The following is a 55,688-nucleotide window of genomic DNA, read 5'->3' on the forward strand; positions in this document are numbered from 1 at the left end:
TTCCGTCAAACTCGATTCGAAGCGCAAATCCAAGCCCGAATCAGCACCCGAAAGAACCGATCACTCCGCCCTTCCGAGGCCGGCGCATTCTACGCCGTTTCGCTGACCTGTCAACCGGTTATTTCGCCTCGAGAGACCCGTAACCCATTGATCCTAAAGCACTTTAAACAAAGCGCCGCGATCAGCGAGAGGCGCATTATAGGCACTTTCAAAACACCGTCAAGACTTTTTCCAAAACTTTTACTGCACAAATGCAAAGCCCCGCCAGAGGCGGGGCTTTGTACGACCACCAAACCGCGTTACTTGACGTCTTCTACCGACATCAGCGGGTAGTGAGCAGGGTAAGGCTGAGTCGCCACACCCGAATCAATAGCAGCCTGAGCCACGGCAGCCGGTACGCGCTCGATCAGACGAACATCCATCGGCTTGGGAATGATGTACTCACGACCAAATTCGAGCTTGATGCCGCCGTAGGCCTCGGATACATACTCCGGCACCGGCTCTTTGGCCAGTTCGCGGATGGCATGAACCGCAGCGATCTTCATCTCTTCATTGATCCGGGTTGCACGCACGTCGAGCGCACCACGGAAGATAAAGGGGAAGCCCAGCACGTTGTTGACCTGATTCGGATAGTCGGAGCGGCCAGTAGCCATGATCACGTCCGGACGCGCCGCATGAGCCAGCTCCGGCTTGATTTCCGGATCTGGGTTGGAGCAGGCGAATACGATCGGGTTTTCGGCCATCAGCTTGAGGTCGGCTGGCGGCAGCAGGTCCGGACCAGACAGACCAACGAATACATCAGCACCCTTGAGCGCGTCGGTCAGAGTGCGCTTGTCGGTCTCAGTGGCGAAGATCGCCTTGTACTCGTTCAGATCATCACGACCAGCATGGATCACGCCCTTGCGGTCGAGCATATAGATGTTTTCAACCTTGGCACCCATGGATACCAGCAGCTTCATGCAGGCGATGGCCGCAGCACCGGCACCGAGGCAGACGATCTTGGCATCTTCGATGGTCTTGTCGGCCAATTCCAGAGCATTGATCATGGCCGCAGCGGTAACGATAGCAGTACCGTGCTGATCATCGTGGAATACTGGGATGTCGCACTGCTCAATCAGTGCGCGCTCGATCTCAAAGCACTCAGGCGCCTTGATATCTTCCAGGTTGATGCCACCAAAGGTGCAGGAGATACGCTTGACGGTATCAATGAAAGCCTGAGGGCTTTCAGCTTCGACCTCAATGTCGAACACGTCGACGCCAGCAAAGCGCTTGAACAGCACACCCTTGCCTTCCATGACCGGCTTGCTCGCCAGCGGCCCCAGATTACCCAAACCGAGAATCGCGGTACCATCGGAAATCACCGCAACCAGGTTGCCCTTGCCGGTGTATTTGAAGGCGTTTTCGGGATCCTTGGCGATCTCGCGTACCGGCTCAGCAACACCCGGGCTGTAGGCCAACGCCAGGTCACGGGCAGTAGCGGTAGGCTTGGTCAGTTCAACGCTCAACTTGCCCGGGCGCGGATTGGCGTGATAGGCAAGTGCATCGGTTCTCAAATCGGACATGGTCAAAAATTCCAGTCAAGTTGCTCATGCGGACGGCCGAGAATACCGAAAAGCATGTACCCGAACAAGATTATTCACGGAATATATGACGAGGACATTATTTTACAACTTTGAGCCATTGACCCGCCGCCGGCTCACCTGTCGGCCAGTGCCCATTCAGCAGCCGCAACCGCGCTTCAGCCTCCTCGCCAAGTGGGCTGCCTTGCGCTAGGCTGGCGTAGTTGTCGCCAACCCTGGCACGCCGCAAACGGATGCGCAGCGGCTCGGCCTGCGCACGCTCACTAGCCTCAAGCGCACGAAAACTGCCGATTACCTCGACAAAGCCCGCATCGTATAACTCCAGCGGGCCACGCCCCCTGAATCCGGCGACAAACAGAAAGGCCTGCTCACCCCGAACTATGGCGGCCACTCGGCGCGCCTGATTGCCGGGAATGATCGCCATATAGCCCTGATAACCCGGGCCACTGAACGCCTGCTCCTGCACCAGACGTTGGTTACCAGCACGCTGGCGCAGCAACTCCTCTGCTGTCAATGGCCGACTCAGACGCTCAAGCACCAATGCGATAAACCCCTGCTGATCCGGCGTATGCGCCAGCAACACATCCGGCCGATTGACCAGCACCCAGCCCTGCGGATAACTCAGGGCCAGATCCAGGTCAACATGAAAGAACTGCGAGCCGCGCACAATCCCTTCACGCGCACTGCTGCCGTACACCAATCCGTCGATCGCCTTGAGATACTCCCCAATACCGTCATGCTGCGCCTGATCGCCGGCCAGCGCCTCAGCCCTGGCCACCACCTGGCGCAGACGCTGATCATGGGTAGGGTGTGTAGCGAACAGCCCATGATAGCCCGCCACTTCACGCCCCTCGGCCGCCGCACGCTGGCGATGGTAGTCATCCTGATCCTTGAGTACACCAATGACACTCAACATGGCCTGCGGTCGATACCCCGTGCGCGCCAGATACTCGGCACCCAGCCCATCGGCCTCCAGCTCCATCTCTCGCCCATAACCACGGACCATCGCTGTACCCAATATATTGCTCAGGTCGCCGGCCGCCCTGACACCGGTCCCGATGGTCAGCAGATCACTGAGCAGCCCAGTACCCATGGCCATACTCTGCTGACGCACCCCATGGCGGGCGGTGACGTGACCGAGCTCATGACCAAGCACAGCAGCCAGCTCAGCTTCGGAGTTCAGATAGGCCAGCAGCCCACGGTGGATATAGATATGCCCGCCTGGCAAGGCAAAGGCGTTGACATCAGCACTGTCGACCACCCGAAACCGGTAATCGAGGCCCGGGCGATGACTGGCCTGCGCCAAGCGTTGCCCTACGCCCTGCACGTAAGCCTGCAGAGCCTCATCCCCAACCATCGACAACTGCTGCTCAAGCTGCTGACTAGCCTGGCGACCCAGCGTCAGCTCCTGAGCCTCGGACATCATCACGAAATCCTGCCGCCCCGTCACCGGATTAGGCGCACAGCCGGTCAACACGACCAGCAACAACAACCCTGACAAAAGAACAACTGGCCCAGACATTTATTGCAGCCCCAGCATGAACGGATGACGCACTGGCAACATGAATGGCTTAAACCCTGGTTTTACCCCCGTCTGTTGTCGCCGGTCAATGACCCAGCCACGCACCTCAACCTCACGGCCATGCCAGTGCTGCGGCGACGCTGCCCACAGGGAGGCATCATCCAAAGCCAGTCGCAGCACAATAGGCCCATCCAACTCCAGCCACAGATAACGTCCGGCCGACTGCACGCGAGCGATCCTGCCACGCAATACCTGAAAACCAGCCTTCGCCCGGGCCGCCGGCAGCGGCGGCTGGCGCCACACTCCCAGCAGTTCCCGGCGGGCCTCACCCTCGGCCGCGGCATGACACTCCAGCAGCGCCAGATTAGGCGGCACCGCCAGCGCGAACCCAAGCCCATCGGCCAGCAGCAACGCCTCGATATTGGCACCTCGACCGGTAAACAGATGGCCCAGAGTCCGCCCATAGCGATCCTCCGCCTGCTGACCAACCACCAACTGCAAGCCCGGCTCGCGCACCAACGCTTGCAAACGCTCCCGGGCCTGTTCAGCGAACGGCTCAGACGCACGACCTTCACGACCAATCTCGGGCGTATCAATGCCGATCAGCCGCACACGCCGCCCGTCCTCCAGGCGCAAAGTATCGCCATCGATGACCCGGGCCGCAGTTACCAGCTCAGCAACGGCAGGTGGCGTGCAAATCTCGGCCGCAACCGGCTGGAGCAAACTGCAGGCAACAAAAAAGGCGCCCCACAGGAGCGCCTTCTTGGCTGCTTGCCTTGCCATCCTTGCAGGGCCGTGCAGTTTGTTACTTGGTGCCAACCACACCGAAACGCTGCTTGAAGCGCTCGATACGACCGCCGGTGTCCAGGACCTTCTGCTTTCCGGTGTAGAACGGGTGGCACTCGGAGCACACGTCGATGTGGAACGCCTGGCACAAAGTCGAACGGGTCTTGATCACGTTGCCGCAGCTGCAGGTAGCTTCGACTTCTGCGTAGGCGGGATGCAAATCAGCTTTCATGATGAATTCCTCTTTGGGTGTGCCGCCACCGGACCGACTTGATCAGGCACCGCACGGTGTTTGTACGCCAGCTCCCGGGCTCACGCACAAGGGATCTGAAAATAGGCCGGCGATGATACCAGAATCCACCCCAGACGCAAGCATCGGCGCTATTTACCAGCACTTCAGGAACATATCCGGCATATATAAGGCGTTGTTCCCCGCCCCCTGATGCTAACATCAGCGCAGTTTCATCCAGGTCATCACCAGAGAACGCCCGTGCCCGGACCCATACTGCAAGTTGCCCTGCCCTCGCCACTGCGCCGCCTGTTCGACTACCGGGCGCCGGCTGGCGTGCACCCTGAGCAGCTTAAGATCGGCCAGCGGGTACGCGTGTCTTTTGGCCAACGGCAACTGGTTGGTCTGATCGCCGGCCTGGCCGAGCATAGCGATGTGCCTGCCGCCAAACTCAAACCAGCCTTGGAGCTGATAGACCTCAAGCCCCTGCTGCCGGACAGCCTGTGGCGACTATGCTATTGGACCGCGCAATACTACCAGCACAGCCTGGGTGACACCCTGAGCTGCGCCCTGCCGGTGCTGCTGCGCCAGGGCGAACCAGCCCTGGCTCGCCAGGATGTGCTTTGGCAACTCTGTCCAGGCGCCTACCCGGAACATCCGGCCCTGAGCCGGGCACAGAAACAGAAGCACGCGGTCCAGATCCTCGCCCGCCACCCCCACGGCCTGTCGCATGCACTGATCAGCCAATGGGGGCTTAGCCGCGACAGCCTTGAGGCGCTGGAGCGCAAAGGCCTGGCTAGGCGCATCAGCCAGTCCCCACACCACAGCCATGAGCCGCTGCCTTTATTAAGAGAGGCCCCACTGACGGCCAACCCCGAGCAACAGGCCGCATTAGCGGCGATTCTGGAGACCCCAGGTTTTAATACCTGGCTACTCGAGGGCGTGACCGGCAGCGGCAAGACCGAGGTCTACCTGCAGGCGATCGAACACTGCCTGCGCCAGGGCCGCCAGGCCCTGGTGCTGATCCCGGAAATCGGTCTGACCCCACAGACCTTGGAACGCTTTCGCCAACGCTTCAGCACACCAGTGGTGATTCTGCATTCCGGGCTCAACGACCGTGAGCGCCTGGATGCCTGGATTGCCGCCCGCGACGGCGAAGTCGGGATTGTCATCGGTACCCGGTCGGCGGTATTTACCCCGCTGGCGCAGCCGGGCCTGCTGATCGTCGATGAAGAGCATGACCTGTCTTACAAACAGCAGGACGGTCTGCGCTACAACGCCCGCGATCTGGCGGTGTATCGCGGTCACCTGGAAAACATGCCGGTCATTCTCGGCTCGGCCACCCCATCGCTGGAAACCCTGCACAACGCCCAGCGCGGACGTTATCGGCACCTACGCCTGACCCAGCGGGCCGGCAATGCCCAGGCTCCTCGTTTCCAGTGCCTGGACATTCGCAGTCGCCCCCTGGAGGGCGGCCTGTCGCAACCGTTGTTGCAGGCTATCGACCAGCATCTCAGGCAGGGCAATCAGGTGCTGGTGTTTATCAATCGGCGCGGCTTTGCTCCTACACTGATGTGCCATGACTGCGGCTGGATCGCCGAATGCCGACGCTGTGACGCCCGCATGACCGTACATCAGGCGCCCAGCCACCTGCACTGCCACCATTGCGACAGCCAGCGCCCGCTTGATCGCCACTGCCCCAAATGCAACAGTGCCGACCTGCGTCCGATCGGCGCCGGTACCGAGCGTACCGAAGAGCATCTGAGCCAGCGCTTCCCCGATACTCCGGTGCTGCGGATCGATCGCGACAGCACTGCGCGCAAGGATGCCATGCAGAAGCTGCTGACCCGCATTCACAGCGGCGCCCCCTGCCTGCTGGTCGGCACCCAGATGCTCGCCAAGGGCCACCACTTCCCTGATGTCACCCTGGTCGCCATCCTCGATGCCGACGGCGGCCTGTTCTCCGCCGACTTTCGCGGCGCCGAACGCATGGCTCAGATGATTACCCAGGTAGCTGGCCGCGCCGGGCGGGCAAACAAGCCCGGGCAGGTGCTAATCCAGACCCATATGGCCGAACATCCCCTGCTGATTGATCTGACCGAGCATGGTTACCCGGCCATTGCCCAGCGCGAACTGAGCGCCCGCGAGGCAGCCCATCTGCCACCGTTCAGCTTCATTGCCCTGCTGCGCGCCGAAGCCAATCGGGTCGACCAGACCGAAAGTTTCCTCGATCAGGCCTGCGATCTGGCCGAGCATCTCAAGACCCAACAAGGGCTGCAGGGTATCGAACTGCTCGGCCCGGTACCCTCGCCGATGGAGAGGCGCGCCGGGCGTTACCGAGCTCAGTTGCTGGTTCTGGCCGACCAGCGCTCTACCCTGCACAGCTTGCTGCACCCCTGGCTCGGCCTGCTGGAGCAGGAGCCGCTGGGCCGCAAGGTCCGCTGGTCGCTGGATGTCGATCCGCTCGACATGTTCTGAGCATTTGGCAAGTCCGCCCTGAAACGGGATAATAGCCGGTTTCCCCGATGGCCCCCTGCCGGAAGACCACACAGCCATGAAAAACCTGATCAGCCAACTGCTCGCCAGCGCCGTCAGCACCCTGCAACAGCAAGGCGTACTGCCTACCGACCTGAGTCCCAAAATCCAGGTGGAAACCGCCCGCGACAAGGCCCATGGTGATTTCGCCAGCAACCTGGCCATGACCCTGGCCAAACCGGCCGGCATGAAACCGCGTGATCTGGCCGAAAAGCTGATTGCCGCGCTGCCTGCCCACGAAGCCGTGCGCGAGGTCAGCATCGCCGGCCCCGGCTTCATCAACTTTTTCCAGGACAGTGCCTGGCTGGCCCGCCAACTGGAGCAGGCGCTGACCGATGCCAAGCTGGGAGTTCCCCCAGCAGATCCCCTGCAGCGTGTGGTGGTTGACTACTCCTCACCGAACCTGGCCAAGGAAATGCACGTCGGCCACCTGCGCTCAACCATCATTGGCGATGCCGTAGCCCGGGTACTTGAGTTTCTCGGCCACAGCGTCATCCGCCAGAACCACGTGGGCGACTGGGGCACCCAGTTCGGCATGCTGCTGGCCTACCTGGAAGAACACAGCGTCGATGCAGAGGCCGAGCTGGGCGATCTTGAGCACTTTTACCGCCAGGCCAAGAAGCGCTTCGACGACAGCCCCGAATTTGCTGATCGTGCGCGCCAGCGGGTGGTCGAGCTGCAGGCCGGCGACGCCGAATGCCTGGCTCTGTGGCAGCGTTTCAACAACATCTCGCTGGGCCATTGCCAGGCCGTCTACGACCGCCTGGGTGTCAGCCTGAGCGCCGCCGATGTGCGTGGCGAAAGCGCCTATAACGACATGCTCACAGGCGTGGTCGAGTCCCTGCGCGCCAGCGGCCTGCTGAGCGAGAGCGAAGGCGCCCAATGCGTATTCCTCGACGAATTCAAAAACAGCGAAGGCAAACCGCTGCCAGTGATCGTGCAAAAGGCCGGCGGCGGTTTCCTCTATGCCACCACCGACCTGGCCGCCATGCGCTATCGCCATGAGCAACTGCAAGCCGACCGGGTACTGTACTTTGTCGACCAGCGACAGGCCCTGCACTTCCAACAAGTATTCGCCGTAGCGCGCCAGGCTGGTTTCGTCCCGGCCGAGATGCAGCTCGAACACATGGGCTTTGGCACCATGAACGGCGCTGACGGCAAACCGTTCAAGACCCGTGACGGCGGCACCGTCAAGCTGATCGACCTGCTCGACGAAGCCGAACAGCGCGCCTACGCCCTGGTTCAGCAGAAGAACCACGACCTGCCCGAGGCCGAACTCAAGCAGATCGCCCGCGCAGTCGGGATCGGTGCAGTCAAGTACGCCGACCTGTCCAAGCACCGCAGCAGCGACTACAGCTTCAACTTTGAGCAGATGCTCAGCTTCGAGGGCAACACCGCGCCCTATCTGATGTACGCCTACACCCGGGTGGCCAGTGTGTTCCGCAAGCTTGAGCGCGACATGCAGCAGCTCGACGACCTGGCGCCGCTGAGCCTGGAGCATGAGGCTGAGCTGGATCTGGCCGCGCACCTGGCCCAGTTCGGCCCGACGCTCAACTATGTGGCCCGCGAAGGCACGCCCCATGTGCTCTGCCATTATCTGTATGAACTGGCCGGACGCTTCTCCAGCTTCTACGAGCAGTGCCCGATCCTCAGCGCCGAACAAGCCAGCCAACGCGACAGCCGCCTGCGCCTGGCAGCCCTGACTGGACGAACCCTCAAGCAAGGCCTTAACCTGCTCGGCATTGAGACTCTGGAGCGCATGTAAGCAGCATGGCAAAAGGACGCAAAGCTCCCCGCCGCGGCGCCAGCCGGGCGCAACCCAAACAGCGGCGCGCCATTCCCGGCTGGCTGTGGCTGGTTGGCGGCCTGGCAATCGGCCTGTTCGTCGCCTTCCTGTTCCAGCTGGAACCGGGACGCGATGGAGTGCGCCGGGATGCCACCCCCAAGCCGACCCCGCAACCCACTCGCCCGGCGCCAGTGCAGGAACAGCGCCCGCGCTATGACTTCTATACCCTGCTGCCAGAGTCCGAGGTGCTAGTGCCAGAGAGTGCTGTGCCGGCAACCCCGCCTGCTACGCCAGCCACTCCCCCGGAAACCAGCAAACCGCAGGTCGCTACCCGCTTCTACCTGCAGGCCGGCTCATTCCGCCAGCGCAGCGAAGCCGACCGGGTGCGCGCCCAGATCCTGCTGATGGGTCTGGACGTGCAACTGGAAAGCGCCAAGCTCAACAGCGGTGAGACCTGGTACCGAGTGCAGGTTGGCCCGTTCCAGGATCGCAACAGCCTGACCCAGGCCCAGCAAACCCTGACTGGCAACGGGTTCGATAACCTGCTGTTACAACAGCGCACCGTCAATCTCAACTGAGCCAACCGCGCCCGGGCTTGAAATCGCTGCGGGCGCCCCCACTTAACCTGCATGGCAGTGCGCTGCCACCTCTTTCCCAGCCATGCAGGAGCTGCGTGTGACTACAATCGTATCCGTTCGTCGCCACGGCAAGGTCGTGATCGGCGGCGATGGCCAGGTTTCCCTGGGCAATACCGTCATGAAGGGCAACGCCCGCAAAGTTCGCCGTCTGTACAAGGACCAGGTGATTGCCGGCTTCGCTGGCGGCACCGCCGACGCCTTTACCCTGTTCGAGCGATTCGAGGCGCAACTGGAGAAACACCAAGGCCATCTGGTCCGCGCCGCCGTCGAGCTGGCCAAGGACTGGCGTACCGACCGTGCCCTGCGCCGTCTTGAGGCCCTGCTGGCCGTCGCCAACAAAGATGCCTCGTTGATCATTACCGGCAACGGTGACGTGATTGAGCCGGAAAACGGCCTGATCGCCATTGGCTCCGGCGGCCCCTACGCCCAGGCCGCCGCCACTGCCCTGCTGCAGCATACCGACCTGCCAGCCCGCGAGATCGTCGAAACCAGTCTGAATATTGCCGGCGACATCTGCATCTACACCAACCGTAACCTGACCATCGAGGAGCTGGACGCCGATACCTGAGGCGACCGGAAATCATCCATGTCCATGACGCCCCGTGAAATCGTCCACGAACTCGACCGCCACATCATCGGCCAGCAGAACGCCAAGCGCGCCGTGGCCATTGCCCTGCGCAACCGCTGGCGGCGCCAGCAACTCCCCGAAGCGCTGCGCGCCGAGGTCACTCCGAAGAACATTCTGATGATCGGCCCCACCGGGGTCGGCAAAACCGAAATCGCCCGGCGCCTGGCGCGCTTGGCACAAGCGCCCTTCATCAAGGTCGAAGCGACCAAATTTACCGAAGTCGGCTATGTTGGCCGTGACGTCGAGTCGATTGTTCGCGATCTGGTCGATGCCGCGATCAAGATGCTGCGCGAGCAGGAGATGACCAAGGTTCAGCACCGCGCCGAAGACCTGGCCGAAGAGCGTATTCTCGACGCCCTGCTACCGCCCGCCCGACAAGGCGTCAGCGACCAGCCGGTGCGCGAGGATAACAGCACTCGCCAACTGTTTCGCAAGCGCCTGCGTGAAGGTCAGCTCGATGACAAGGACATCGACATCGAGGTGGCCGACATCCCGGTCGGGGTCGAGATCATGGCGCCGCCGGGCATGGAGGAAATGACCAACCAGTTGCAGAACATGTTCTCCAACTTCGGCAAGGGCAAACGCAAGACTCGTACCCTCAAGGTCAAGGAAGCGCTGAAGCTGGTGCGCGACGAGGAAGCCGCCAAGCTGGTCAATGAGGAAGAGCTCAAGGGCCGCGCCATCGAGGCAGTGGAGCAGAACGGGATCGTATTCATCGACGAGATCGACAAGGTCAGCAAACGTGCCAACAGCGGTGGCGGTGCCGATGTTTCCCGCGAAGGTGTGCAGCGCGACCTGCTGCCGCTGATCGAAGGCTGTACGGTCAATACCAAGTTCGGCATGATCAAGACCGACCACATTCTGTTCATTGCTTCCGGTGCCTTCCACCTGACCAAGCCGTCGGACCTGATCCCCGAGCTGCAAGGCCGACTGCCTATCCGGGTCGAGCTGCAATCGCTGACACCCGGCGACTTCGAACGCATCCTGACCGAGCCGCATGCCTCGCTGACCGAGCAGTACAAGGCGCTGATGGAAACCGAAGGGTTGCGCATCGAGTTCACCAGCGATGCCATCACCCGGCTGGCCGAGATTGCCTGGCAGGTCAACGAGAAAACCGAGAACATCGGCGCCCGGCGCCTGCATACGGTACTTGAGCGCCTGCTTGAAGAGGTCTCGTTCAGCGCCGGCGACCTGGCTTCCAAGCACGATGAGCAGCCGCTGCGGATCGACGCCGGCTATGTCGATCAACACTTGGGCGAACTAGCGGTCAACGAAGATCTGTCACGCTATATTCTTTAAGGAAACGCTGATTAATTGCACGCAAGTCCAGTGGCCCGGTTGTCGCTGACCTGTTCTGGACTGTCGATGCCCCGGATGGGCATCGTCAAGCCCCCAGGGGTGAGGCAAGCGTTTACCAAGCATACTTGGTGCGCAGCCGAACGCCGACCGATCTGTGATCGGTTGGCCGGACCCGGAGGGGGTTCACGGCGTGTCCAGAACAGGTCAGCGACAATTGGGTCAACACCGAAACTGATTTAATCAGTGTTTCCTTAACTGACAACCAGGACCAAGCATGCCCGCTCCGCTGCCGACCACCATCAAGCTGCACAAGACCTCGCGTACCCTGGAGCTGGGTTATGCCGATGGTCGCAGCTTTGCGCTGCCGGCCGAGTACCTACGGGTCAACTCCCCCTCAGCCGAAGTCCGCGGGCATGGCAAACCGGTGCTGCAAACCGGCAAGCAAAACGTGGCTTTGCTGAATGTCGAACCCGCCGGCCGTTACGCGCTCAAGCTGGTGTTCGACGACGGCCATGACAGTGGTCTGTACAGTTGGGATTACCTCTACCAACTGGCCAGCGAATATCCCCAGCGCTGGCAAATCTACCTCGACCAACTGGACGCCGCTGGTGCCAGTCGTGACCCAGACGTTTCGGTTGTACGCTTCAAGCCCTGAACCGACTAACCAGTCTGTAATCTTTCTCTCCGATAATTCCAGTTCCGGTACCGAAAGACTGGTTAACAGCGCCCAGCGTGCGTGCTAACTTGTCTCAAGGACGCAATATTTTTCCAGGTCATAGCGATCAGCCTGTTCCTGTTTTTGGCATGGCGCTTGCTGCACTGCTGTACCTGCATCACAACGGAGCGTAAACATGGCCAACAAGAACAACGAAGACATCAGTCAAAAAGCCAGCGAAAACATTTTGGGCCCCAACCCGGTGGTCGGGATTCCGGCCCGTGATCTGCTTAGCACTGCCCGCCTGGTACTGCGCCAAACCGTCAAGCAGCCGATTCACAGCCTCAAACATGTTGGTCGCCTGGGACTGGCGGTCAAGGACGTAATGCTCGGGCGCTCAGACATAGCCCCGGCCCCGGACGACAAACGCTTCAGCGATCCGACCTGGAGCCTCAACCCACTCTATCGCCGCTACATGCAGACTTACCTGGCCTGGCGTCAGGAGCTCAACACCTGGATTACCCAAGCCGACCTGACACCCCAGGACATCAGCCGCGCCCAGTTCGTCATTGCCCTGATGACCGAAGCCATGGCTCCGACCAATACCGCCCTGAATCCGGCAGCGCTCAAACGCTTCTTTGAAACCGGCGGTAAGAGCCTGTTCGACGGACTCACTCATCTGGCCCAGGACCTGGTGCACAACGGCGGCATGCCCAGTCAGGTCAACATGAACGCCTTTGAGGTTGGCCAAAACCTGGCCACGACCAAGGGCTCAGTGGTATTTCGCAACGAAGTGCTGGAACTGATCCAATACAAGCCGCTTACCGAGGAAGTCTACGAACGCCCGGTGCTGGTAGTGCCACCGCAGATCAACAAATTCTATGTTTTCGACCTGTCACCGGAAAAAAGCCTGGCTCGCTATCTGGTTAGCAGTCACCTGCAGACCTTTGTGGTCAGTTGGCGCAACCCGACCAAGGCTCAGCGCGAATGGGGCCTGTCAACCTACATCGAGGCGCTCAAGGAAGCCATCGACGCGGTGCTGGCCATCACCGGCAGCAAGGACCTGAGCATGCTCGGAGCCTGCTCGGGCGGCGTCACCACGGTGTCTCTGCTTGGCCACCTCGCGGCGCTGAAAGAGAAGAAAGTCCATTCCTTCACCCTGCTGGTCAGCGTGCTGGATACCGACGTCAAAACCCAGGTTGCACTATTCGCCGACGAAAAGTCGATCGAAGCGGCACGACGCATGTCCTATCAGAGCGGCGTACTGGAAGGCCGCGACATGGCCAAGGTATTCGCTTGGATGCGCCCCAACGACCTGATCTGGAACTACTGGGTCAACAACTACCTGCTCGGCAACGAGCCGCCGGTGTTCGATATCCTGTTCTGGAACAATGACACCACTCGGCTACCGGCCGCGCTGCACGGCGAATTCCTTGAACTGTTCAAGACCAACCCGTTGACCCGTCCTGGTGCACTGGAAGTCTGCGGCACCCCGATTGACCTGAAACAGGTCAAATGCGACTTCTTCTGCATTGCCGGCCTCAACGATCACATCACTCCCTGGGAGGCCTGCTTCCGCTCAGCACGACTGCTCGGCGGCAAGTGTGAGTTTGTACTCTCGTCCAGCGGGCACATCCAGAGCATTCTGAACCCACCCGGCAACCCCAAGGGCCGGTTCTTCACCAACTCACAAATGAGTGAAGATCCGAAGCATTGGCTGGAGACGGCTACCAAGCAGTCCGACTCCTGGTGGCAATACTGGCGCGACTGGTTGCATGCCCGCGCCGGCAAGCTGAAGCCGGCTCCGGCGGTGCTTGGCAACGACGACTACCCGGCGCTGGAAGCCGCCCCGGGTACCTATGTACACGAGCGCTAGGGCCTATATGCCGCAACAACATTTCATCTTTCGCACCATTGAGGTGGACGGCCAGTTCCTGCGTACCGCGGTTCGCCCTGGCCAGGGCAACCATACGCCGCTGCTGATCTTCAACGGCATCGGCGCCAATCTGGAGCTGGTGTTCCCGTTTGTCCAGGCACTCGACCCAGAGCTGGAAGTGATCGCCTTCGACGTGCCCGGGGTGGGTGGCTCATCCACCCCACTGACCCCGTTCCGGTTCCCGGGGTTGGCTCGGCTGGCCGCGCGCATGCTCGACTACCTGGGTTACGGCCAGATCAATGTCATTGGCGTGTCCTGGGGCGGTGCACTGGCCCAGCAGTTTGCCTACGACTACCCCGAACGCTGCAAGAAGCTGATTCTGGCCGCGACTTCGGCCGGAACAGTGATGGTGCCTGGACGTCCCGGGGTCTTGCTGAAGATGGCCAGCCCTCGACGCTATATTCAACCCTCGCACGGGGTTAAGATCGCCCCGGATATTTATGGCGGCAGCTTCCGTCGCGACCCGAAGCTGGCCAAGGCGCATGCCGCCAAGGTTCGCTCCTCGGGCAAGCTGGGCTATTACTGGCAACTGTTCGCCGGACTGGGCTGGACCAGCATTCACTGGTTGCACCGGATCAAGCAGCCAACGCTGGTGCTGGCTGGCGACGATGACCCGATCATCCCGCTGGTCAACATGCGCCTGCTGGCCTGGCGCATTCCCAATGCAGAACTGCACGTCATCGACGACGGCCATCTGTTTTTGGTGACCCGGGCCGATGCGGTGGCACCGATCATCATGCGGTTTCTGGCCGAGGAAAAGCAGCGTGCAGTCATACGCCCGCAACTCGTCAGGCCGGCAACCAAACCTTGAGCGATTGCGCCACAGCAGCTCAGCCAGGATCGATTGCCGCATCCAGGGACGGACACCTATAACAAGGAATGCTGGATGCCCGAACGCAGTATCCATGACCCCAATCAAGCGTCCGCCGACATGGCGGACAGCCTGCTGTCGCTATTGCGTACCCTGCCCCAGCAACCTTGCCATCACGCCCGTCACACGCTGGCTCTGTTCCAGCAACTTGGCCAGCTTCTGCGCACACCCGACAGCGCCGCAGCAGCGCTGCCACCGGGTTTGCATCCCGGCTGGCAGCAGCCACTGCGTCACAAAGCCCTGCAAGCCTGGCAACTCTGGCAGCAACAAAGCCGGACCTGGCTCGAAGGCCTGCAATTAGCCGAGGCCGAGCGCGAGCGCCTGGCGTTACTCGGCAGGCTGCTGGCCGACAGCCTGTCGCCGCACAACAGCCCACTCAATCCAGAACTGGCACAGGCCTGGAGTAATGGCCCCTGCGCGCCTCTGCGCCAAGGGCTGCAACGGCTGCGCCAGGATCTGCTGCTGGATCGACCGCTACCGCCACTCAATGATGAAGACGCTTTCCAGGTCGGCCGCGATCTGGCGACCTGTCCAGGCCAGGTGGTCGCACGCACCGCGCGCTACGAGCTGATTCAATATCAGGCCAGCACGCCCAGAGTGCGGGAGTACCCGCTACTGATCATACCGCCGCCGCTCAACCGCTATTACCTGCTCGATCTGACTCCTGACACCAGCCTGATCCGCTACGCTCTGGAGCAGGGCATCCAGATCTTTGTCATCAGTTGGCGCAACCCCAATCCCAGCCACTGCGACTGGGGCCTGCCCGATTATGCCGCCAGCTGCGCCGAGGCCCTTGAGGCTTGCCGGCAGCTCAGTGCCAGCAGTAAGGTCTCGTTGTTGGGTATCTGTGCCGGCGGGCTGGTAACCCGGCAACTGCTGCAGTTGCTCAGTAGCCGGGACGAACTCGAACAATTGGCCAGCCTCAGTTTCTGGGTAACGCCGCAGAATCCACAGCATCCCAGCGACCTGACCCGTCTGGCCGGGCCAGCCAGCCGCCAGCAATTACGCCGAACGGTCTGGCGCCAGGGCTGCCTGACGCCACGACAGCTGTGCAGCGCCTTCGCCTGGCTGCGCCCTGGACAACTGGTCTGGCCGCAGGCCATGCAGCGCTACCTGCAGGGCCAGCCAACCCGCCCCGACCCGGTGCTGTTCTGGAACCAGGACAGCACCCGGCTACCAGCCCAACTGGTCGATGACTTACTAGGCTGGCTGGAGTCCGGCGTCGAAAACCGGCCGGCGATACCCGGTCAGATACCCAGCTGGCACCTGGGCGCCGAACAGGACCATATCGTGCCCTGGCGTCAGAGCTTTCCGGAAACGCCAAACCCCAACGCCACCTTTATCCTGTGTCGCGGCGGACACATTCAAGGGCTGATCAGCCCTCCCGGGCGCCCACGCGCCGGTTATCGCCAAAGCCCAGTCAGCACCACAGTGGAACATTGGGAACAGGCCAGCAGCACACACGAAGGCAGTTGGTGGCCAGCCTGGTGCCAATGGCTGCACGACCACAGCGGCCCCCATCAACCGGCACCGGCAACACCAGGCAACGCGCAACATCCAGCACTGGCACCAGCCCCTGGCCGTTATGTGCACCTTCTTTAAGGGAGTATCATGAAAACCCGCGACCGGATCCTGGCCTGTGCACTCGAACTGTTCAACGAGCAGGGCGAGCCCAATGTCACCACCCTGGAGATAGCCAACGAACTGAATATCAGCCCGGGCAACCTCTACTACCACTTCAAGGGCAAGGAGGCATTGCTGGAAGCCTTGCTCGAGGCGTTTCTCGAGCATACCCGCGGACTGCTGCGGGTCGAGGCCATGCCCGATGAACTGGAACCGGAAGACTACTGGCTGTTCCTGCACCTGTTGCTCGAGGCGATCATCACCTACCGCTTCCTGTTCCAGGATCTGTCCAACCTGATGGGCCGTCACACCTTTATCCAGCGCGCCATGCGCCAATGGCTACAGGCCTTGCGCCAAAGCCTGGAGCACCTGCTGCACAGCTTGCAGCGCAGCGGTGCCCTGACACTTGATGACGACAGCCTGCTGTGGCTGCTGGACAATCAATCCCAGACCCTGCTGTTCTGGTTCGACTATCAGCGCATCGCCTACGGTGATGAGCAGGCCGACCCGGTCCAGGCCGTCATTCAGGTCATGAGTCCGCTGCAACCATACCTGGCCTCACCGGCCCAGGAATGGTGGGCCATGCTGATCCTGCGCTATCGACGTCAAGTCTGAACAGCCATAAAAAAACCGGGCCCTGAGGCCCGGTTCGGATCAAGCGCGATGCTCAGCTAGTGCTGGCCGGCGTGCTCGGTGCAGCCGGAGCTGCGGCCGGAGTCGCTGCTGGCGCAGCACTCGGAGCCGGCTCAGCCGCCTTGGTTGCAGCCGGGGTCGCCTTGGGTTTGGCTGGCGCCCGAGGCTTGGCCGGCGCTTTCGGCTTGGCCGCTGCCTTGGGCTTGGCTGGCGCTGCCGGTTTTGCCGCGGGCTTGGCTACAGGCTTGGCCGCCGGGGCTTTGGCTGCGGCCGCTTTCGCTGCAGGCTTGGGCTTGGCTGCCGGTTTCGCTGCCGCCGGTTTGGCGGCCGGTTTGGCTGCAGCCTTCGGCGTAGCCTTGGGCGCGACCTTGGCAGCCGGCGCCTTGGTGCCAGACAACTGACCAATCAGCTTGGTCAGCTCATCGACCTTAGCATTAAGCGCCTTGATCTCATCACGGGAGGGAACCCCCAGGCGGGACACAGCATTATTCAGACGCTTGTCAAAGGCTTCTTCCAGCTCACTCCACTTGCCAGTGACCTTGTCCTTAGCCTTCTCGACCTTGGTCTTGGCCGCATCCAGCGAGTCTTTCTTGCCTTTGTCAGCCTTGCCCTTGATCGCTTCAACCTGTTTGTCGATCTCAGCCTTGGCAGCCTTTTCAGCCGCCTCGCCGTCCTTGATCAGGCCTTCGAAGAGCTTGACGCCCTCCTTGCCCATCTTGGCGTATGCGCCCAAACCAGCCAACCAGATCTGCCGCGAGTACTTCTCGATCTCGCTGACCCAGCCAGCGTCCTTTTCCTGTTTCTTCTTACCCGCCATGGAGAAACTCCTCTGTGACCTTACTTGCTTTGCAGTGACTTGAGTGCAGCACTCAGATCATCAAGCTTAGCAGACAGCAGGTCAATGTCCTTCTTGCTCGGAATACCCATCCGGCCCAGGGCCGAGGCAACCCGATCGTCGAACACTTCTTCAACCTTGCTCAGCTGCACGCCGGTTTTCGACTGCACGGTTTCCCGGGCCTTTTCCTTGAAGCTTTCAATCTTGCTGTTGGCCGCTTCCAGGCGCGCAGCAATCAGCTCCTTGCCCTGCTTCTCGGCAGCTTCGCCTTCGCTGACCAGCAGCTTGAAGTATTCAGCGCCTTCTTTGCCGGCCTTGGCATAGGCACCCAGGCCTGCCAGCCAGATCTGATGGGCGTAGCTCTTCACGTCGCTGACCAGCGAAGCGGTGGTTTCTTCAACTTTCTTGGCGGTGGTTTTGGCCATGTTCAGTACTCCTGTTCAGTTTGAAAGTGGTACAGCACCGGACCGGTTACCGATCCCTGATGCTCAAACTACGCAGGAAAATTAGAATACGCATACTAAAACGCGAAAATGGCAAAACCATAGAGCGCCGAAGCTGGACGCACCCCGACTTCGGCAGCAGTGATCAGGCCAGATACTTGTCCAGGGCCTTTTCGATTTCGCTTTTGACCATCCCGGCCATCGGGGTCAGCATCAGCCCCAGCTTGACCTTGACCCGCACGCTGTCATCGCTGACCAGGATCGAACCATCGGCGCCGCTGCGCTTGAAGGTCAACTCGTCGCCGCACCACTCACACTTGGCATCCAGCTTTTGCGCCAGCTTGTCGGCCAATAGCTGAGCGCGTTCGCGGGCAACGTCCTTGCCCAAGCTGTGTTCACGGGTAATGTCTACGGTGGCCATGGCCTGCTCCTTATGGTTTTAATCGGCCCATAGCATGCCGCAAACTGCGTCGCCATGCGACAGCAAGTCTCGGCGAAATCCCCCGCTGACGGGGAAAAAATGGTTAGAATGTGTGGCTGAACCGCCATCTCAGAGCAAGCCGATGAACAAGCACAACGATTCCGAGCGCACTACCCATTTTGGCTACCAGACGGTGGCCGAATCGGAAAAGGCCAACAAGGTCGCCGAAGTGTTCCACTCGGTCGCAGCCAAGTATGACCTGATGAACGATCTGATGTCCGCCGGTATCCATCGGTTATGGAAACGCTTCACCATCGAACTGTCCGGCGTGCGCCAGGGCAACCGGGTACTGGACATCGCCGGCGGCACCGGCGATCTGACTCGCAAGTTTTCGCGTCTGGTCGGCCCGGAAGGCGAGGTGGTGCTGGCTGATATCAACGCCTCGATGCTCAAGGTCGGGCGCGACCGGCTGCTCGACAAGGGCGTGGCCGGCAATGTGCGCTTCGTCCAGGCCGACGCCGAGGCCCTGCCGTTCCCGGACAACCACTTCGACTGCATCACCATTGCCTTTGGCCTGCGCAACGTCACCCACAAGGACCGTGCGCTGGAGTCAATGCTGCGGGTACTCAAGCCAGGCGGTCGCCTGCTGGTGCTGGAGTTTTCCAAACCGGGCAACCCTCTGCTGTCCAAGGCCTACGATCAGTATTCGTTCACCCTGATGCCGCTGATGGGCAAGCTGGTGACCAACGATGCCGAAAGCTACCGTTACCTGGCCGAATCGATCCGCATGCATCCGGATCAGGAAACCCTCAAGGCGATGATGGAAGAGGCCGGCTTTGCCCGGGTCAGTTACCACAACATGACCGGCGGGATCGTTGCCCTGCACCGGGGAATCAAGCCCTGATGCTGACCCAGGCTCTGCTCGCCGGGATCGAACGCAGTCTGGCGCTGGCCGTTGCCCGCGACCCGGTGACCGCCCAACGGCTTGGCCGACTGGCCGGCAAGGTACTGTTGATCCAGGCCCGCGACCCTGACTGGCAGCTGTGCCTGCTCCCCGACGCCGACGGTATTCAGTTGCTGGCCAGCGCCGAACTTGAGCCAGACTGCACGCTGAGCGCGCCCAGCGCGCTGTTGGCCCGGCTGGCCCTGAGCAGTCAGCGCCAACGCCTGTTGCAGGATCCGGCCCTGACCCTCACAGGTGACAGCCAGGTACTGATCAGCCTGCAAAACATCATCGCTGACCTGCGTCTGGACGGCGAAGCCGAGCTGGCCCGCTGGGTCGGTCCGGTGGTCGCCCCACTGATCGTCAAGCTGCTGCGCCATGGTCGTGACTGGGCCGGCCAGACCCACGACAGCCTGACCCGAACCCTGGGCGAGTACCTGACCGAAGAGTCGCGCCAACTGATCGGTCGCGACGAAGCCGATGTCGCCAGCCGCAAACTTTACGACCTGCGGCTGCGCCTGGAGCGCCTGGAAGCCCGCGTCAATCAACTTGGCCCCACGGACCCGGAAACGCCCGACGCATGAACCTGACCGCCTTGCTGCGCCTGCTGCGCATCCTGCAGATCTTTATTCGCTATCGCCTCGACCAGTTGCTGAGCCCGCTGCCGCTACCTTGGCTGGCGCGCCTGCTACTGGCCATCGGTCCCTGGCGACTGCGTCCGGCGCCACGCCAGCTCAGCCGCGGCGAGCGGCTGCGGCGGGCCTGCGAGGACCTGGGTCCGGTGTTCATCAAGTTCGGTCAGATTCTTTCGACCCGCCGCGATCTGCTACCTGACGACATCGCCCTGGAACTGGCCCACTTGCAGGACAAGGTACCGCCATTCCCGGCTGATCAGGCCCGGCAACGGATCGAGCAGCAGCTTGGCCAACCGATCGAGCAGGTTTTCGCCAGTTTCAGTGATCAGCCACTGGCCTCAGCCTCGGTGGCTCAGGTGCATGCCGCCCGACTCAAGGATGGCAGCGAAGTGGTGGTCAAGGTCATTCGCCCAGGCATCGGCGAGATCATCGACCAGGATATCCAGTGGCTGTTCCTGGCCGCTCGAGCCCTGGAAAAGCTCTCCAGTGAAGGCCGGCGGCTGCGCCCGGTCGAAGTGGTCAGCGACTATGAAAAAACCATCTTCGACGAACTTGATCTGCTGCGCGAGGCAGCCAACGCTTCGCAACTGCGACGCAACTTCGAAGACTCGCCACTACTCTATGTACCGCGCATCTACTGGGACTGGTGCCGCCACAAGGTACTGGTCATGGAACGCATCACCGGCATCCCAGTGACCGACCTGGAGGCTCTGGCCGATCAACGCACCGACATGCGCAAGCTGGCCGAGCGCGGCGTGGAAATCTTCTTCACCCAGGTGTTCCGCGACAGCTTCTTCCATGCCGACATGCACCCGGGCAACATTTTCGTTGCCCACAAGCACCCGTGGGAGCCGCAGTACATCGCCATCGACTTCGGCATCGTTGGCAGCCTCACACCCGAAGATCAGACCTACCTGGCGCGCAACCTGATGGCCTTCTTCAAGCGCGACTACCGCCGGGTCGCGCAATTGCACATCGACTCCGGCTGGGTACCCGCCGACACCCGGGTCAACGAATTCGAGGCAGCAATCCGCAGCGTCTGCGAGCCGATCTTCGAACGTCCGCTCAAGGACATTTCTTTCGGTCAGTTGCTGCTGCGACTGTTCCAGACCGCCCGGCGCTTCAATATGGAGGTCCAGCCGCAACTGGTGTTGCTGCAAAAGACCCTGCTCAACATCGAGGGCTTGGGACGCCAGCTCTACCCCGATCTCGATCTGTGGACAACCGCCCAGCCCTATCTGGAGCGCTGGATGCGTGAACGGGCACTGCCCCAACAGCAATGGCGCCATGCCCAGCAACACCTGGAACGTCTGCCGCTGCTACTGGACAACGCTCAGCAGGCGCTGCAGCACCTGGCTCACCCGCAGCCGGCCCGTTCAGCACACAGCCGGTCGGTCTGGCCTTTGCGCCTGGCCGGGCTGCTACTGCTCGGATTCGGCGCCGCCGGGCTGGGCCTGAATCCCGGCGACTGGAGCCAGACGCCGGCCATACACTGGCTCAGCGGCGCCATTGGCGCCTGGCTGATACTGCGCCGCTAGCGCGATGCATGACATAACTGGCACACTTAGCCCATGAACCCGATATCCAACGACACCGCCTGGCTGGACTGCATCAAATGGGATGCTGACGGTCTGGTTCCTGCCATCGCCCAGGACGTACACACCCAACGCGTACTGATGGTGGCCTGGATGAACCGTGAAGCGCTGCGCCTGACCGCCGAGGAAGGGCGCGGCATCTATTGGTCTCGCTCACGGCAAAAGCTGTGGCGCAAGGGCGAGGAGTCCGGCCACGTGCAGGTACTGCATGAACTGCGCCTGGACTGCGACGCCGATGTGATCATCCTGATGGTCGAACAGTTGGGCGGCATCGCCTGTCATACCGGCCGTCAGAGCTGCTTCTACCGGGTCTGGAAAGATGGCCAGTGGCAGGTGGTAGACCCGGTGCTCAAGCACCCCGAACAGATCTACGAGCACAAACATGAGTGATACTCTGACCCGCCTGGCCGCGGTTCTGGAACAGCGCAAGCAGGCCAGTGCCGACGGCTCCTATGTCGCCAGCCTGCACGCCAAGGGCCTGAACAAGATTCTGGAGAAGGTCGGCGAGGAATGCACCGAAACCCTGCTGGCGGCCAAGGATTGCGAGCACCGCGACGACAAGTCGGAGCTGGTTTACGAAACCGCCGACCTGTGGTTTCACAGCCTGGTCATGCTCAGCCATCTGGGCCTGGGCCCGGACGACATATTGAAAGAACTGGAACGCCGCTTCGACCTGTCCGGTCTTGAAGAGAAAGCGTCCCGTCAACACAAATAGGGCAATGCCCTGGAGGTAGGCAATGGGTTTTGGCGGCATCAGCCTGTGGCAACTGTTGATCATTCTGCTGATCGTGATCCTGCTGTTTGGCACCAAGCGGCTCAAAGGCATCGGCAGCGATCTGGGCGAAGCGATCAAGGGCTTTCGCAAATCGGTCAATCAGGACGAAGACAAGCCAGCTAACGACAGCATCGAGAAGAAAGACGCCGATACCATCGACGTCACCGCCGAAAAGAAACAGGACAGCCAGTCCAAGGACTGATCGTCCATGTTCGATATCGGTTTCATCGAAATGCTGGTGGTGGCCATCATCGCCCTGCTGGTGCTCGGTCCCGAGCGCCTGCCTGGTGCTGTGCGCACCGTGGGCCTGACCATTGGCCGGATCAAGCGTGGCTTCAGTGAAGTGCGCGAGCAGGTCGAGCGTGAAATCGGTGCCGACGAACTGCGCCAGCAACTGCACAACGAACGGATCATGGCCGAGCTGGAGAAGCAGGCCCTGGGCAAAAGCTCCAACGTGAAACGCAACGGTAACCAGAACGTCACGACCGATGCGCAGACTGACACACCGGACCAGCCCAGCACAGCTCCTGACCATGACAGCCCAGCACCCCGTGATGAACAGCGATAACAAGCCCACACCTGCAGCCGACGACATGCCGCTGGTCGCTCACCTGACCGAGCTGCGCTCCCGGCTGCTGCGCATCATCCTGGTCTGGCTGCTGATCTTTGCCGGGCTGTTCTACTTCGCCAACGATCTTTATACCTTTATCTCCGAGCCACTGCGGGTCTATCTGCCTGAAGGCACCAGCATGATCGCCACCGATGTGGCCTCGCCGTTCCTGACCCCGTTCAAGCTGGCCCTGGTCTGTGCGTTGTTCATCGCCATGCCGTTCGTGCTGCACCAGCTCTGGGGCTTCATAGCCCCTGGCCTGTACAAGCACGAAAAGCGTCTGGCGGTGCCGCTGCTGGTGTCCAGCATCCTGCTGTTCTATGCCGGCATGGCGTTCGCCTATTACGTGGTGTTCCCGCTGGTGTTTGGCTTTTTCACCAGTACCGCGCCGGCCGGTGTGGCGGTGATGACCGACATCAACAAGTACCTGGATTTCGTCCTGACTCTGTTTTTGGCCTTCGGCCTGGCGTTCGAGATCCCGGTGGCCACCGTACTACTGGTGCTCAGCGGCGCGGTAACGGTCGAAAAACTTGGCCGCATCCGCCCTTATGTGGTGGTCGGCTGCTTCGTCATCGGCATGGTACTGACCCCGCCGGACGTTATATCCCAGACCCTGCTGGCGCTGCCGATGTGGCTGCTGTACGAAGTCGGCATCCTGTTCAGCCGGTTTATCCGCCCGCGCCCCAGTGGCAGTGACGAGTCCCCGCCAGCGGCATGAACCTGCTCCTGCTCGAAGACGACGACTTCGTCGCCAGCGACCGGGTGCGGCTCAGCGGGCGACGGCTCAAGCACATGCTGGAGATTCATCAGGCCGAAGTTGGCGACCTACTGCGGGTCGGCCGGCTGGGAGGGCTGATGGGCCAGGCCGAAGTTCTCAGCCTGAGCCCTGACAGCACCGAACTGCAGGTTCAGCTCGACCAGCCACCGCCTGCCAAGCTGCCACTGACCCTGCTGCTGGCCATGCCCAGACCCAAGATGCTGCGCCGCATCCTTCAGCACTGCGCCAGCCTGGGCGTGGCCGAACTCATCCTGCTCAACAGCTATCGGGTGGAAAAGAGCTTCTGGCAGACGCCGTTTCTGCAGCCCGAGCAAATCCGCCACAACCTGCTGCTGGGACTGGAGCAGGCCCGCGATACCGTGCTGCCACAGGTACGTATTGAAAAGCGCTTCAAGCCCTTTGTCGAAGATCAGTTGCCAACGCTGCTGAACGGTAAGCAGGGACTGCTGGCCCATCCCGGCCCTTACCCGGCCTGCCCCCGGGCTGTGACCCAGCCGCTGCTGCTGGCCATCGGCCCGGAGGGCGGCTGGATCCCCTATGAAGTGGACAAACTGTGTCAGGCCGGACTGCAACCGGTACAACTGGGCGAGCGCATCCTGCGCGTGGAAACCGCAGTTACAGCCCTGATCGGCCGACTGTTCTAAACCCGTTCCAGCATCACCGGCACCGGCCGGCAGACGGTATTGCATACCGGCGAATGGTCCTTGGCAAAAGCCAGCAGCTCATCCAGTTCCTGATCGCTGCAATCGGCCTCGATCGCCATCTCAATCCGGATACTTTCATAGCCCACCGTGGCCTGCGGATCGAGATTGAGAAAACCTTCCAGATTGATCGTGCCGCTCAATCGGGTCGACAGCTTGCGGATGGTGATACCCCGAGCCGTGGCATGCAGCACCGTGGTAGTGGTGACACAACCGGCCAGCGCATGCAGCAGGTACTCCACCGGGTTGGCACCTTCATTGTGGCCCAGCAACACCGGCGGCTCACCGTTGGTGTAAACGAAATCGGCGCTGCGTGACTGGTCTTCGGCACCTACGCCGTAGAAGCCGCGAATCTGCGAGCGGTTTTCCCCGCCATTGATCCACTGGTTGCTGGCGCGGAATTCGAATTGCGCCAGGCTGGGCTGGTTACTCAGCAGGTTAATGGTCTGGTCCAGTTGGGCCAGGTCAAGGCCATTGCGGGTCAGGGCCGGAGCTTGTGCGTTCATCTTGCCTTCCTCATTGCTACAGTGATTATCGATGCAAGCGCTAAAACGTTCGCGCTTGCAGGCAAGATAAGCTGTCGACTGGCAGCCGATCAGATGGAGTTTTGACAAAAACAGGGCATTCGTGCCACTTCCGTACGGAGGTTTCATGATGAACGCCAGCAGCCAGCCCGTTCGCGCCCAGATCCTGGCACTGCCGGAAACCGCCGGCTCAGCGCTGTACGGCATGCTCGACGTGCTGCTGGCCACCGGCAACCTGTGGCAGACCCTGGTCGCCGATGAGCCGCCCCGGCGCTGCTTCGAGGTCAGCATCGTCGCCTTGTCCGACAGCCCCTTTCACTGCGGGCACGGCATCCCGGTCGAGCCGGTCTGCAGCATCAGTCAGGCCCCGCCCGCCGAGCTGCTGATCATTCCGGAAATCTGGCTGGCTCCGGAGGAACGGCTGGACGGTCGCTATCCCGAACTGATGCGCTGGCTGCAAGCTCAATATCGCGCTGGGGTGGCGATCTATTCAGCCTGTTCCGGCGCCATTTTGCTGGCCGAAAGCGGGTTGCTGGATAACTGCGCGGCGACCTCGCACTGGGGCTATCAGGATCTGTTTCGCCAGCGCTACCCTCAGGTTCGATTCCACCCCGAAGCCAACCTGGTGGTCGCTCAGCCCAATGGCCGGCTGGTTACTGCCGGCGGCACCACCTCCTGGCATGACCTGGCTCTGCACATCATTGCCCGGCATATCGGCATCGGCGAGGCCTTGCGAATCGCCAAGGTCTATCTGCTCAAGTGGCACGATGAGGGTCAGTTACCCTTTACCGGACTGGTACGGCGTACCCCCCATGCCGACGCCGTGGTCCGGCGCTGCGAAAGCTGGCTGCAGGACAACTTTCAGGACAGTCAGGCACTGGCGCACCTGCTGCAACAGGCCGCGCTGCCCGAACGTACGCTCAAGCGCCGGTTCAAGCAGGCCACCGGCTGCTCGCTGATTGAGTATTTGCAAAACCTGCGGATCGAAGCGGCCAAACGGCTGCTGGAGCAGTCGCGCCTGGCGATCGAAGACATCAGCCTGGCGGCCGGCTACGAGGACACCTCATTCTTTCGCCGGCTGTTCAAACGCCTGACCGGACTGACTCCGGGCCAATACCGGCGCCTGTTCCAGCCACTGGCCCGGGCTCTGGACTAATCGGCTCGCGGCGCGCCGACCAGCGTCGGCAGCACGTCATCATCACGCCAGCCAAAACCGGCCTGAACCTGCACATCACGGGCACCGACTGGCTCACCGCATTCGGAGCAGACCATCACCGGGCGCATGACCTGGCCACAGCCCTTGTGCACATGCAGCACCGGCGCGCCGCGCTCATCGGCCATATGCCGATCGCCCCAGTGCACCAGCGCCAGCAGTACCGGGTGCAACTCCAGCCCCTTGTCGGTCAGCCGGTACTCTTCACGTAGCGGGCGCTGCTGATAAGCCTGCTTGCGCAATACGCCGTGTTCGACCAGTTTTTTCAGACGGTCGGTGAGAATGTGCCGGGTAATACCCAGACGCCGCTCGAACTCGTCGAACCGGCGCACCCCGAGAAAACAGTCACGCAGCACCAGCAAGGTCCAGCGATCGCCGACCACCGCCAGGGTGCGGGCCAGGGAACAAGGTTGTTGATCGAGATCTTCCCAGCGCATGGGCAGGACTCCTTGAGGATGGTCTGCACAGAATAATAGCTTGACAGGTTCCAAAAAGGAACTGAGTATTAATCTGTAGGTTCCAAAAAAGAACTAACGAGGACAACAACATGCCCAAAGCCCAGGTCGCTATTGTCATCGGTGCCGGCGACGCCACCGGCGGCGCCATTGCCCGCCGTTTCGCCCGTGAAGGTTTTACCCTGTGCATCACCCGACGTCAGGCCGATGCCCTGCAGCCATTGGCCGAGCAGATCCGCGCCGAAGGTGGCCAGGCGCATGCTTTTGGCTGTGATGCCCGGCGCGAGGAGCAGATGGTGGAGCTGTTCGAGCACATTGAGCGTGACATCGGCGAGATTGCCGTGGTGGTATTCAATATTGGCGCCAACGTCCGCTTCGGCATTACCGAAACCACTGAGCGGGTTTATCGCAAGGTCTGGGAAATGGCCGCTCTGGCGGGTTTTCTCAGCGGCCGGGAAGCGGCCAAGGCGATGCTGCCGCGAGGCCGTGGCACCATCATCTTCACCGGGGCGACCGCCTCACTGCGCGGCGGCAACGGCTTTGCCGCCTTCGCCAGCGCCAAGTTCGCGCTACGGGCACTGGCCCAGAGCATGGCCCGCGAACTCGGCCCGCAGGGTATCCACGTTGCCCACCCGATCATTGACGGGGCCATCGACACCGCCTTTATCCGCGACAATTTCCCCGAGCGCTACGCGCTCAAGGACCAGGCCGGGATTCTCGATCCGGAGCACATTGCCGAGCAATACTGGCAGTTGCATTGCCAGCCGCGTGACTGCTGGACCCATGAACTGGATCTGCGCCCGTGGATGGAAACTTTCTGATTTAACGCATTGAACAAACGCACCGGAGACCTTGCGATGAGCAAACAAGTCGAATTCTTCTTTGATGTCGGCAGCCCGGCCAGCTACCTGGCCTGGACCCAGCTCCCGGCCCTGGCTGCGCGGCAGCAGGCCGAGATCGTCTGGAAACCCATGCTGCTGGGCGCGGTGTTCCAGGCCACCGGCAACAGCTCACCGGCCACCATCGAGGCCAAGGGTCGTTATACCCGGCTGGATTTTCAGCGCTTTGCCCAGCGCTACGGCGTCGCCTTCAACCACAATCCGCACTTTCCCATCAACACCCTGCTGCTGATGCGCGGGGCGGCGGCCTATCTGGGCGGTCCGCGCTTTGCCGACTACCTCAGCGCCATCTTCAAAGCCATGTGGGTGGATGCCCAGGACATGAACCAGCCCGAGGTAGTAGGTACTGTGCTGGCCAAGGCCGGTTTCGATCCGCAGGAAGTATTGGCATTGTGCAACGACCCTGCCACCAAGGAGCGGCTCAAGCAATTGACCGCTGAAGCGATTGAGCGTGGAGTGTTCGGGGCACCGACGCTGTTCGTGGCCGACGAGATGTTCTTCGGCCAGGACCGGCTGGATTTTGTCGAGCAGGCGCTGCAAGCGGAGTGAAAGGCTTGACGACCAGGGTTCCGCGGCCTAGCTTTGGCGGACTATCTACACCCGGAACCCTGTCATGCTTTCGCTTGCGTTCAAATGCCTGCTCGGCGCTCTGGCCGTGCTGGCTATAGCGCTGTTGGCCAAATCCCGGCATTTCTACATTGCCGGACTGGTACCGCTGTTCCCTACCTTCACTATCATCGCCCACTACGTGGTGGGCACTCAGCGACTCTCCAGTGATCTGCGCATGACTGCGATCTTCGGGCTCTGGTCGCTGATTCCCTACGCCCTCTATCTGCTGGCGGTCGCCTGGTTCAGCCAACGCTTTTCGCTGCTGATCACCCTGCTGCTGGCGGTGGCCGCCTGGACCGTGGCCGCAGCAATCCTGGTCCATGTCTGGTCGCGGATCTACCCGCTGCAATAACTCAGACTTCGAGCAGCAGGGTCACCGGGCCGTCGTTGACCAGGTGAACCTGCATGTCGGCGCCAAAGCGGCCACTGGCAACCTGCGGATGGCTGGCCCGGGCCCGTTCCAGCAGGTAGTTGAACAGCTCTTCAGCCAGCGCTGGCGCGGCTGCGGTGGAAAATCCCGGGCGTAGGCCCTTGCGGGTGTCGGCCGCCAGCGTAAACTGCGAAACCAGCAGCAGCCCGCCGCCGACATCCTGGAGCGAGCAGTTCATCCGCCCCTCGGCATCGTTGAAGACCCGGTAGTTGAGCAGCTTGTGCAGGAGCTTGTCAGCCTTGGCCTGATCATCGCCTGGCTCGACACCGACCAGCACTAGCAGCCCCTGATCAACCGCACCCACCACCTCGCCGGCGACCTCAACCCGGGCATGGCGTACCCGTTGCAGCAAACCCTTCATGCCTTACTCCGCCTGCGGGGTCAGATTCAACAGGCGCTGGGCCATGCTCTGAGTCGCCCGCACCAGCGCATCGGCGATACTCGGCTCAGAGGCGGCGTGCCCGGCATCGCGAATGATCTGCAGCTCACTGCCAGGCCAGCGCTGATGTACGGCATAGGCATTGTCCAGCGGACAAACCATATCGTAGCGGCCGTGGACGATGATCCCTGGGATATGGGCGATGCGGCCCATGTTGGCCAGCAACTGATCGGGCTCCAGAAATGCCTGGTTGATGAAGTAGTGGCACTCGATCCGGGCAATGGCATAGGCCCGGCGGGCCTCGCTGAAGCGCTCGACCACCTGGCTGCTCGGGCGCAGCGTGGCGCAGCGCCCCTCCCACACCGACCAGGCCTTGGCCGCATGCATGCGACAGATCTCGTCGTCACCGGTCAGGCGACGATAATAGGCGGCCACCATGTCATCGCGCTCGGCCTCGGGGATCAGCGACACATAGTCCTCCCAGTAATCGGGAAACACGTGGCTGGCGCCTTCCTGGTAGAACCAGTGGATATCCTGATCACGGCAGAGAAACACCCCACGCAGGATCATGCCCAACACCCGCTGGGGATGGGCCTGAGCATAGGCCAGCGCCAAGGTCGAGCCCCAGGAACCACCAAACAGCACCCACTGCTCGATACCCAGATGCTCGCGCAGCGCCTCCAGATCGTCGATCAAATCAGCCGTGGTGTTGTTTTCCAGACTGGCATGCGGCGTTGAACGCCCTGAGCCGCGCTGGTCAAAGGTGATGATTCGATAGATCGAGGGATCGAAAAAACGCCGGCTCAGACTGTCGCACCCAGCTCCGGGACCACCGTGAATGAATACCACCGGCAGCCCCTCAGCCTGGCCACTTTCATCAGCGTAAAGTACATGTGGTGACTGCACCGCCAGTTCATGCCGGGCGTAGGGTTTGATCTCCGGGTACAGCAGCTGCATGATGGGGCTCCTGGGCTGGGCGGGCGACTTTGTCGCGCCTGGCGATATGCTCAACACACCACATTACTGACCGGCGAGGCATATGTCACCTGTACGTTTTTTCGCACTGGGCCTGCTGGCCCTGATACTGCTCGGCTGCTCACGTCCGAGCCCGGATGAGCAGCTCAATCGCAGTCTCACCGAGTTGCAGGAGGCGATCGAAGCACGCTCCAGCGAGCGGGTGCTGAAACTGCTGCACCCGGAGTTCAACGCTCATCAGCCCTATGACCGCGACTGGGCCAGACGCACTATGGCCCTGCTGTTTCTTCAGCACCAGCGCATTCAGGTGCTGGTGTTGAACCAGACGACCCAAATCGACCCGATCTACAGTGGTCAGGCCCGCACTGAGGCCCAGGTCACCCTGAGCGGCGCAGAGCGTTTCATACCCGACAGTACCCGCTATTACCGCATCACCCTGGACTGGCTGGAAGATGATGGCGACTGGCGCGTTCATCGCCTGAGTTGGGAATAGCAGCAACCACGGAGTGGCGCGTTTCTAGCGCTCTGCTGCGCTTCAGGCTTTAATAAACCAAGGCTTCAGACTCTTGGCTGGCACTGTTTGTGCTTGCCTACAACAATAAACCACCGCCTTGAGGATGTCGCATGCCGCTTGAGCGCGCCAGTTGCCAAGCCCCTGATCAACGCCTGATCAGCCTGCAGAGTACCTGCCTGATCGCCCACTGCTTTGCGGCCCAGGGGTTGTCGGTCAGCGACCTGCTGAACGCCACCGGACTGAGCGAATCCGACCTTGAGCAACCTTCGCGGTTGATCACCCCAGCCCAGGAACAGCAGGTATTCGCCAATGCAGCCAGGTTAGCCAACTCGGCCCTGATCGGCCTTGAGCTGGGTCAACGCATGCGCATCTCCGCCTACGGCCAGCTCGGCTATGCCATGCTGTCGAGTCCCACACTGGGTCAGGCGCTGGAGGTCATGCTCAGCTATCCGGTGCTGCTTGGCAGCTATTTCCGGCTGTCACTTGAACTGCTAGATGACGGCCTGGTTGCCCTCAGCGCCCGCGACTATCATGAATCGCCACAACTGCGGCTGTTCAATACCGAGCTATGCCTGTCATCGGTCAAGGCCATGCTCGATGATGCTCTGGGTCAGCCTTTGCCCCTGAGCGCCATACACCTGAGCCTGCCGGCTCCCAGCCATGCCGAACACTACCCGCAGGCATTCGGGACCTGTCAGTTGCTGGCACACCAGGATGCCGAACGGCTGGTATTCGATTCGCACTGGCTGGATGCCCCGCTACCGCTGGCCGACCCGGTTACCCAGCATGAAGCCCTGCGCCAATGCCAGCAATTACAGGAGCGTTTTTGCGCCCAACAGTCCCCGCTGGTTGTCAGCCTGACCGAACAGTTGCAACAGACCCTGGATGCACCGCCAAGCCTGGAGCAACTGGCCGGGCGCCTGCACTGCACCTCCCGTACCCTGCGCCGCCACCTGCGTCAGGCCGGCTGTGGTTATCAGCAACTGCTCGACCAGTTGCGCCTGCAACAGGCCAAGACCCTGCTCAGCCGCCCTCATCTACCCATCTATGTCATCGCTGAACAGCTCGGTTTCAGCGAGAGCGCCAGTTTCCGCCATGCCTTCATCCGCTGGACCGGCATGACCCCGCGAGCCTGGCGCCAGCATCAGAAAACCGCAGAACACTAGGCCCTGTCCGTTTCGATCCCTTTTCTGTCCCCAGCTATCGTTCCGCCTCATGCCGCCAGAGGCCATGATCAAGGTCAGCCCCCTGGCAGAACAACAACCGGAACGAGAACCACCATGCAGACTTTCTACAGCGATGACCACCACCTGCACCACGGCCAGGCCGAGCTTAACAACGGCCAACTGATGCCCTGCTTCGAGAAGCCCTCACGCGCCGATATGGTGCTCGAACGAGTCAGAAGTACCGGTTTGGGGCCGGTACAGGCACCCGAGGACTTTGGTCTTGCGCCCATCAAGCGCGTGCATGACAGTCAGTTTGTCGACTTTCTCAAGGGCGCCTGGGCCCGCTGGGCCGCACTGGGCCGCAGCCATGACATGCTCCCGCTGGCCTGGCCGCCACGGCGTATGCCGGCACGCTGCCCCGAGGATATCGACGGCCAGCTCGGCTACTACAGCTTCGACGCCGGGGTACCGATGAACGCCGGCAGCTGGCAGGCCATCTACAGCAGTGCCCAGGTAGCACTCAGTGCCCAGGCCCGGCTCGCCACCGGTGATCAGGCCGCCTTCGCCCTGTGCCGACCACCCGGACACCATGCCGGAATCGACTACATGGGCGGCTACTGCTACCTGAACAATGCTGCCATCGCCACCCAGGCCCTGCTCGACGGCGGTGCACGCAAGGTGGCGATTCTCGATGTCGACTTCCACCACGGCAACGGCACCCAGGACATTTTCTACCAACGGCCTGATGTACTGTTCCTGTCGATTCACGGCGACCCGCGTCACGAATACCCCTGCTTTGCCGGCTATGCCGATGAACGCGGTGAAGGTGCCGGGCTGGGCTACAACTACAACTATCCGCTGGCCGCCGGCAGTGACTGGACGCGGTGGTCGCAGGCACTGGCTGATGCCCTGCGGGTGATCGCCGGTTATGGCGCCGATGCTCTGGTGGTTTCGCTGGGGGTAGACACCTACAAACAGGATCCGATTTCCAGCTTCAAACTGGACAGCCCCGACTACCTGCGTATGGGTGAGCAGATCGCCAGCCTCGGCCTGCCCAGCCTGTTCGTGATGGAAGGCGGCTACGCCGTCGAAGAGATCGGCATCAATGCCGTCAATGTCCTCAGCGGTTTTTCCAGCCGACGCTGATTCACCTTAGGAGCACCACCATGAAACTCAAGCCACTCTTGCCAACCCTGGGGCTCATGCTCCCGCTCAGTCTGTTTGCCACCCAGAGCCAGGCCGCTGACGTGCGGATCTACAACTGGTTCGACTACACCCCGCAATCGACCCTCGACAGCTTTCAGGCCGCCACCGGCATCCGCCCGACCCTGGACACCTTTGACTCCAATGAAGTGCTGGAAGCCCGGCTGATGTCCGGACGTTCCGGTTATGACGTGGTCGTGCCCAGTGACAGCTTTCTGGCCAAGCAGCGTCAGGCCGGTGCCTTTCAGAAACTGGACAAAAGCCTGCTGCCCAACCTCGGCAATCTCAACCCGGACCTGATGCAGGCGCTGGAGGGCAATGACCCGGGTAACGAATATGCGGTGCCTTATATGTGGGGTACCAACGGGATCGGCTTCAATGTCGACAAGGTCAGGGCAGTGCTGGGCGAGGATGCCCCGGTCGATTCCTGGGCCCTGGTGTTCGACCCCACCTACATGGCCAAGCTGGCCCAGTGTGGCGTGGCGTTCCTCGACTCACCCTCAGAAATTCTGCCGGCCGCCCTGCACTATCTGGGTCGCGACCCCAACAGCACCGAGGCCGACGATTATGCCGCCGCCGAAGAACTGATGCTGGCGATCCAGCCCTATGTCCGCTATTTCCACTCCTCACGTTTCCTCAACGATCTGGCCAACGGGGAAATCTGCGTCGCGGTCGCCTGGTCCGGCAGCATCCTGCAGGCCGATGCCCGGGCTCAGGAAGCAGGTAATGGGGTGCAACTGGAGTACCGGATACCCAAGGAAGGCACCCAGGTCTGGTTCGATCTGATGGCGATTCCGCGTGATGCGCCCAACCCGGCCGGCGCCCATGCCTTTATCAATCACATCCTCGAACCCGAGGTAGTGGCGGCGATCAGCAACGAAGTGGGTTACGCCAACCCCAACCAGGCAGCCACTCCACTGGTCAAGGAGTCCCTGCGCACCAATCCCGGAGCCTACCCGCCAGCGCAAGTGCAGGCCCGGCTGTTCACCCTCAAGCCCTTGCCGATTGCCGCTGAGCGTATCCGCACCCGGGCCTGGAACAGGATCAAGACCGGCAAGTAAACAAAAGCCCCGGAGCAGGAATCAAACTCTGCTCCGGGGCAGCCACTCAGCCGCCGAACGGCGCTCTGCCGATCAGCCAGAGGTGCAGCCACAGGGCAAAGATCACCCAGGTAACCAGCCCGACCACCACAACCGCAGCATCCCGACTCAGCTGGCCGCTAGCCGGTACCAGCCCGGCCAGCCGGTCACGCCGACGGTTGCTGACGTAGGCCGCCGTGGCCCACACCAGAAAACCGCCAAACAGCAGCAGGTCTGCCAGGGTACCGTTGGCAATCAAGTGGGCCAGCGCCCAGAACTTCACCCCCAGCAGCATCGGATGACCAACCCGGGCCTTGAGTTTTGAACCCGGCAGATAGGCGGCAACCAGCAGAATGAATGCCGGTATGGTCAGCAGGGCTGCCAGGTGGCGAGTCCATACCGGCGGCACCCACAGCCAGGTCGGAGCCAGCCGTGCCTGCCCATAACCCCAGATGATCAGCACCAGACCGATCAGCGCCACCAGCGAATACAGCCCCTTCCAGGGCATCAGGCCCAACCGCTGCACCTGTTGCTCACGCCAGGCCGGCGCCAACATGCGCAGCGAATGCACGCCAAGAAAAATCACCAGACCAATCACCAGAGCCAACATCGGTATATCCTTTTTTCGTTGTTATGGCCCTGGCGAGTAGTCCAGGGCTGGTTAGCGGGTTTCAGGGTAGGCTTTCAAACTCCCCACCTGCGAACGCACCAGCAAGGCACCGGTGTCATCGAAGTCAAACCCGTCGATCGCTTCCAGCGTTTCCAGGAAACGCTGCTCCTGCTCCATCAATGATGGAGCGCAGGCCATCATGGTGGTAGCCGCCTGACTGACCGTCAAGCTCTCACCCGTGAGGGCGTACTGGCCCATGAAGTTGTTGCACGAAGCGCGACCGGCAATCCGTCCGTCAGGGAAAAAGTTCAGAGTCACCCGCGACCGGTCGATGATACCGCCACCGTTGATGTCTTCCACCACCCATTCAACACCCTGCAACAAACGTTCGGGCTGACCACCACACCCTTGAAGGGTTTCGCCATCGACCATCAGGCTGACCTGCTGGGGGAAGGGCATCCCGCTCATGCTGTCGCGGCACAGCCGTTCGGTAACCAGCAGGGTTATCGTCTGCTCGCCCTCACCAGCGTCAATCCGGCTGCGGCTGGTGCTTTCCTGCTCGTTACGATAGGGCAAGGTGCGCGTCAGCTTGTCGTCCATGCGCTGCAGACTCAACTCGCCCGCGTCCAGTTCGACCGACCAGAACGGCTCATTGCCCGTAGCCTTGAATGGCTCGACAACCGCTCCCGGCGGCACGCAAAGCGGATACTCGTCACCGTTGAGCGTCAGCCAGCCCTGATTGCCCTTGCTCCAGAAACTGGTGCTGGGGTCGCCCTCGAGCTCGAACTTGGCTCCCGACGCACTGACCGCCGGCAGCAGCACCAGCTCCTGGCCTTTGACATTGAGCATCAGCTTGTCATCTTCATAACCGACGTTGATCTGCAACTGGCCACAGTTGAACACGTTGCTGAAAGCCGAACCGCGATGGGGCAACAGCACGATCTCGCCCAACTCGGCATCACCACCGGCCAGATCCACTTCTACCGGGCCAGACGCCCAGGTAGTACGCCCACCCTCCTGAATCGCGGCCCGCAGCACATAGCTGGAAGCCTGGGCCAGAGTCTGAGCATCCACCTCCAGGGCAAAATTCACCGGCACCTGCTGGCCATCCAGGCTGATGCGCTGCTCAGCCAATACGCCGTCCCCATCGACTGCCTCGGCATCACGCAGCTCGACCAGCGCCTGGCTATCAGGTAACAGGGCGATTCGCGCCCGGTAGGTGAGGCTACCGCTGATCCGGCTCAGGGCCTGCTCGGCCTCCTGCTCAGTGACCCGCTCGCTGCTGGCCGGCGCCTCGCTGGCAGGTTCTGAGCAGCCGGTCAGCGCCAAAACGGCACCCAGCGACAAGGCAATGGCAAGTGGTGTGAGTTGCATAGTGGTTCTCCCTGAACAATGGAGCCCATCAGACCCGAACCAGCCGGTTCGGTTCCTGGGCATTCAATCCGGCAGCCAGATACTGCCTTCCAGATACAAGCGTGCCTGCCCGGCAACCAGCACGTAATCCTCGCCGACCTGACAGTGCAGTACGCCGCGCCGCGCCGAGGCCTGCAACGCCGTTAGCTGCGGGCGGCCCAGCCGCCCAGCCCAGAACGGCGCCAGACCGGCGTGGATGGAGCCAGTTACCGGATCCTCCAGCCCACCATTGGCCGGCCAGAAATAGCGCGAGACACAATCGAACTCACGCCCCGCTGCCGTCACCACGGTATCGCGCGGCGCCAGGCGGGCCAGGGCGGTGGGCTCGGGTACCACATCATGCACAGCCTGTTCATCATGATAGACGGCAAACCAGGCCTGGCGGTTGCGCCAGACCTCATCCGGGCGGATAGACAAACCTTCCAGCAACGCCAGCGGCACCTCATCGACCGGCTCCGGCGCCAGCAAGGGGAAGCGCATTTCAATCAAACCATCGGCCTTGCGCCAGACCTGCAACCGGCCGACGGCCGGAGCAGTGAAGCTCAGCACCTCAGATTCCGGCATCTGGCGGAACAGCACAAAGGCGCTGGCCAGAGTGGCGTGCCCACAGAAATCGATTTCCGCCAGCGGCGAAAACCAGCGAATCGCATAGCTGCCATCCGCCGAGGGCACGAAAAAAGCGGTTTCCGACAGGTTGTTCTCGGCCGCTATCGCCTGCATCAGCGGCTCGGGCAACCACTGGTTCAACGGCACCACCGCCGCCGGATTGCCAGCAAACAGGCGGTCGGTAAAAGCATCGACCTGATACAGTCTCAGCGGCATAGCACTCACTCCATAGCCAGTAAATGCACGAGTTTAGCCACAGTGCCGCTCAGCAGCCTGCAACAGCCAGTGCGGATTCAGGCATAACAGTTTCTTTAAAAAGATGATCCCGGTTCCTGCAAAAAGGCCAGCTCCTCGGCCGTGGATGGCCGGCCGAGAATGGCATTGCGATGCGGATAGCGTCCAAAGCGCTCAATGATCTGCTGATGCTTGAGTTCGTAATCCAGACTGTCTTGCTGCCCCAGCGCAGTGAACAGCCTGACCGCCTGCTCATGGATAACCGGCGACTCGCTGTGCATATAGGGCATATAGAGAAAGCTGCGCTGTACCGGCGGCAGTTGCTGGTCGAGCCCGGCGGCGACGGCTTCCTGGGCCAGAACCAGCGCCATCGCGTCATTGGCAAAGGCCCGCGCAGTGTCACGCCAGATATTACGGGAAAACTGATCCAGCACCAGGATCTCGGCCAACCGGCCTTCAATCGTTCGGCGCCAGGCGGCCAGCTCAGCACGTTCGGCCTGCTGGTGCAGCGCCAGAAAGCGCCGGGCCACCAGTTGATCGAACTGCGGATCCTTCTTCCACCATTGCCCGGGTTTGATTTCCTCGAACCAGAAAGTCAGTATGGTTTGATACATGCACACATCCTGTTTGCCGGGAGAGTCTATTGAGAACGCGCCTGAGCCCACGCCCACCGCTGCTGGCCCTGATTGGCCTGGTCACCCTGCTGGTGATCTTCGCCTTGCTGCCGATCAGTGTAGCCGACCTGCTGAGCTGGGGCGCCCAACTGGTTGGTCATCCGCTGGCTCTGGCCGGGCTGGTGCTGATCATGCTGCTGTTGATGAGTTTCGGCCTGCCCGGTAGCCTGTGCTTTTGGCTGATCGCCCCTTTTCACCCCCCCTGGCTCAGCGTTCCGCTGCTGCTGATCGGTAGCGGCGGCGGCGCGCTGGGCGCCTACTGGCTTGGGCGCAAGGTCGGCTCGGCCTGGCGCCCCGGGAAACTGGCTCGCCAGGTACTCCGGCTGCTGGCCAAGCGCAGTGACTTACTCACCCAATGCGCGCTGCGCATCCTGCCCGGCTTTCCCCACGCCTTCATCAATCTGGCCGCCGGTGTTCTGCACCTGCCCCTGATTACCTATATGCTGGCGGCCGTGGTGGGCCTGAGCATCAAATGGACCGTCTATGCCCAGGCAGTCCACGGCATGGTCAGCGCCACCCAGGCCGAACAGGCCCTGGGACTGAGCAACCTGCTGCCGCTATTGGTGTTGGCCGGTCTGCTGACTCTGGGCGGCCTGGCCAAGCGCCTGTGGCTGAATCCCAAGTCAACATGACCTGACTACACCAGGCCACGGCTTTTGCGTATCATCCGCGCCGACTCGCCTAGGGAACCTCTGGGAAACGTAGGCGAGGCAGGCAAGACAAGGCAAAAACAGCCGAAAAAGCGCAGTTTACGTGTGGTAAATGAGCATTTTGAGGCTGTTTTTAACGCAGTATTGACAACGTAGGTAGTTTTCAGAGTTTTTCTAGCAGACTGACCATGAAACCCGAACTAGTCAAAGCCGCCGACATAGACCGTACCGACACCTGGCTGCGCTACCGCAAGGGCCTGTGCGACAGTTGCCATGGCAGTTGCTGCACCCTGCCGGTGGAAGTCCGAATCGACGACCTGATCCGCCTTGAGCTGGTCGACGAGTTCGAGCGCAGCACCCCGCTCAAACAAATCGCCAAGCGCCTGCAAAAGGAAGGCGTAATCGAGCGCCTGAACCTCAAGAGCGGTATCTTCACCCTGCGCCGCATGAGCAACGACGACTGCCTGTTCCTGGACCGCCACAGCCGCCGCTGCACGGTCTACGACAAACGCCCCGATACCTGCCGCAATCATCCCCAGATCGGGCCGCGTCCGGGCTTTTGCGCCTACCGGCCGAAGATGGGCCAATAACCTGGCAACTGCTATCATTTGCCCCTCAATCAACAGGAGCCCATTATGAAGAAAGGGATTTTCACGCTAGCCGCCATCATTCTGTCCGGCGTCCTGGCCACCAGCAGCTTCGCAACCACCCCCGACGCGGCCAAGCGGGCCGACATTGCCCACCTGCTGGAATTGACCAACGCCACCGCGATGGGTCAGCAGTTTGCCAATGCGACCCTGGCCGAGATCATGCAAATTCTCAAGCTGCACCGCCCCGATCTAGATGCGAAAGGGCTCGACGTGATTGTGGCCGATATCAGCGATGTGCTGAATGAAAACATGGGCTCATTCAACGAACTGATCATCAACATCTATGACCAGCACATTTCCCATGAAGACGTCAAAGCCATGATCGCCTTCTACGAAACCGATGCAGGCAAACGCCTGATCGAGCTGATGCCAACCCTGATACAGGAAGGCATGGTCGCGGGCCAGCAATGGGCCGAGTCACTGCAACCGCAACTGCAAGCTCGAATCACCAAGCGTCTGGCAGCGACAGAATAACCCCTCCGGGACCTTCAGCGGGGATTAAGCAAATACTCGCGAATCAAACGCTGGCGGGTTTCATGAACGGCCGGGGCATCCAGAAACGGGTGGTCCCAGCCGGCCTCATGATGGGTCCCTAGTCCCAAGGCGGCAGCCCGCTCGCGTAGCGGCCCGACCATGCTCTCATCCAGCACGCCATCGCGGCCCCCGGTAATTATCAGGACCTTCGAACCCAGCGATTCAGACAGATTGTTGAGCGGATCAACCCAATCTGGGCAGCCATAATCGGACAGCCGGCTGGGGCTGGAATCGATTACCACAGCGTCAAACCCCGCCCCGGCACCGATCACATTCATCATCACCAGTCCACCCAGAGAAATGCCGTATAGCAGAGTGCGCTCATAGTGCTGGTTGAACCGGGCCACCATCTCCCGGTAATCGGCAATGATCGCGTTGAGTCGCCGGCGCCCTTCCGAGCGACCATAGCCTCGATAATCAAACACATAAACATCGTAGCCGGCTGCGGCATAGTCACCCAATCCAACAATCAACTGATCAGAGATCATCGCATTGCCGGAAGCTACCAACAGATAGCCCTTGGGCTGGATATATGGCAAGTGGCTGTCCCGAGCGGCATAACGGTAGCCACGCAGCACCTTGCCGTCAGCGGCAACAAATTCAGCCAGAGAAATATCCGGGTGCCGGGTCACCCGCTCGGGGGCAGGTGAGGGCGTCAGTGAACTCCAGAGGGTAAACACCAGGGGTTCCTTGACCCAGCCGCAGATTGCAGCCTCACGCGGGGTATCGGCCAAGACGGGTTGGCTGGTAGTCAGAATACTCAGGGCAAGGGCACTGAGACGGCGCATGAATCGCCTCCCCAAACCTGTTGAAGGTTAGCTGCCCCGATAGTACTCCCAAGGTTGGCCGGAGAGAAAGTCAGGCCGGAAAACGAACACCGGGCCCAATCGGGCCCGGTGTTCAGGTCGCGCTTAGTAAGGGCAGTTGCCGCGGTACTCGGAAATCTGCCGGTCAGAGGTGTGGTTCGGACCACAGAGGAACTGGTTGTAACGACGGTCCTGATCCAGATGCATCTTCATCCAGGACACGCCCAGACGGCTCAGGGTGGCATCATAGCGACCAAAGGAGTTGCCGCCATTGGCGCAGTAATGATTGCCGTTGTTGAGCTCTACAAAGGCCTTGTTGATATCGCCCGGCAGCCGGTTGTAGAACGGTGAGGCATGGCTGCTGACTGGAGCAATCAGGTCAGATTGACAGGCAAAGATCAAAGTCGGAGCCTGAACATTGCGGAACTGCAGGCTGGAAGAGTCCCATGGTGCCAGCGGAATTGCGGCGCTGATGCGACCTTCAGTGGCTACCCGCAGAGTACCGCCACCACCCATCGACCAGCCGATCACGCCCAGACGCTCGGTATCGATCATGCCACGTACCGAGCTGCCAATACGGGTGTTCTGATCAATCAGATAGTCAAGCGCGTTGTTGATCTGCCGAGCCCGGCTTGGCGGCTGATCGAAACCCGTGTTGGTGTCGATGGTCAGAACCACAAAACCGTGGGAAGCCAGCTTCGGCCCCCACCAGTCAATCGAGGACTCAGCTGAGACAAAACCAGGAATCACCACAATCGCAGCCATGGTACCGGTAGTGCCGCTCGGGTAATGAATCGTGCCACCCCCAAAGCCGCTGACCAGACTCGACACCCGACTAGTACGCACCGAATAGGGGCCACGGTCACCCTCGACAAAAGACAAGGTCGGGTCGGGGCCACGCTGATAAGGGCTGGGGCCAGTGTCGGGATCACCTGGACCCGGGTCAGGGTTGGTAGCCAAGGCAGAGGCGGAAAGCATCAGTGCGCTGGCAGTCAGCATCGAGAGCAGGGACTGCTTGATGGTTCTGGTTTTCATGTTGTCTCCAGGATCATGCGGATTGTTATTGTTCGATCACCGCCCGCGAACCGAGAATGTTCAACAGCCGGGGGCATGCGTGCAGGGGCATTACATAGCAAGGGGAGAAAGCTTGGTATCGCCTTTTCAGGTGATAAAACCCGGGAGAAAACAGCGGGCCGACGGCCTGGACGGCCCGCAAAAGGAGTGATTCAAACTCGAGACCAAACCTCGATATGGTGACGTCGCGCCACCCGCACGCCGGTGTTGGCCGGCAAAGCCCCGGCCAGCCCAACGCGCTCTAGCTCGGCCATCACCCTGACCTGTTCCGGCTCGGGTAAGGCCTGAACAGTGTCACTGGCACGCTGCAGGACATAACGCAGATAGGGCTCAACCCCGGTCTCGATGGGCACTCCTCGAAACTCGGTCTGCACGCTGGCAATCTGTCGTCGGTGGGGCTTGCCGGTCACTGGCGCGCCATCGGCCGGCTGCTCACGCACCGCCCAGGCATCAAGAAACACCAGCTTGTCGCCAAGCTCCGGAAACAGCTCCACAGCCACGTGCTGCAACAGTGGCTCCAGGGTCGGCGGTATCTGGTCATCCGGCCACAACCCCTCAGGGCCGTTCAGATACTCGACCACATCCAGATCGGGCGCCGTCATCCGCTCGACCCAACGGAACACTCTGGGCGAGCGCAGTTTCATCAATTGAGCAGGTATCGGATCACGCCCAAGGTGGGCGAACAGACTACCAATCATGCCGTAATCCGCCAGGCTCGGACGGCCACCCAGCAGGTAGGGCATACACTCGAAGTGAGCCTCGAGAATCTCCAGCAAACGCAGGTAGGAAGCCTCGATCAACGGAATGCTCGCCTCAGTCACCCCCAGACGCGGCAGATAGGACTGCATGCGCGCCATCACCTGCTGAGCCAACACCGCCCCGGAGCCGCTGGCAAAGGCATGCTCAAGAAACTCTCGCTGCTGCTCCAGATATGACCAGCGGTAATGCATCGCATGCCTGAGCAGACCCTGCCCGCCGTAATACTCAAGAATAACCGCCAGCACACGCTGCAACGGTGTCGACGGGTACGCCGGATATGGCACACCCTGACGCTCGAAATAATCGATGATGTCGACCGTATCCTGAATCACCTGACCATCCGGCGTCTCCAGCACCGGAATGATCGCCCGGCCAATCAACGGCACAATACGCCCAACAAAGTTTGGATCCGCCGTCGGGCGCTCACGGTAAGCAATGCCCTGATTGCGCAGATAACAACGTACCTTGGCGGTATATAGCGAATGGGGCACCCCATAGAGGGTGTAAATTGGGCTGGTCGAGGGCATGGTGGCGTCCTTGTTCTGTAGTTATTGGTTCAGGTTACAGATTGTCAGTCTGATCTGGGAAGCGTTACGCGCCTGCGTCGCTTGCCGCTGGTGAAACGGGCTCTTATGCAACCTTCCCAGGAGGCGGGAGCATCCGCTCCCGCGCAGACCATCGTGCAGCGCCGATCTTGAGCAGATGCTCAAGATTCCCAAAAAGCCCTAGCCTCCAGCTCAAACACCAAGGCACAAAAAAGCCCCGCCAGATCGCTCTGGCGGGGCTTTTTGTTCAGCAGGCCGACTTAGCCCTTGCTGGCACGCTTGCGCTGGTTCTCGTCGAGCAGCTTCTTGCGCAGACGGATCGACTTGGGTGTGACTTCAACCAGTTCGTCGTCATCGATAAACTCCAGCGCCTGCTCCAGGGTGAACTTCAGCGCCGGGGTCAGTTGCACGGTGTCGTCCTTGCCGGAAGCGCGCATGTTGTCGAGCTTCTTGGCCTTGGTCGGGTTGATCACCAGGTCGTTGTCGCGGCTGTGGATACCACACAGCTGGCCTTCGTAGATCTCGTCGCCCGGCGACAGGAACAGCTTGCCGCGCTCCTGCAGGGTTTCCAGCGAGTAGGTCAGTGCGGTACCGGTTGCCATCGACACCAGTACGCCGTTCTGGCGGTTGGTGACTTCACCGGCCTTGATCGGCCCATAGTGGCTGAAGGTACTGGTCAGGATGCCGGTGCCCGAGGTCATGGTCAGGAAGGCGTTACGGAAGCCGATCAGGCCACGCGCCGGGATGGTGTATTCCAGGCGGATACGGCCCTTGCCGTCGGGGATCATGTTGGTCATGTCACCCTTGCGCAGGCCCATCTGCTCCATCACCGGTCCCTGATGCTGCTCTTCGATGTCGATGGTGACGTTCTCATAGGGCTCCTGCTTCTCGCCATCGACCTCAATGATCACCACTTCCGGACGGCCAACGGCCATCTCGAAGCCTTCGCGGCGCATGGTTTCGATCAGTACCGACAGGTGCAGTTCGCCACGACCGGAGACCTTGAACTTGTCCGGGCTGCCGGTATCTTCGACGCGCAGGGCGACGTTGTGCAGCAGCTCTTTCTCCAGACGCTCCTTGATGTTGCGGCTGGTAACAAACTTGCCTTCCTTGCCGGCGAACGGTGAGTCGTTGACCTGGAAGGTCATGCTCACGGTCGGCTGGTCAACGGTCAGCGGCGGCAGGGCCTCAACGGCATTCTGGTCGCACAGGGTATCGGAGATAAACAGCTCGTCCATGCCGCTGACGCAGACGATATCACCGGCTTCGGCGCTTTCGACCTCAACCCGCTGCAGACCGTGGTGGCCCATGATCTTGAGGATACGACCGTTGCGCTTCTTGCCGTCGGCACCGATGGCGGTAACCGGCGAGTTGGCCTTGATCCGGCCACGGGCGATACGGCCAATGCCGATAACGCCAAGGAAGCTGTTGTAGTCGAGCTGGGAGACTTGCATCTGGAACGGACCGTCCAGATCAACGCTGGGCGCCGGCACATGGTCGACGATGGCCTGGAACAGGGCGTCCATATTGTCGTCCATGGCTTCATGGTCAAGGCCGGCGATGCCGTTCAGGGCGCTGGCGTAGACAATCGGGAAGTCCAGTTGCTCGTCGGTCGCGCCAAGGTTGTCGAACAGGTCGAAAATCTGATCAATGACCCAGTCCGGACGGGCGCCGGGACGGTCGATCTTGTTGACTACCACGATCGGACGCAGGCCGGCCTTGAACGCCTTCTGGGTGACGAAACGGGTCTGCGGCATCGGGCCGTCCTGGGCATCGACCACCAGCAGTACCGAGTCGACCATGCTCATCACGCGCTCTACCTCGCCACCGAAGTCGGCGTGGCCGGGGGTGTCGACGATGTTGATGTTGTAGCCGTTCCACTTCAGGGCGGTGTTCTTGGCCAGGATGGTAATACCGCGCTCCTTTTCCTGGTCGTTGGAGTCCATCACCCGCTCGCCTTCGGCTTCCTTGCGATCCAGGGTGCCAGACAGCTTGAGCAGCTTGTCAACCAGTGTGGTCTTGCCGTGGTCAACGTGGGCGATGATGGCGATGTTGCGGAGATTCTCGATCACTGTGAACGTCCTGATGGCGCGGCCGATGGCCCGCGGAAAGAAAAAAGAGGCGGGCATTATACAGACCTGGACATGACAGTGTATGTTTTTTGTGCAGCGACCGGATGGATTGCCGCGCCTCTATGCGGCTCGCAATGACGGAGTGTGTGGCTGGCGCGTCTGTGCAGACTGGGTTAGAACCGCTGAGGCGTGGTGGGCAAGGTTACGGGCGGGGCGATACACCCCTGGATTGCCACGCTGCTGCGCAGCTCGCAATGACGAAGTACAGTAAAGCGGTGCCCCCGCTGCACGCTCGCAATGACGAAGTGCAGTACAGCGGCGCCCCGCTGCGCGCTCGCAATGACGACTGGCGGGCCTCAGCTCTTGGCTGGCCGCAGCACCCGTACATGGCCGTGCCCGGAGTCGAGCAGATTCTGCGCGTGCATCTGGCTCATCACGCCCTTGTCGCAGTACAGCAGATAGATTCGCGCCGGGTCGAGCTTGGGGAACTGGCTGCTCAGTTCAAAGAACGGAATGACTTTGACCTCGACATCGGGCAACACCAGCGGGCTGAGCTCCTGCTCGTCGGGGTGACGGATGTCGATCACCACCTGGCCAGCCAGCGCCTGACTGACGACCTCGACATCGGCGATGCCTTCCATCGGCTCGCCAAGCTGGTCGCAATCGGTAGAGCGTGCCTGGGCAACCGCCGCATCGAGCACGGCGAAGTCGAACTTGGCTTCTGCCTCTTCAACCCGAGCCCGGGTGGTATAGATGGCCGGACTGACCGAGATCACCCCGCAGTATTCGGGAATGCTGCTGCTCAGCGCGTCAGTCCCGATTCGCCGGGCGGTGTTGATGATCTCGACCTTGCTGGTCGCGATCAGCGGCCGCAGTACCAGCCGTTCAATCGCCCGGTCGATCACCGCCAGATTCGGCAGAGTCTGGCTGGCCACCTGGGCGATCGCCTCGCCGGTCACCAGCGCATGGAAACCCAGTTGGCTGGCGACCTGATCGGCGGCGCGCAGCATCATTCGCTTGAGCACCACGCCCATCTGGCTGTCGTCGACATTCTTGAGGATTTCCGCCACCACGCCCTCGAACGGCACGCTGATGAAGCGCAACCGGTGGCTGGAGGCGTAACGTTGCCAGAGGTGATGGGCGATCTGGCGCACACCCAACTCGTGGGCCCGTCCACCCATGTTGAAGAAGATGAAGTGCGGTAGCAGTCCGCGCTGCAACATCTGGTAGCTGGCCACGGTGGAATCGAAGCCGCCGGACATCAGGCTCAACACCGGCTCCATGGTCCCCAGCGGGAAACCGCCCATGCCTTCATGCCGGGCCTGGATCAGGAACACCCGGTCATGACGAATCTCGACCCGCACCCAGACATCCGGCGACTTGAGCGATACCCCGGCCGCACCACAGCGCTCGAACAGCTCGCCGCCGAGATAGGCCGCAACATCCTGGGAACTGAACCCATGGTGCCCCACACGCTTGCAACGCACCCCGAACACCTTGCCGCGCAATTGCTCGGCGTGCACCAGAACGCAGCGCTCGGCCAACTCCTCCAGACTGGTCAGCGGATAATCGTGAACCTCGAGGATATGCGAGATGCCCGGCGTGTGCTGCAGACAATCGATCACCCGCGCTTGCAGTTGCGGATTCTGACCGGTGCTGACCTCCAGGCTGTCCCAGGTGCCGTTGACCCGGGCCTCGGGATCGATGCGCGGTAGCAACACCCGCAGATTGCCCTTGAGCTGGCGCACGAAGCGCTTGCGCACCGGCTTGGTCTTGATGGTGATCTCGGAGAAAAATTTGATGATCAATTTCATGGGAAAGATGCAGGCTGCGCAAAAGCGGCGCATTATACCCCGGCCCGGCGCCGGCTGCAGGATAACCGACGACGAGCATTCGCACCATTTTGGTGCCTGTACTAGACTCGATGCACCGTATCCGTGCACCTTTCAAGTGCACTTTTTCGTTGCACCAGACAAAAGCCGCTTGGCACGGGGCTTTGCGCCAATGCTCCGAAATGGCACACCTTTTGCTCTCTTGTAACGCAAGCGGATTCGCGGACGTTTTCCGCTCTGATTGAAAGGCGCCGGACCCAAAGGGTCCGGCAAATGATTCCCCGTGGAGGAAACCATGTCGAAAGCGATTCAACTGATCAAAGAATTCGAAGTGAAGTGGGTTGACCTGCGCTTCACCGATAGCAAAGGCAAGCAGCAGCACGTCACCATTCCGGCCCGCGATGTCAATGATGACTTCTTCGAAGACGGCAAGATGTTCGACGGCTCCTCCATTGCCGGCTGGAAAGGCATCGAAGCCTCCGACATGATCCTCATGCCCGATGACGAGACCTCGGTGCTGGACCCGTTCACCGAAGAGCCGACCCTGATCATCGTCTGCGACATCATCGAGCCCTCCACCATGCAGGGCTACGAGCGTGACCCGCGCGGCATCGCCAAGCGCGCCGAAGAGTACCTGAAGTCCACCGGTATCGGTGACACCGTATTCGTTGGTCCGGAGCCCGAGTTCTTCATCTTCGACGAAGTCAAATACAAGTCTGACATCTCCGGCTCGATGTTCAAGATCATCTCCGAGCAGGGTTCCTGGAACACCGATGCCGACTTCGAAACCGGTAACAAGGGCCACCGTCCGGGCGTCAAAGGCGGCTATTTCCCGGTGCCGCCGGTCGATCACGACCACGAAATCCGTACCGCCATGTGTAATGCCATGGAAGAAATGGGCCTGACCATCGAAGTGCACCACCACGAAGTGGCCACTGCCGGTCAGAACGAAATCGGCGTGCTGTTCAACACCCTGGTGAAGAAAGCCGACGAAGTACAGACCCTGAAGTACTGCGTACACAATGTGGCCGACGCCTACGGCAAGACCGCTACCTTCATGCCCAAGCCGCTGTACGGTGACAACGGCTCCGGTATGCACGTACACATGTCTATCGCCAAAGACGGCAAGAACACCTTCGCCGGCGAAGGCTACTCCGGCCTGTCCGACACCGCCCTGTACTTCATCGGCGGTATCATCAAGCACGGCAAGGCCCTGAACGCCTTCACCAACCCGTCGACCAACTCCTACAAGCGCCTGGTTCCGGGCTTCGAAGCTCCGGTCATGCTGGCCTACTCGGCCCGCAACCGTTCGGCCTCGATCCGTATTCCGTACGTATCCAGCCCGAAAGCCCGCCGCATCGAAGCTCGCTTCCCGGATCCGGCTGCCAACCCCTACCTGGCCTTCGCTGCGCTGCTGATGGCTGGCCTGGACGGCATCCAGAACAAGATCCACCCTGGCGATGCCGCTGACAAGAACCTGTACGACCTGCCGCCGGAAGAGGCCAAGCAGATCCCGCAGGTCTGCGGCAGCCTGAAGGAAGCTCTGGAAGCGCTGGACGCTGACCGCGAGTTCCTGACCAAGGGCGACGTGTTCACCAACGAGTTCATCGACGCCTACATGGAGCTGAAGGCCGCCGAGGAAATCAAGGTTCGCACCTTCGTTCACCCGCTGGAATACGACCTGTACTACAGCGTCTGAACCCGGCTGCGATACCGTGGTCCAAAAAGGGGCACCCATCCGGGCGCCCCTTTTTTGCGTCCGTCCGTTACCAGCGGCGACCGACTTGCCAAGCAGGGAAATGACTGCAAGTCTTACGCAAGCCCCAAGGAGAGATCACCATGCCTCGCATTTTGCCCCTGACAGCCCTGCCCCTGCTGCTGGCCTTGCCCCTCGCTGCTGCCGCACAGATCTACACCTGGACTGACGCCGACGGCAACAAGGTGTTTTCCGACCAGCCTGGCCCCGGCGCCAGCACGCTGGAGGTCGGGCCGACCAACACAGTCGAGCCTCCGCGTCGCACTGAAATCCGCAGCCCCGGCACCAGCGACCAGCCGGCTGCCGGCCCTGCCTATCAACGCCTGGAAATCACCAGCCCCAGCAATGATGAGGCGATCCGCAGCAATGAGGGCAATCTGGTTCTGAGTGTCACTACCGACCCCGGCCTGAGCGGCAGCCATCTGTTGAGGGTCGAGCTCGACGGCGAACTGACCGATGTTTCCAGCCCCGGCCGCGGCCAGCGCAACCACCTGCTCAGCCTGACCAATATTGATCGCGGCAGCCACCAACTGGCAGTGGTGGTAGTCGATGCGCGTGGTAACGTCCTGCAACGCAGCAGCGCAATCACCGTACACCTGCAACGCACTTCATTGCTGCAGCCGGGCCGTGCCGGTAGCAATCAGGCGCCCCAGGTTCCCAACGCCCCGCGCGCGCCCAACGTGCCAGCCCCCGGTCGCAGTGGCGGTAGTTGAGCCCCATCACCGCCCACCCCACTCCCGCTGCGCACCATTTCGGTGCATACTCAATACACAAGCGCCTAACTCTGTGCACGCAGCAGTTTGCCCGAAGCGCCAAAAGCACCTGACCGGCTGACAGCCTGCCCCCGAGCAGGCTCCAGCCAGGCCGCCGGAAACCCGTGCAAACCCTGTTGCAGCGTGCCGTGCGCCGCTTTTGTGCAAGCGCCACCCAGGACCCAAACCGAACCTGCCTGGCAACTGTGCAAATGCTTTGCAAGCCAGCCGCGCAAACGCCCCTTATTGGTTCGCTTCTTGCATTTCTCTGCACAAACCGTGGATACCCTTAGCTATGCTGCCTGATCGCTTTTTACGCCAGATTCTCGACAACCTGACCACAGCGGTGATCCTGCTGGATGCCCGCCTGTGCGTCAGCTACATGAACCCGGCCGCCGAAATGCTGCTGGCCGTCAGCGGCCAACGAGTTCAGCAGCAACCAATCAGCGAACTGTTCACCGACAGCGTCAGCGCCCAGGACTCGATGCAGAACGCGGTCGACAACGCCCACCCGTTCACCAAGCGCGAAGCCCAGCTGCTGCTGAGCAATGGCAGCAGCCTGATGGTCGACTATTCGGTAACGCCGATCATGGCCTCCGAGCGCAACTGGGTCTTGATGGAGTTGCAGCCGCGTGATCGCCTGCTGCGGATCACCAAGGAAGAAGCGCAACTATCCAAGCAGGAAGTCACCAAGGTGCTGGTGCGCGGCTTGGCCCACGAGATCAAGAATCCGCTCGGCGGCATTCGCGGCGCCGCCCAGCTACTGGCCCGCGAACTGCCCGAAGACAATCTCAAGGATTACACCGACGTGATCATTGAGGAAGCAGACCGGCTGCGCAATCTGGTCGACCGCATGCTCGGCCCCTACCGCCCGCCAAACCTGCGACCGATCAACATCCACGAAATCACCGAACGGGTCTGCAGCCTGATTGAGGCCGAAACCCAAGGCATCCTGCGCCTGCGCCGCGACTACGATCCGAGCATTCCGGAACTGATGGCCGACCGCGAGCAACTGATTCAGGCGGTGCTCAATATCGTGCGCAACGCCATGCAGGCCATCGCCGGATACAGCGGCCTGGAAGCCGGGCGCATCACCCTGCGCACCCGCACTCTGCGCCAGTTCACCATTGGCCAGACCCGACACCGGCTGGTCTGCAAACTGCAAGTCATCGACAACGGCCCGGGCATCCCGACCGAGATCGTCGACAGCATCTTCTACCCCATGGTCAGTGGCCGGGCCGATGGCACCGGTCTGGGCCTGTCGATCACTCAGAACATCATCAGCCAGCATCATGGCCTGATCGAGTGCGACAGCGAGCCTGGCCATACCGTATTCACTCTATTCCTGCCGCTGGAACAACACCCCGGAGATCAAACCCATGAGCCGAGCTGAAAATGTCTGGATTGTCGATGACGACCGTTCCATCCGCTGGGTGCTGGAAAAGGCCCTGCAGCAGGAAGGCATGGAGCCGGTCTGCTTCGACAATGCCGACAGCGCTCTTGCTCGCCTGCAACGCCAACACCCGGACGTGCTGATCAGTGACATCCGCATGCCCGGCACCAGCGGCCTGGAACTACTCAGCAGCATCCGCGAACAACACCCCAAGCTGCCGGTCATTATCATGACCGCCCATTCGGATCTGGACAGCGCCGTGGCTTCCTACCAGGGCGGGGCCTTCGAATACCTGCCCAAGCCCTTTGATGTCGACGAAGCGGTCGCCCTGGTACGCCGTGCCCTGGCCCATACCCGCGAGCAGGAAGGGCTGGAGCCGGAGCAGGGGCAAACCCGCACCCCGGAAATCATTGGTGAAGCCCCGGCCATGCAGGAGGTATTCCGCGCCATCGGCCGGCTCTCGCACTCCAATATCACGGTACTGATCAACGGTGAGTCAGGAACCGGCAAAGAGCTGGTAGCCCACGCCCTGCATCGCCACAGCCCGCGCGCGCGCAACCCGTTCATCGCCCTGAACATGGCGGCGATCCCCAAGGACCTGATGGAATCGGAACTGTTCGGCCACGAGAAGGGCGCCTTTACCGGTGCCGCCGTGCAGCGACGCGGCCGCTTCGAACAGGCCGATGGCGGCACCCTGTTTCTCGACGAGATCGGCGATATGCCGGCCGAAACCCAGACCCGGCTGCTACGGGTTCTGGCTGATGGCGAGTTCTATCGGGTGGGCGGCCATACACCAATCAAGGTCGATGTGCGCATCATCGCCGCCACCCACCAGAACCTTGAAGGCCTAGTGCAGGCCGGCAAGTTCCGCGAAGACCTGTTCCACCGCCTCAACGTGATCCGCATTCACATTCCCAAGCTGGCCGAGCGCCGTGAGGACATCCCGGCGCTGGCCCAGCACTTTCTGACCAAGGCCGCCCAGGAGCTGGCGGTCGAGCCAAAGGTGCTCAAGCCACAGACCCAGGACTACCTGCGCAACCTGCCCTGGCCGGGCAACGTGCGCCAACTGGAGAACACCTGCCGCTGGATCACGGTCATGGCCTCCAGCCGCGAAGTGCTGATCGAGGACTTGCCACCAGAACTGCTCACCCAGCACCAGGACAGTGCACCTGACGGCCACTGGGAGCATAGTTTGCGCACCTGGGCCGACCAGGAACTGGCTCGCGGCGTCACCAACCTGCTGGATGTCGCCGTACCGGCGTTCGAGCGCATCATGATCGAGACCGCGCTCAAGCACACCGCCGGCAGACGCCGGGATGCCGCGCAATTACTGGGCTGGGGCCGCAATACCCTGACCCGCAAGATCAAGGAACTGGGCATGAACGTAGACGGCCACGACGATGACGAGGCGGAATAATCGGCCTCTGTAATCAAATTGGCACAGTTGATGCTTTAAATAACCTTGGGTGTATTTGAGGTGACTCAGGTTCAGGCAGGCTTGAGTCACCTTTTTTTATGCACGAAAAAACTCAGGCCTCGAGCTTCACATCGAACAGCTCCGCCGGCCCCTGCTGACCTTCCTCCAACAACCCGGCCACCCGCTGCAGGCTGGCCAATAACATCAACTGCTCCCAGTCGGGCAACTGCGCGTAGCGCTCAAGAAAGTCGCCGGGCAACAAGGCCGGCTCGGCCTGAATCGCCGCCAGGCCGCTTTCGGTCAGAGCCAGATGAACCTTGCGCTTATCGCTCTGACTGCGAATACGCTGCAGCAACTCGCGCTTCTCCAGCCGGTCGATGATGGTGCTCAGGGTAGCCTGGGAGACACTGACCCGCCGGGCCAAATCGCCCAAGGTTCCCTCGCCCATGGCCTGAATACTGTGCAGGATCAGTAGCTGGATAGGGGTCAGCCCGCTATGCCGACCCAGACGCTTGGCGTGAATTTCGCTGGCCCGCTGCAGACGGCGCAGCGCCAGATACAAATCGTGCATCATGTGCATAGTCAACTCCAGGCGGCACACGGACTTATCCGTTATATTTTGCCACAAAGACTAAATATTTTAGCCGTAAATTTATTTTGACGAATAAAAATAAAACCCCGGCAAAAATAGCGAAAATAGTAGAGTTTGCGCTCAAGTGCTAGCTCAAATTTATTTATATATCAAATAACATGCACAAAGTCACTCAATTACCCACCCGCCCGGGCCGGTCCTGGGCGCAAACCTTCGTATACTGCCTGCCGGAACCGCCAAACCTGACACCAGCCCATGCGCCTATTGACCTTACCGACTCTGAGCCTGCTGATCGCCTTGCCGGTCCAAGCCGTAGAACGCCCGCTCAGCCTGCCAGCCCAGGTGATCCTGGGCAGCCAGAGTGACGATCAGAATCAGCAGCCGCTGACCCGTAGCGTGCTGAGCGACGCAGAGCTTTCGCGCCAGCAACTGGGTGCCAATGTTTCCGAACCACTGCAACGGCTACCGGGCATACTCGCGCTCAATCGCCAGAACTACGCCCAGGACCTGCAGATTTCCTCACGCGGCTTCGGCGCCCGGGCCGCCTTCGGGGTGCGCGGCGTGCGCCTGGTGCAGGACGGTATTCCGCTGACCATGCCTGACGGTCAGGGCCAGCCAGCGCTGTTCGACCTTGACGCGCTGCAGCGCCTGGAAGTACTGCGCGGTCCGCTGACCACCCTGTACGGCAATGCCTCGGGCGGGATTATCCAGGGCTTCAGCAGCGAGGCTCCATTCCATCCCACCCTGAACAGCCGCAGTGCGGTTGGCAGCGACGGGCTCTGGCGCTCGCGGCTGCGCTACGGTGCTCAACACGGCGACCTGAACATCAACGCCAACATTGCCCGCCTGCACACCGACGGCTACCGCGACCACAGCCAGACCCGCCGTGACAGCGCCAACCTGCGTCTGGGCTGGGATATCGATGACGTCTCCAGCCTGACGCTGCTGCTCAACAGCCTCGACCAACCGAACACCCGTGACCCGCTCGGGCTGAGCGCCGAACAGCTCAGGCAGGACCGGCGCCAGGCTGTCAGTCAGAGCCAGACATTCAACACCCGCAAAAGCGTGCGTCATCAGCAGGCCGGGCTGAACTACCAACGGCGTCTGGGCAACGATGATCAGTTGACTCTGATGGCCTACGGCGGCGAGCGCTTCGTCCAGCAGTATCTGGGCTTTGCCGGCGCAGGCGAATTTGCCGGTGGCGGCGTGGTCGAGCTGGATCGCCGGTTTGGCGGTGTCGAACTGGGCTGGCAGCGCAGCAGCCAAGTATTCGGTCGCCCGGTCGAGCTGGCCGCCGGGCTGACCTACGACTACCAGGGTGAGCAACGCGACGGCTTCGTCAACGACAACGGCCATAAGGGCCAGCGCAAGCGCGACGAGTTCAACCGGGTCGACAGCCAGGAAGCCTATCTGATCAGTACCTGGCAACTGGCACCGCGCTGGCAACTGACCGCCGGCCTGCGCCACAGCCGGATCCAGTTCGACTCCGATGATGACTTCTTCGCCGACGGCCAGGACGACAGTGGCAAGGTACGCTATCAGCGCAGCAATCCGGCGGCCGGGCTGAGCTGGCAATGGACCCCGCAACTGAGCCTGTACGGTGCGCTGGGCCAGGGGTTTGAAACCCCAACCTTTCAGGAGCTGGCTTACCGCCCCAGCGGCAGCGGGCTGAACTTCGCGCTCAAACCAAGCCTGTCACGCAATGCCGAGTTGGGCATGAAATGGCGCCACGCGGACGGTTATCTGGACCTGGCCCTGTTCGAAAGCCGTGTGCGCGACGAGATCGTCCCCGGTGAAAATCAGGTCGGAACCGACCGCAGCACCTTCACCAACGCCGGGCGCTCGACCCGTCGCGGCCTGGAACTGGCGCTCGAGCAGCAGTTCGAGCATGGCTTGCGCGGCTATCTGGCCTACACCTGGCTGCAAGCCCGGTTCGATCGCTACCGGCGGGCCGACGGCAGCGACCTGTCCGGCCGTGACCTGCCGGGCACCGCGCGCCAGAGCCTGTATGCCGAACTGGCCTGGCAACCGGCCGCGCAAGGCTTCTCCACCGCAGTGGAGCTGCAGGCACTAAGTCAGCGCTATGCCAGCGACGACAATCAGGCCAAGGCCCCAGGCTATGCAGTACTCAACTGGCGCGCCGGCTATCGACAGGCACTGGGAGGCTGGCTGCTGGAACCGTTCCTGCGGATCGATAACCTCACGGACCGCGATTACATCGGCTCATTGATCATCAACGAACCCAGAACTCGTTACTACGAACCGGCTCCGGGACGCCAGTGGCTGGCGGGGGTAGGGCTGGAGTATCAGTGGCGCTAGGGAACCTCTGGAAAACGTAGGCGACGACTGCATGGATGCAGGAGTTAGGGCGAAGCAGGAGCCAGAGCCGAGGCAGGCAAGACAATACCGATGGCGGCCCCGCAAAAACAGCCGAAAAAGCGGAGTTTACGTGGTGTAAATGAGCATTTTGACCGGGCTCGCGATCGAGGCTGTTTTTAACGCAGTATTGCCAACGTAGGTAGTTTTCCAGAGGCTCCCTAGGCCTTGCTGGCCAAGTTCATGTCATAGCCTGCCGGCGGCTTATCGATATGCGGGCAGTTGCCGCACAGCGTCTTGCCCGGCAGCCGGTAGCGAATACAGCAATGCCGGCGTTGGCGATGCACCCCCTCCAGGCCCGGCCGGGCGACATAGCTAATGCTGTCATGCAGCGGGTTGCGAAAACCATCCGGACGGCAGGACTGTTCCAGCCATTCGCGAGCCTGGACTATGCGCTGCGCTGGCAAGGGCTGGCTGGCCAACTCGCCGACAATCCATTCGTAGTAGTGGCCAACGCTGCTCCACAACACCTTGGGCGCCAGCTTGACCTGTGCGCACAGCGCCCGAATCAGCGGATCGATATGGCCGTCGAACAGCTCCTCGAAACGCTCGAAACCGTGCCGAGGCGCATGCACCCAAGGCTGGCCAGCGTCTGCCAGGCGGAAGGCCGCCGGCAGTCCGTCGTCCCCCAGAATCACCGCCACCTCACTAGCACACACCGGCAACCGCCAATCACTGCTCAGGCTGGCAGCGACCACGGCCGGCACCAGCCGCAGAAAGTGATACTTGGCCCACAGCGATACCCGCGCGCGCGGATCGCCCTCGCCATGCTCGGGCAGAAACCGCAGCAGGTTGGCCTGTAGCCGCTCAGGCTCCAGATACTCATCCCAGCTCAGCGCCGGGCGCGGGTCATCGGCCAGCACCAGGGCTTGCCCCAAAGGTGCCAGCGGCCCCGGAAACAACACGGCCAACGGCGAGTTCACCGGCCCTACCAGCGGTAGCTAAGGCTGGCGACCAGATTGCGGCGGTTGCCATACCAGCAGTAATAGTCACAGGTCGCGACATATTTCTTGTCGCTCAGGTTGTTGCCATTGAGCTGC

General features: G+C 61.4%; 58 protein-coding genes (1 of these 58 running past the window's edge). 35 read left to right on the forward strand and 23 right to left on the reverse strand.

Translation table 11 applies throughout. From position 1 onward, the window contains the following. Window positions 1–299 precede the first annotated feature (299 nt). The 4 genes from C2846_RS12555 to rpmE form a co-directional block, all read right to left on the reverse strand. A complete protein-coding gene (locus C2846_RS12555) occupies window positions 300–1,562 on the reverse strand; it encodes a malic enzyme-like NAD(P)-binding protein (protein WP_080048737.1) in 1,263 nt (420 codons plus the stop codon). 97 nt (window positions 1,563–1,659) lie between these two features. Then, window positions 1,660–3,102: a M48 family metalloprotease gene (locus C2846_RS12560; RefSeq protein WP_080048738.1), complete on the reverse strand. Its 1,443-nt coding sequence runs from the start codon at window positions 3,100–3,102 to the stop codon at window positions 1,660–1,662. Then, on the reverse strand, window positions 3,103–3,885 hold the full coding sequence (locus C2846_RS12565; protein ID WP_119701588.1) for a thermonuclease family protein: 783 nt from the start codon (window positions 3,883–3,885) through the stop codon (window positions 3,103–3,105). It lies immediately after the preceding gene. Between the two features lie 22 nt (window positions 3,886–3,907). Then, on the reverse strand, window positions 3,908–4,120 hold the full coding sequence (gene rpmE / locus C2846_RS12570; RefSeq protein WP_080048740.1) for a 50S ribosomal protein L31: 213 nt from the start codon (window positions 4,118–4,120) through the stop codon (window positions 3,908–3,910). Window positions 4,121–4,378: 258 nt separating this feature from the next. On the opposite strand from rpmE, the gene C2846_RS12575 reads away from it, so the two are divergent. From C2846_RS12575 to C2846_RS12620, 10 genes are all read left to right on the forward strand, one after another. Continuing rightward, a complete protein-coding gene (locus C2846_RS12575; RefSeq protein WP_080048741.1) occupies window positions 4,379–6,595 on the forward strand; it encodes a primosomal protein N' in 2,217 nt (738 codons plus the stop codon). Between the two features lie 76 nt (window positions 6,596–6,671). Further along, entirely contained in the window at window positions 6,672–8,417 is a 1,746-nt protein-coding gene (gene argS, locus C2846_RS12580; protein WP_119701589.1) for an arginine--tRNA ligase, read from the forward strand. 5 nt (window positions 8,418–8,422) lie between these two features. Next, window positions 8,423–9,016 carry an SPOR domain-containing protein gene (locus C2846_RS12585; RefSeq protein ID WP_080048743.1) on the forward strand — a complete coding sequence of 198 codons (594 nt, stop codon included), beginning with the start codon at window positions 8,423–8,425 and terminating at the stop codon, window positions 9,014–9,016. A gap of 82 nt (window positions 9,017–9,098) precedes the next feature. Continuing rightward, a complete protein-coding gene (hslV, locus tag C2846_RS12590) occupies window positions 9,099–9,644 on the forward strand; it encodes an ATP-dependent protease subunit HslV (RefSeq protein WP_119701590.1) in 546 nt (181 codons plus the stop codon). 18 nt (window positions 9,645–9,662) lie between these two features. Next, a complete protein-coding gene (gene hslU, locus C2846_RS12595) occupies window positions 9,663–11,003 on the forward strand; it encodes an ATP-dependent protease ATPase subunit HslU (protein WP_080048745.1) in 1,341 nt (446 codons plus the stop codon). A 274-nt stretch (window positions 11,004–11,277) separates the two neighbouring features. After that, window positions 11,278–11,658: a gamma-butyrobetaine hydroxylase family protein gene (locus C2846_RS12600; protein ID WP_080048746.1), complete on the forward strand. Its 381-nt coding sequence runs from the start codon at window positions 11,278–11,280 to the stop codon at window positions 11,656–11,658. 196 nt (window positions 11,659–11,854) lie between these two features. Continuing rightward, on the forward strand, window positions 11,855–13,534 hold the full coding sequence (gene phaC, locus C2846_RS12605; protein ID WP_080048747.1) for a class II poly(R)-hydroxyalkanoic acid synthase: 1,680 nt from the start codon (window positions 11,855–11,857) through the stop codon (window positions 13,532–13,534). 7 nt (window positions 13,535–13,541) lie between these two features. Further along, window positions 13,542–14,405: a poly(3-hydroxyalkanoate) depolymerase gene (phaZ, locus tag C2846_RS12610; protein WP_080048748.1), complete on the forward strand. Its 864-nt coding sequence runs from the start codon at window positions 13,542–13,544 to the stop codon at window positions 14,403–14,405. A gap of 75 nt (window positions 14,406–14,480) precedes the next feature. Then, window positions 14,481–16,067 (forward strand): PHA/PHB synthase family protein, encoded by a 1,587-nt coding sequence (locus C2846_RS12615; RefSeq protein ID WP_080048749.1) that lies wholly within the window; start codon window positions 14,481–14,483, stop codon window positions 16,065–16,067. A gap of 9 nt (window positions 16,068–16,076) precedes the next feature. Continuing rightward, the gene (locus C2846_RS12620) at window positions 16,077–16,703 is read left to right on the forward strand and encodes a TetR/AcrR family transcriptional regulator (protein ID WP_119701591.1); all 627 of its coding nucleotides are present in this window, start codon (window positions 16,077–16,079) and stop codon (window positions 16,701–16,703) included. A gap of 52 nt (window positions 16,704–16,755) precedes the next feature. On the opposite strand, the gene C2846_RS12625 is transcribed toward C2846_RS12620, so the two are convergent. The 3 genes from C2846_RS12625 to C2846_RS12635 all read right to left on the reverse strand — a co-directional run bounded on the left by C2846_RS12625 (window position 16,756) and on the right by C2846_RS12635 (window position 18,420). Next, complete coding sequence (locus C2846_RS12625) at window positions 16,756–17,538, reverse strand: phasin family protein (protein ID WP_080048751.1); 783 nt, start codon at window positions 17,536–17,538, stop codon at window positions 16,756–16,758. Window positions 17,539–17,558: 20 nt separating this feature from the next. After that, on the reverse strand, window positions 17,559–17,981 hold the full coding sequence (locus C2846_RS12630; RefSeq protein WP_080048752.1) for a phasin family protein: 423 nt from the start codon (window positions 17,979–17,981) through the stop codon (window positions 17,559–17,561). A gap of 163 nt (window positions 17,982–18,144) precedes the next feature. Then, complete coding sequence (locus C2846_RS12635) at window positions 18,145–18,420, reverse strand: polyhydroxyalkanoic acid system family protein (RefSeq protein WP_080048753.1); 276 nt, start codon at window positions 18,418–18,420, stop codon at window positions 18,145–18,147. A gap of 142 nt (window positions 18,421–18,562) precedes the next feature. On the opposite strand from C2846_RS12635, the gene ubiE reads away from it, so the two are divergent. From ubiE to C2846_RS12680, 9 genes are read left to right on the forward strand one after another with little or no spacing between them, the layout of a single operon-like run. Then, window positions 18,563–19,324 (forward strand): bifunctional demethylmenaquinone methyltransferase/2-methoxy-6-polyprenyl-1,4-benzoquinol methylase UbiE, encoded by a 762-nt coding sequence (gene ubiE, locus C2846_RS12640; protein WP_080048754.1) that lies wholly within the window; start codon window positions 18,563–18,565, stop codon window positions 19,322–19,324. Then, window positions 19,324–19,947, forward strand: coding sequence for a ubiquinone biosynthesis accessory factor UbiJ (locus tag C2846_RS12645; RefSeq protein ID WP_080048755.1), 624 nt, complete (start codon window positions 19,324–19,326; stop codon window positions 19,945–19,947). Before ubiE ends, C2846_RS12645 begins: the two co-directional genes overlap by 1 nt. Next, the gene (gene ubiB, locus C2846_RS12650; protein WP_080048756.1) at window positions 19,944–21,536 is read left to right on the forward strand and encodes a ubiquinone biosynthesis regulatory protein kinase UbiB; all 1,593 of its coding nucleotides are present in this window, start codon (window positions 19,944–19,946) and stop codon (window positions 21,534–21,536) included. The genes C2846_RS12645 and ubiB overlap by 4 nt, the downstream gene beginning before the upstream one ends. A 33-nt stretch (window positions 21,537–21,569) precedes the next feature. After that, a complete protein-coding gene (hisI, locus tag C2846_RS12655; protein ID WP_080048757.1) occupies window positions 21,570–21,983 on the forward strand; it encodes a phosphoribosyl-AMP cyclohydrolase in 414 nt (137 codons plus the stop codon). Continuing rightward, window positions 21,976–22,308: a phosphoribosyl-ATP diphosphatase gene (locus C2846_RS12660; protein ID WP_080048758.1), complete on the forward strand. Its 333-nt coding sequence runs from the start codon at window positions 21,976–21,978 to the stop codon at window positions 22,306–22,308. The genes hisI and C2846_RS12660 overlap by 8 nt, the downstream gene beginning before the upstream one ends. Before the next feature lie 22 nt (window positions 22,309–22,330). Continuing rightward, entirely contained in the window at window positions 22,331–22,570 is a 240-nt protein-coding gene (tatA, locus tag C2846_RS12665; protein WP_080048759.1) for a twin-arginine translocase TatA/TatE family subunit, read from the forward strand. 6 nt (window positions 22,571–22,576) lie between these two features. Continuing rightward, a complete protein-coding gene (tatB, locus tag C2846_RS12670; protein WP_080048760.1) occupies window positions 22,577–22,936 on the forward strand; it encodes a Sec-independent protein translocase protein TatB in 360 nt (119 codons plus the stop codon). Beyond that, window positions 22,923–23,696: a twin-arginine translocase subunit TatC gene (gene tatC / locus C2846_RS12675; RefSeq protein WP_080048761.1), complete on the forward strand. Its 774-nt coding sequence runs from the start codon at window positions 22,923–22,925 to the stop codon at window positions 23,694–23,696. Before tatB ends, tatC begins: the two co-directional genes overlap by 14 nt. Continuing rightward, window positions 23,693–24,400 carry a 16S rRNA (uracil(1498)-N(3))-methyltransferase gene (locus C2846_RS12680; RefSeq protein WP_119701592.1) on the forward strand — a complete coding sequence of 236 codons (708 nt, stop codon included), beginning with the start codon at window positions 23,693–23,695 and terminating at the stop codon, window positions 24,398–24,400. The genes tatC and C2846_RS12680 overlap by 4 nt, the downstream gene beginning before the upstream one ends. Here C2846_RS12680 and C2846_RS12685 read toward each other — a convergent pair. Continuing rightward, window positions 24,397–24,963 carry an OsmC family protein gene (locus tag C2846_RS12685; protein WP_080051607.1) on the reverse strand — a complete coding sequence of 189 codons (567 nt, stop codon included), beginning with the start codon at window positions 24,961–24,963 and terminating at the stop codon, window positions 24,397–24,399. The two genes, C2846_RS12680 and C2846_RS12685, sit on opposite strands and share 4 nt — an antisense overlap. A gap of 145 nt (window positions 24,964–25,108) precedes the next feature. Here C2846_RS12685 and C2846_RS12690 point away from each other — a divergent pair, with 145 nt between their 5' ends. Beyond that, window positions 25,109–26,137, forward strand: a complete 1,029-nt coding sequence (locus C2846_RS12690) for a GlxA family transcriptional regulator (protein WP_205890211.1) — start codon at window positions 25,109–25,111, stop codon at window positions 26,135–26,137. On the opposite strand, the gene C2846_RS12695 is transcribed toward C2846_RS12690, so the two are convergent. Next, window positions 26,134–26,631 carry a winged helix-turn-helix transcriptional regulator gene (locus C2846_RS12695; RefSeq protein ID WP_119701593.1) on the reverse strand — a complete coding sequence of 166 codons (498 nt, stop codon included), beginning with the start codon at window positions 26,629–26,631 and terminating at the stop codon, window positions 26,134–26,136. The genes C2846_RS12690 and C2846_RS12695 overlap by 4 nt on opposite strands. A 110-nt stretch (window positions 26,632–26,741) precedes the next feature. On the opposite strand from C2846_RS12695, the gene C2846_RS12700 reads away from it, so the two are divergent. The 3 genes from C2846_RS12700 (at window position 26,742) to C2846_RS12710 (ending at window position 28,509) form a co-directional block, all read left to right on the forward strand. Next, window positions 26,742–27,470, forward strand: coding sequence for an SDR family oxidoreductase (locus C2846_RS12700; protein WP_080048765.1), 729 nt, complete (start codon window positions 26,742–26,744; stop codon window positions 27,468–27,470). Window positions 27,471–27,506: 36 nt separating this feature from the next. Continuing rightward, entirely contained in the window at window positions 27,507–28,097 is a 591-nt protein-coding gene (locus C2846_RS12705; protein WP_119701594.1) for a 2-hydroxychromene-2-carboxylate isomerase, read from the forward strand. Window positions 28,098–28,161: 64 nt separating this feature from the next. Further along, a complete protein-coding gene (locus C2846_RS12710) occupies window positions 28,162–28,509 on the forward strand; it encodes a GlpM family protein (protein WP_080048767.1) in 348 nt (115 codons plus the stop codon). Window position 28,510: 1 nt separating this feature from the next. On the opposite strand, the gene dtd is transcribed toward C2846_RS12710, so the two are convergent. Continuing rightward, entirely contained in the window at window positions 28,511–28,948 is a 438-nt protein-coding gene (gene dtd, locus C2846_RS12715) for a D-aminoacyl-tRNA deacylase (protein ID WP_080048768.1), read from the reverse strand. Window positions 28,949–28,951: 3 nt separating this feature from the next. Next, entirely contained in the window at window positions 28,952–29,923 is a 972-nt protein-coding gene (gene pip / locus C2846_RS12720) for a prolyl aminopeptidase (protein ID WP_119701595.1), read from the reverse strand. Between the two features lie 82 nt (window positions 29,924–30,005). Here pip and C2846_RS12725 point away from each other — a divergent pair, with 82 nt between their 5' ends. The 4 genes from C2846_RS12725 (at window position 30,006) to C2846_RS12740 (ending at window position 33,885) form a co-directional block, all read left to right on the forward strand. Further along, complete coding sequence (locus tag C2846_RS12725) at window positions 30,006–30,434, forward strand: hypothetical protein (RefSeq protein WP_119701596.1); 429 nt, start codon at window positions 30,006–30,008, stop codon at window positions 30,432–30,434. Between the two features lie 131 nt (window positions 30,435–30,565). Next, entirely contained in the window at window positions 30,566–31,621 is a 1,056-nt protein-coding gene (locus tag C2846_RS12730) for an AraC family transcriptional regulator (RefSeq protein WP_119701597.1), read from the forward strand. Between the two features lie 114 nt (window positions 31,622–31,735). After that, a complete protein-coding gene (locus tag C2846_RS12735) occupies window positions 31,736–32,767 on the forward strand; it encodes a histone deacetylase family protein (protein ID WP_119701598.1) in 1,032 nt (343 codons plus the stop codon). A 20-nt stretch (window positions 32,768–32,787) separates the two neighbouring features. Next, a complete protein-coding gene (locus tag C2846_RS12740; protein WP_420849051.1) occupies window positions 32,788–33,885 on the forward strand; it encodes a polyamine ABC transporter substrate-binding protein in 1,098 nt (365 codons plus the stop codon). 46 nt (window positions 33,886–33,931) lie between these two features. Here the strand turns inward: C2846_RS12740 and C2846_RS12745 are convergent, their stop codons facing one another. From C2846_RS12745 to C2846_RS12760, 4 genes are all read right to left on the reverse strand, one after another. Then, complete coding sequence (locus C2846_RS12745) at window positions 33,932–34,513, reverse strand: NnrU family protein (RefSeq protein ID WP_080048774.1); 582 nt, start codon at window positions 34,511–34,513, stop codon at window positions 33,932–33,934. A 51-nt stretch (window positions 34,514–34,564) separates the two neighbouring features. After that, complete coding sequence (locus C2846_RS12750) at window positions 34,565–35,887, reverse strand: META domain-containing protein (protein WP_165443819.1); 1,323 nt, start codon at window positions 35,885–35,887, stop codon at window positions 34,565–34,567. Window positions 35,888–35,950: 63 nt separating this feature from the next. Continuing rightward, window positions 35,951–36,736 (reverse strand): PhzF family phenazine biosynthesis protein, encoded by a 786-nt coding sequence (locus tag C2846_RS12755; RefSeq protein ID WP_119701665.1) that lies wholly within the window; start codon window positions 36,734–36,736, stop codon window positions 35,951–35,953. A gap of 107 nt (window positions 36,737–36,843) precedes the next feature. Beyond that, entirely contained in the window at window positions 36,844–37,380 is a 537-nt protein-coding gene (locus tag C2846_RS12760; RefSeq protein ID WP_095625939.1) for a DUF924 family protein, read from the reverse strand. Window positions 37,381–37,409: 29 nt separating this feature from the next. Between C2846_RS12760 and C2846_RS12765 the strand changes: the two genes are divergently transcribed. The 3 genes from C2846_RS12765 to C2846_RS12775 all read left to right on the forward strand — a co-directional run bounded on the left by C2846_RS12765 (window position 37,410) and on the right by C2846_RS12775 (window position 39,214). After that, entirely contained in the window at window positions 37,410–38,072 is a 663-nt protein-coding gene (locus tag C2846_RS12765) for a TVP38/TMEM64 family protein (RefSeq protein WP_119701600.1), read from the forward strand. 206 nt (window positions 38,073–38,278) lie between these two features. After that, a complete protein-coding gene (locus C2846_RS12770) occupies window positions 38,279–38,680 on the forward strand; it encodes a YkgJ family cysteine cluster protein (protein ID WP_119701601.1) in 402 nt (133 codons plus the stop codon). Between the two features lie 45 nt (window positions 38,681–38,725). Beyond that, the gene (locus C2846_RS12775; protein ID WP_119701602.1) at window positions 38,726–39,214 is read left to right on the forward strand and encodes a DUF2059 domain-containing protein; all 489 of its coding nucleotides are present in this window, start codon (window positions 38,726–38,728) and stop codon (window positions 39,212–39,214) included. A 14-nt stretch (window positions 39,215–39,228) separates the two neighbouring features. Here C2846_RS12775 and C2846_RS12780 read toward each other — a convergent pair whose 3' ends face one another. The 5 genes from C2846_RS12780 to thiI form a co-directional block, all read right to left on the reverse strand. Further along, window positions 39,229–40,062 (reverse strand): alpha/beta hydrolase, encoded by an 834-nt coding sequence (locus C2846_RS12780; protein ID WP_119701603.1) that lies wholly within the window; start codon window positions 40,060–40,062, stop codon window positions 39,229–39,231. 123 nt (window positions 40,063–40,185) lie between these two features. Continuing rightward, complete coding sequence (locus C2846_RS12785; protein WP_119701604.1) at window positions 40,186–41,115, reverse strand: alpha/beta hydrolase family protein; 930 nt, start codon at window positions 41,113–41,115, stop codon at window positions 40,186–40,188. Window positions 41,116–41,306: 191 nt separating this feature from the next. After that, on the reverse strand, window positions 41,307–42,440 hold the full coding sequence (locus C2846_RS12790; protein ID WP_119701605.1) for a glutathione S-transferase family protein: 1,134 nt from the start codon (window positions 42,438–42,440) through the stop codon (window positions 41,307–41,309). Window positions 42,441–42,718: 278 nt separating this feature from the next. Further along, entirely contained in the window at window positions 42,719–44,530 is a 1,812-nt protein-coding gene (gene typA / locus C2846_RS12795) for a translational GTPase TypA (protein WP_119701606.1), read from the reverse strand. 356 nt (window positions 44,531–44,886) lie between these two features. Then, window positions 44,887–46,344: a tRNA uracil 4-sulfurtransferase ThiI gene (gene thiI / locus C2846_RS12800; RefSeq protein ID WP_119701607.1), complete on the reverse strand. Its 1,458-nt coding sequence runs from the start codon at window positions 46,342–46,344 to the stop codon at window positions 44,887–44,889. A 313-nt stretch (window positions 46,345–46,657) separates the two neighbouring features. On the opposite strand from thiI, the gene glnA reads away from it, so the two are divergent. The 4 genes from glnA (at window position 46,658) to ntrC (ending at window position 51,680) form a co-directional block, all read left to right on the forward strand. Continuing rightward, window positions 46,658–48,061, forward strand: a complete 1,404-nt coding sequence (gene glnA / locus C2846_RS12805) for a glutamate--ammonia ligase (protein WP_080051609.1) — start codon at window positions 46,658–46,660, stop codon at window positions 48,059–48,061. A gap of 140 nt (window positions 48,062–48,201) precedes the next feature. Further along, complete coding sequence (locus C2846_RS12810; protein ID WP_119701608.1) at window positions 48,202–48,831, forward strand: DUF4124 domain-containing protein; 630 nt, start codon at window positions 48,202–48,204, stop codon at window positions 48,829–48,831. A gap of 334 nt (window positions 48,832–49,165) precedes the next feature. Further along, window positions 49,166–50,263: a nitrogen regulation protein NR(II) gene (gene glnL / locus C2846_RS12815; protein WP_080048789.1), complete on the forward strand. Its 1,098-nt coding sequence runs from the start codon at window positions 49,166–49,168 to the stop codon at window positions 50,261–50,263. Next, on the forward strand, window positions 50,250–51,680 hold the full coding sequence (gene ntrC / locus C2846_RS12820; RefSeq protein ID WP_119701609.1) for a nitrogen regulation protein NR(I): 1,431 nt from the start codon (window positions 50,250–50,252) through the stop codon (window positions 51,678–51,680). Before glnL ends, ntrC begins: the two co-directional genes overlap by 14 nt. Window positions 51,681–51,792: 112 nt before the next feature. On the opposite strand, the gene C2846_RS12825 is transcribed toward ntrC, so the two are convergent. Further along, a complete protein-coding gene (locus C2846_RS12825) occupies window positions 51,793–52,254 on the reverse strand; it encodes a MarR family winged helix-turn-helix transcriptional regulator (protein WP_165443821.1) in 462 nt (153 codons plus the stop codon). 273 nt (window positions 52,255–52,527) lie between these two features. On the opposite strand from C2846_RS12825, the gene C2846_RS12830 reads away from it, so the two are divergent. Beyond that, window positions 52,528–54,591 (forward strand): TonB-dependent receptor family protein, encoded by a 2,064-nt coding sequence (locus C2846_RS12830; protein WP_119701610.1) that lies wholly within the window; start codon window positions 52,528–52,530, stop codon window positions 54,589–54,591. 218 nt (window positions 54,592–54,809) lie between these two features. On the opposite strand, the gene fhuF is transcribed toward C2846_RS12830, so the two are convergent. Both fhuF and C2846_RS12840 read right to left on the reverse strand, forming a co-directional pair. Beyond that, window positions 54,810–55,571, reverse strand: coding sequence for a siderophore-iron reductase FhuF (gene fhuF, locus C2846_RS12835; protein ID WP_165443822.1), 762 nt, complete (start codon window positions 55,569–55,571; stop codon window positions 54,810–54,812). Window positions 55,572–55,576: 5 nt separating this feature from the next. Next, on the reverse strand, window positions 55,577–55,688 hold the final stretch of the coding sequence (locus C2846_RS12840) for a TonB-dependent siderophore receptor (protein ID WP_205890213.1). It continues 2,066 nt past the right edge of the window; the window shows 112 of its 2,178 coding nt (coding positions 2,067–2,178); its start codon lies beyond the right edge, outside the window; its stop codon occupies window positions 55,577–55,579.

It is taken from the genome of Pseudomonas jilinensis (genome assembly GCF_003586265.1).
Taxonomy (GTDB): domain Bacteria; phylum Pseudomonadota; class Gammaproteobacteria; order Pseudomonadales; family Pseudomonadaceae; genus Halopseudomonas; species Halopseudomonas phragmitis.

Coding starts and splice junctions, on each gene's coding strand:
- C2846_RS12680 (WP_119701592.1), top strand. CDS start 23,693: ATGAACCTGCTCCTGCTCGAAGACGACGACTTCGTCGCCAGCGACCGG.
- C2846_RS12705 (WP_119701594.1), top strand. CDS start 27,507: ATGAGCAAACAAGTCGAATTCTTCTTTGATGTCGGCAGCCCGGCCAGC.
- hslU (WP_080048745.1), top strand. CDS start 9,663: ATGTCCATGACGCCCCGTGAAATCGTCCACGAACTCGACCGCCACATC.
- C2846_RS12750 (WP_165443819.1), bottom strand. CDS start 35,887: ATGCAACTCACACCACTTGCCATTGCCTTGTCGCTGGGTGCCGTTTTG.
- ubiE (WP_080048754.1), top strand. CDS start 18,563: ATGAACAAGCACAACGATTCCGAGCGCACTACCCATTTTGGCTACCAG.
- C2846_RS12695 (WP_119701593.1), bottom strand. CDS start 26,631: ATGCGCTGGGAAGATCTCGATCAACAACCTTGTTCCCTGGCCCGCACC.
- C2846_RS12620 (WP_119701591.1), top strand. CDS start 16,077: ATGAAAACCCGCGACCGGATCCTGGCCTGTGCACTCGAACTGTTCAAC.
- rpmE (WP_080048740.1), bottom strand. CDS start 4,120: ATGAAAGCTGATTTGCATCCCGCCTACGCAGAAGTCGAAGCTACCTGC.
- ntrC (WP_119701609.1), top strand. CDS start 50,250: ATGAGCCGAGCTGAAAATGTCTGGATTGTCGATGACGACCGTTCCATC.
- C2846_RS12740 (WP_420849051.1), top strand. CDS start 32,788: ATGAAACTCAAGCCACTCTTGCCAACCCTGGGGCTCATGCTCCCGCTC.
- C2846_RS12630 (WP_080048752.1), bottom strand. CDS start 17,981: ATGGCCAAAACCACCGCCAAGAAAGTTGAAGAAACCACCGCTTCGCTG.
- argS (WP_119701589.1), top strand. CDS start 6,672: ATGAAAAACCTGATCAGCCAACTGCTCGCCAGCGCCGTCAGCACCCTG.
- tatC (WP_080048761.1), top strand. CDS start 22,923: ATGAACAGCGATAACAAGCCCACACCTGCAGCCGACGACATGCCGCTG.
- C2846_RS12770 (WP_119701601.1), top strand. CDS start 38,279: ATGAAACCCGAACTAGTCAAAGCCGCCGACATAGACCGTACCGACACC.
- C2846_RS12760 (WP_095625939.1), bottom strand. CDS start 37,380: ATGTATCAAACCATACTGACTTTCTGGTTCGAGGAAATCAAACCCGGG.
- C2846_RS12660 (WP_080048758.1), top strand. CDS start 21,976: ATGAGTGATACTCTGACCCGCCTGGCCGCGGTTCTGGAACAGCGCAAG.
- C2846_RS12565 (WP_119701588.1), bottom strand. CDS start 3,885: ATGGCAAGGCAAGCAGCCAAGAAGGCGCTCCTGTGGGGCGCCTTTTTT.
- C2846_RS12810 (WP_119701608.1), top strand. CDS start 48,202: ATGCCTCGCATTTTGCCCCTGACAGCCCTGCCCCTGCTGCTGGCCTTG.
- C2846_RS12790 (WP_119701605.1), bottom strand. CDS start 42,440: ATGCCCTCGACCAGCCCAATTTACACCCTCTATGGGGTGCCCCATTCG.
- glnA (WP_080051609.1), top strand. CDS start 46,658: ATGTCGAAAGCGATTCAACTGATCAAAGAATTCGAAGTGAAGTGGGTT.
- C2846_RS12615 (WP_080048749.1), top strand. CDS start 14,481: ATGCCCGAACGCAGTATCCATGACCCCAATCAAGCGTCCGCCGACATG.
- C2846_RS12685 (WP_080051607.1), bottom strand. CDS start 24,963: ATGAACGCACAAGCTCCGGCCCTGACCCGCAATGGCCTTGACCTGGCC.
- C2846_RS12825 (WP_165443821.1), bottom strand. CDS start 52,254: ATGATGCACGATTTGTATCTGGCGCTGCGCCGTCTGCAGCGGGCCAGC.
- C2846_RS12710 (WP_080048767.1), top strand. CDS start 28,162: ATGCTTTCGCTTGCGTTCAAATGCCTGCTCGGCGCTCTGGCCGTGCTG.
- C2846_RS12560 (WP_080048738.1), bottom strand. CDS start 3,102: ATGTCTGGGCCAGTTGTTCTTTTGTCAGGGTTGTTGTTGCTGGTCGTG.
- C2846_RS12735 (WP_119701598.1), top strand. CDS start 31,736: ATGCAGACTTTCTACAGCGATGACCACCACCTGCACCACGGCCAGGCC.
- C2846_RS12745 (WP_080048774.1), bottom strand. CDS start 34,513: ATGTTGGCTCTGGTGATTGGTCTGGTGATTTTTCTTGGCGTGCATTCG.
- hisI (WP_080048757.1), top strand. CDS start 21,570: ATGAACCCGATATCCAACGACACCGCCTGGCTGGACTGCATCAAATGG.
- phaZ (WP_080048748.1), top strand. CDS start 13,542: ATGCCGCAACAACATTTCATCTTTCGCACCATTGAGGTGGACGGCCAG.
- dtd (WP_080048768.1), bottom strand. CDS start 28,948: ATGAAGGGTTTGCTGCAACGGGTACGCCATGCCCGGGTTGAGGTCGCC.
- C2846_RS12775 (WP_119701602.1), top strand. CDS start 38,726: ATGAAGAAAGGGATTTTCACGCTAGCCGCCATCATTCTGTCCGGCGTC.
- C2846_RS12625 (WP_080048751.1), bottom strand. CDS start 17,538: ATGGCGGGTAAGAAGAAACAGGAAAAGGACGCTGGCTGGGTCAGCGAG.
- pip (WP_119701595.1), bottom strand. CDS start 29,923: ATGCAGCTGCTGTACCCGGAGATCAAACCCTACGCCCGGCATGAACTG.
- C2846_RS12585 (WP_080048743.1), top strand. CDS start 8,423: ATGGCAAAAGGACGCAAAGCTCCCCGCCGCGGCGCCAGCCGGGCGCAA.
- C2846_RS12600 (WP_080048746.1), top strand. CDS start 11,278: ATGCCCGCTCCGCTGCCGACCACCATCAAGCTGCACAAGACCTCGCGT.
- glnL (WP_080048789.1), top strand. CDS start 49,166: ATGCTGCCTGATCGCTTTTTACGCCAGATTCTCGACAACCTGACCACA.
- thiI (WP_119701607.1), bottom strand. CDS start 46,344: ATGAAATTGATCATCAAATTTTTCTCCGAGATCACCATCAAGACCAAG.
- C2846_RS12690 (WP_205890211.1), top strand. CDS start 25,109: ATGATGAACGCCAGCAGCCAGCCCGTTCGCGCCCAGATCCTGGCACTG.
- C2846_RS12785 (WP_119701604.1), bottom strand. CDS start 41,115: ATGAAAACCAGAACCATCAAGCAGTCCCTGCTCTCGATGCTGACTGCC.
- C2846_RS12725 (WP_119701596.1), top strand. CDS start 30,006: ATGTCACCTGTACGTTTTTTCGCACTGGGCCTGCTGGCCCTGATACTG.
- tatB (WP_080048760.1), top strand. CDS start 22,577: ATGTTCGATATCGGTTTCATCGAAATGCTGGTGGTGGCCATCATCGCC.
- C2846_RS12830 (WP_119701610.1), top strand. CDS start 52,528: ATGCGCCTATTGACCTTACCGACTCTGAGCCTGCTGATCGCCTTGCCG.
- C2846_RS12635 (WP_080048753.1), bottom strand. CDS start 18,420: ATGGCCACCGTAGACATTACCCGTGAACACAGCTTGGGCAAGGACGTT.
- C2846_RS12645 (WP_080048755.1), top strand. CDS start 19,324: ATGCTGACCCAGGCTCTGCTCGCCGGGATCGAACGCAGTCTGGCGCTG.
- phaC (WP_080048747.1), top strand. CDS start 11,855: ATGGCCAACAAGAACAACGAAGACATCAGTCAAAAAGCCAGCGAAAAC.
- C2846_RS12555 (WP_080048737.1), bottom strand. CDS start 1,562: ATGTCCGATTTGAGAACCGATGCACTTGCCTATCACGCCAATCCGCGC.
- C2846_RS12730 (WP_119701597.1), top strand. CDS start 30,566: ATGCCGCTTGAGCGCGCCAGTTGCCAAGCCCCTGATCAACGCCTGATC.
- ubiB (WP_080048756.1), top strand. CDS start 19,944: ATGAACCTGACCGCCTTGCTGCGCCTGCTGCGCATCCTGCAGATCTTT.
- C2846_RS12780 (WP_119701603.1), bottom strand. CDS start 40,062: ATGCGCCGTCTCAGTGCCCTTGCCCTGAGTATTCTGACTACCAGCCAA.
- tatA (WP_080048759.1), top strand. CDS start 22,331: ATGGGTTTTGGCGGCATCAGCCTGTGGCAACTGTTGATCATTCTGCTG.
- hslV (WP_119701590.1), top strand. CDS start 9,099: ATGCAGGAGCTGCGTGTGACTACAATCGTATCCGTTCGTCGCCACGGC.
- C2846_RS12700 (WP_080048765.1), top strand. CDS start 26,742: ATGCCCAAAGCCCAGGTCGCTATTGTCATCGGTGCCGGCGACGCCACC.